The sequence below is a fragment of the Corynebacterium sp. HMSC036D02 genome (genome assembly GCF_001836165.1).
Classification (GTDB): Bacteria; Actinomycetota; Actinomycetes; order Mycobacteriales; family Mycobacteriaceae; genus Corynebacterium.
This window is the reverse complement of record NZ_KV827677.1, coordinates 1-57671: the sequence shown is the minus strand read 5'-3', so window position 1 is coordinate 57671 and position 57671 is coordinate 1. Positions and strand designations below refer to the sequence as shown.

The following is a 57671-nucleotide window of genomic DNA, read 5'->3' as shown; positions in this document are numbered from 1 at the left end:
GAATTCGGTGCACGAGTGGCCTACACCATCCTGCGTGGCGCAGTGACCTACGACCTTGCTGCTGAAAGCGCCAGCGAGGCGGCCGAGTAATCGGGATAATCGACAATCAGAGTTGCTCGACACTTAAGTAACCAACGCACATCCCCACACACCCAACCCTTCACCGAGAAAATTCACTGAAAGGTTCAACACACAGTGACTTCCACTACCACCACCCCCGCCATCCTGGTCCTCGCTGATGGCCGCACCTTCCGAGGCTTCGGCTTCGGCGCCACCGGTACGACCCTGGGCGAGGCAGTCTTCACCACCGCCATGACGGGCTACCAGGAGACCATGACGGACCCGTCTTACCATCGCCAGATCGTCGTCGCCTCCGCGCCGCAGATTGGCAATACGGGCTGGAACGATGAGGACAACGAGTCCCACGACGACAAAATCTGGGTCGCCGGCCTCGTTATCCGTGATCTGGCCCGCCGCGTCTCCAACTGGCGTGCCGCCCGCTCTCTGTCGGAGGAGATGGAGAAGCAGGGAATCATCGGCATTGGCGGAATCGATACGCGCACGTTGGTGCGCCACCTGCGCAATCACGGCTCAATCAAGGCCGGCATCTTCTCCGGCGAGGCTGCTGAGAGGGACGTCGATGAGCTCATCGCTGAGGTCAAGAACCAACCTTCCATGGCTGGACTCGACTTGTCCGCAGAGGTCTCGACCGATGAGGTCTACACCTTCCCGCCAGTAGGGGAGAAGCGCTTCACCGTCGTGGCCTATGACATGGGAGTCAAGACCGCCACCCCGAAAAACTTCGCCGAGCGTGGCATCGAGACCATCGTGGTTCCCGCCAACACCCCGTTCGAGGAGATCAAGCAGTACAACCCAGATGGCGTGTTTGTCTCCAACGGCCCGGGCGACCCGGCTACCGCTGACACCATGGTCGGCATCGTCCGCGACATCCTTGCTGCCAAGTACCCCTTCTTCGGCATCTGCTTTGGCAACCAGATCCTCGGCCGTGCGCTGGGTATGGAGACCTACAAGCTGAAATTCGGCCACCGCGGCATCAACGTTCCGGTGCGCAACCAGCTCACCGGAAAGATCGATATCACCTCCCAGAACCACGGCTTTGCCTTGGCCAGCCCCTCGGGCAAGGAAGACCCGGCCGGTGAGGAATTCGATACCGACTTCGGCCCAGCAGTGGTCTCCCACACCTGCCTCAACGACAACACCATCGAAGGCGTTGCGCTCAAGGATGGCATGGCCTACTCCGTGCAGTACCACCCGGAGTCCGCCGCCGGCCCACACGATGCCAACCCGCTCTTTGACCAGTTCATCGAGCTCATGACTGAAAAGTCCCCGAACAAGTAGAACGCAACCAGGAAGAGGAAGAAGCAACACATGCCAAAGCGCAACGACATCAATCACGTCCTGGTTATCGGCTCCGGTCCGATTGTTATTGGTCAGGCCTGCGAGTTTGACTACTCCGGCACCCAAGCCTGCCGCGTGCTCAAGGAAGAAGGCCTGCGCGTCACGCTGGTCAACTCCAACCCGGCAACGATCATGACGGACCCGGAATTCGCCGACCACACCTACGTGGAGCCCATTGAGCCTGAGTTCATTGAGAAGATCTTCCAGAAGGAAAAGGAAGAGGGAAACCCAATCGACGCGGTGCTGGCCACACTCGGCGGCCAGACCGCTCTGAACGCCGCGGTGCAGCTGGACCGCCTGGGTATTCTGAAGAAGTACGATATCGAGCTCATCGGTGCTGATATCGACGCCATCGAGCGTGGCGAGGACCGCCAGAAGTTCAAGGATATTGTCGCCTCCATCGGCGGTGAATCCGCGCGCTCCCGTGTGTGCCACACGATGGAGGAGGTCCACGAGACCGTCGCTGAGCTTGGCCTCCCGGTCGTTGTACGCCCCTCCTTCACCATGGGCGGCCTGGGCTCTGGTCTGGCCTTCAACGAGGAGGACCTTGAGCGCATTGCTGGCGGCGGCTTAGCTGCCTCGCCGGAGGCGAACGTCCTCATTGAGGAGTCCATCCTGGGCTGGAAGGAGTTCGAGCTTGAGCTCATGCGTGACGGCGACGATAACGTGGTGGTCATCGCCTCCATCGAGAACGTCGACGCCCTCGGCGTTCACACCGGTGATTCCGTTACCGTGGCCCCAGCATTGACCCTCACGGACCGCGAGTACCAGAAGATGCGCGACCAGGGTATCGCCATTATCCGCGAGGTCGGCGTCGACACCGGCGGCTGCAATATCCAGTTCGCTGTAAACCCGGATGACGGCCGCATCATCACCATTGAGATGAACCCGCGTGTGTCCCGCTCCTCCGCGCTGGCCTCTAAGGCCACCGGTTTCCCGATTGCCAAGCTGGCTGCCAAGCTGGCTATTGGCTACACCCTGGATGAGGTGCGAAACGATATCACCGGCGTGACCCCGGCGGCCTTCGAGCCAACGCTTGACTATGTCATTGTCAAGGCTCCGCGCTTTGCTTTTGAGAAGTTCCCGGGCGCCGATGACACCCTGACCACCACGATGAAGTCTGTGGGCGAGGCCATGGGTATCGGCCGCAACTACATCTCTGGCCTGAATAAGGTCATGCGCTCGCTGGAGGGCAAGCCTTCTGGTTTCTGGACCAAGCCGGATGAGTATTTCGCTGGGGAGCGCGCAACGGACGTGGAGGCCGTTCTCAAGGACCTGGAGCGCCCGACCGAGGGCCGCATCTATGATGTCGAGCTGGCTCTGCGCCTTGGTGCCACGGTGGAGCAGTTGTACGAGCACTCGCACATCGACCCGTGGTTCCTCGCCGAGCTTGAGGCGCTCGTAGAGTTCCGCGAGGAGCTCGTGAGCGCGCCGGTCCTGGACGCTGAATTACTGCGCCGCGCTAAGGTCTTCGGGCTGTCCGACGCCCAGATCGCGGCTCTTCGCCCAGAGTTTGCCGGTGAAGACGGCGTGCGCTCCCTGCGCTGGTCTCTGGGCATTCGCCCAGTGTACAAGACCGTTGACACTTGTGCGGGTGAGTTTGAGGCCCAGACCCCGTACCACTACAGCGCTTATGAAATGGACCCGAACGCTGAGTCTGAGGTGCGCGAGAGCAGTGAGAAGACCAAGGGCAAGGTCATCATCTTGGGCTCCGGCCCGAACCGTATCGGCCAGGGCATCGAGTTTGATTACTCTTGCGTGCACGCCGCCCTGGAGCTTTCCCGTAAGGGCTACGAGACGGTCATGGTCAACTGCAACCCGGAGACAGTATCGACTGACTATGACACCGCAGACCGCCTCTACTTCGAGCCGCTGACCTTCGAGGATGTCATGGAGGTCTACCACGCGGAAGCCGCGTGTGGTGAGGTTGCCGGCGTCATCGTTCAGCTGGGTGGACAGACCCCGCTGGGCCTGGCTGAGCGCCTGACGGCTGCTGGCGTTCCGGTCGTGGGAACCTCGGCCGCCGCCATCGACTTGGCCGAGGATCGCGGTGAATTCGGCACGGTTCTCGCCGAAGCCGAGCTGCCCGCACCGGCCTTCGGCACCGCTACCTCCTTTGAAGAGGCGCGTCAGGTTGCCGCAAACATCGGGTACCCGGTGCTGGTCCGCCCGTCCTACGTGCTGGGTGGCCGCGGCATGGAGATCGTCTACGACGAAGATTCGCTGCGCGATTACATTGAACGCGCTACCGAGATCACCTCGGATCACCCGGTCCTGGTTGACCGCTTCCTGGATAACGCCATTGAGATTGACGTCGACGCGCTGTGCGACGGCGAGGAGGTCTACCTCGGCGGCGTGATGGAGCACATCGAGGAGGCCGGTATCCACTCCGGTGACTCTTCCTGCGCGTTGCCGCCGATGACCCTGGGCCCGGAGGATATTGAGAAGGTGCGGGAGTCGACGCGTCGCCTAGCGCACGGCATCGGCGTCAAGGGCCTGATGAACGTTCAGTACGCCCTGAAGGATGACACTCTCTACGTCATCGAGGCCAACCCTCGTGCCTCCCGCACCGTGCCTTTCGTCTCCAAGGCCACCGGCGTGCCGCTGGCCAAGGCCGCCGCGCGCGTCATGCTGGGGGCGTCCATCGCCGAGCTGCGCGAAGAAGGCATCATCCCGTCGACTTACGACGGTGGTTCCCTGCCGCTGGAGCACCCGATTGCCGTCAAGGAAGCTGTGTTGCCGTTCAACCGCTTCCGTCGCCCCGACGGCCAGCTGCTGGATACCTTGCTTTCGCCGGAGATGAAGTCCACCGGTGAGGTGATGGGCTTGGCTGATAACTTCGGCGCTGCCTATGCCAAGGGTGAGATGGCCGCCTTCGGCGAGCTGCCCACCGAGGGAACCGTGTTCGTCTCCGTAGCTAACCGCGATAAGCGCACGCTTATCTTCCCGATTCAGCGGCTGGCCTACATGGGCTACACCATCGTCGCTACGGCAGGTACTGCGCAGATGTTGCGTCGCAACGGCGTGGAGTGCGAGGTGGCGGTGAAGGTCTCGGAGGCCACGGAAGGCGAGGAGTCCATCGTGGACCAGATTCTCGCTGGAAAGGTTGATCTCATCCTCAACACCCCGGCAGGCTCCGCCGGCGCCCGGCACGACGGCTATGACATCCGCGCTGCTGCCGTATCTGTGGGCATTCCGTTGGTGACCACCGTCCAGGGCGTGACCGCCGCCGTGCAGGGCATCGAGGCCTTGCGGCGCGGAGACCTCAAGGTACGCGCGCTGCAGGAGCTTGAGCATGACCCAGCAAACTAGGAAGACGCCGTCTTTCGGTGAACGCCTCGTGGCAGCCGGTGCGGAGCGCGGGCGCCTGTGCGTGGGCATCGACCCGCACCCGCACCTGCTGGAGGCCTGGGGCCTGTCGGTTGATGTGGACGGTTTGCGCACGTTTACGTTGCGTTGCGTGGAAGCCTTCGCCGAGACCGCCGCGGTGGTGAAGCCGCAGGTGGCCTTTTTTGAGCGTTTCGGCTCCCGCGGCTTCGCAGTACTCGAGGAGGCCCTGGCGGGCCTTCGGGAACAGGGCTGTCTTAGCCTGGCCGATGCTAAGCGCGGAGACATCGGTTCCACCATGGCCGGCTACGCACAGGCCTGGCTGGGGGAGGACTCGCCGTTGTGTTCCGATGCAGTAACGGTCTCGCCCTACCTCGGCGTGGGTGCATTGAGGCCAGTCTTCGACCTAGCGGAGGACACTGGGCGTGGAGTCTTCGTCCTTGCGGCAACCTCTAACCCAGAGGCCGTGGCGTTGCAGTCGCTGAGCGTGGGCGGCCGCAGCGTGGCGCAACGAGTCGTCGATGAGCTTGCTCAGCGCAATGCGTCTGCGGCGGGGCCAAACAACACCGTGGGTGCTCTCGGCGTGGTCGTGGGCGCGACGTTGGAGGCTCCGCCTGCATTAGACCAATTAAACGGCCCAGTGCTGCTGCCGGGCGTCGGTGCGCAAGGCGCAACGCCCGCAGATGTTAGGCAACTCACCTCTGCGGCGCCTGAACTGGGCTTTGCTAACGTCTCCAGGGCCATCCTTTCGGCGGGCCCCGAGGTTACTGACCTGCGCAAAGCCGTTATCGACACCGCCTCAGAGTTTCGGGACTAAGACGACGGGTAATTAACAGCGCGCTGGATTAACAGGAGCGCTGTTTACCTGGTATTTTGTTTAAGGCATGTGCGTTGACGTGCAGGAACCTTTAAAAGAAAGGGGCCGCGTTACGTCACCGCGTACAGACCAGTGCTAGGATTGCCAGAAGTCGGTTCGTGGAGGTAGCAAAAGCTATCCCGCGCTGGGGAAATCTTCCCACCGTGAGCCGAGATTCTGGTGCTAGCCATCAGATGACAATGTTCGTACTAATGAAATCGGAGGAAACCCGTGGCCCTTCCCAAGTTGACAGATGAGCAGCGCAAAGAAGCTCTCGCAAAGGCCGCTGAGGCCCGCAAGGCTCGCGCTGAGCTCAAGGCTGCGCTGAAGCGCGGCGAGACCAACCTGCAGGAAGTTCTGGAGAAGGCCGAGACCGACGAGATCATCGGCAAGACCAAGGTCTCCGCTCTCCTCGAGGCTCTGCCGAAGGTTGGCAAGGTCAAGGCCAAGGAAATCATGGAGGACCTGGAGATTGCTCAGACCCGCCGCCTGCGTGGCCTGGGTGACCGTCAGCGTCGCGCCCTGCTCGAGCGTTTCGGCTACGGCGAGTAATTAGCACAATGGCTGACGAAACTGCACGCGGGCGCCTGGTCGTTTTGGCCGGGCCGTCCGCTGTGGGTAAGTCCACTGTGGTTTCGCGCCTGCGTGATGATGTTGACAACCTCTACTTCAGCGTCTCAATGACGACGCGCCAACCCCGTCCCGGCGAGACTGATGGGGTGGATTACTTCTTTGTCTCCCCGGAGGCTTTCCAAGAACACATTGATGCCGGTGACATGCTCGAATGGGCTGAGATCCACGGTGGTTTGCAGCGCTCCGGGACGCCGGCTCAGCCGGTGCAGGAAGCGATGGCGGCCGGCCGTCCGGTGTTGGTGGAGGTTGATCTTGCAGGCGCTCGCAACGTGAAGGCGGCGATGCCGGAGGCGGAAACCGTGTTTCTTGCCCCACCGTCCTGGGAAGTTCTGGTTGAACGCCTGACTGGGCGCGGGACCGAACCGCAGGATGTCATTGACCGCAGACTGCATACTGCAGAGACGGAACTTGCCGCGCAAAAGGAATTCGACCACATCGTTGTGAATGAAGATCTCGATGAGGCCGTTGCTGCAATTAGTGCTATCCTGCGTGGATAGACCACGATTTTGACCATCTACCAACAGTAAAGGTGCATGTGACCAACGTGACCACACCTGCCAATTCTGAGGCCGTGAAGCCGGAGCCAGTATTCGATCCGCCGACGGGTATTACCGATCCGCCGATTGATGAACTGCTGGGCAAGGTCTCGTCCAAGTACGCTCTGGTGATCTTCGCCGCTAAGCGCGCACGCCAGATCAACAGCTACTACCAGGAACAGGATGAAGGCGTCTTTGAGTTCGTCGGACCGCTGGTAACCCCGGAACCGGGTGAGAAGCCGCTGTCCATCGCCCTCCGCGAGATTGACGCTGGCCTGCTGGACCACGAGGAAGGCAACTAGCCCGTTCATCGTGAAGGCAAAAGGGCATCTTCTTCAAGTGTCTTAGCGCCATTCTGAATCAAAACCCACCCAAGTGTTTCCCAGACGCTTCGGTGGGTTTGCTGTGTCTTGGGTACTATCGGCCGAGTGAAGGACGTACAGAAAACCCCAGATAGTTCAGAGTTGAGACCTGCGCCGGCCAAGTCCACGGGGAGCCGCCGGATCCTTGTCGGCGTGGCAGGCGGAATTGCTGCCTATAAGGCGTGTCACCTTATTCGGGATTTTAAAGAGCACGGCGATGATGTTCGCGTCGTTCCCACGGAGGCCGCGTTGAACTTCGTAGGGGCAGCCACCTTCGAAGCTTTGTCAGGACATCCCGTCTCCACAACCGTCTTTGATGCCGTGGATGAGGTCCAACACGTTTCCTTGGGGCAGCAGGCTGATGCGGTCGTCATTGCCCCTGCCACCGCGGATCTTATCGCACGGTTGGCCTGTGGCCGCGCTGACGACCTGTTGAGCGCTTCTATTCTCGTTGCTACGTGCCCCGTCATCATTGCCCCCGCAATGCATACTGAGATGTGGCTGAACCCAGCAACCCAGGAGAATGTGGCCACGCTCCGCCGCCGCGGCATCACCGTGATGGAGCCGGCGCATGGTCGTCTCACCGGCACGGATACGGGTGCCGGCCGCCTGCCGGATCCGGAGCAGATAGCGGAGTTTGCTCGCACGATTATCGCGGGGTACCGCGTGGAGCATGATTGGCAGGGCCGGAAGGTTGTGATCTCTGCCGGAGGTACCCAAGAGAACCTCGATCCAGTGCGCTACCTTGGCAACCGCTCTTCTGGACGCCAGGGCTTTGCTTTGGCGGAGATCGCTGCGCAACGCGGGGCGGATGTCACTATTGTCGCTGGAAATACTGAAGCGCTTCCCATCCCTGCAGGCGCTTCCGTGGTGCGCGTGACATCGACGCGGGATATGCAGGAGGCGATGAATAGGGAAGCTGCCGATGCCGACATCATTATCATGGCCGCGGCTGTCGCCGACTACCGTCCAGCGTCCGTCGCGGATTCGAAGATGAAGAAGGGCGCAGCCGATGATGATTTGGCTAGCCTGGAGCTAGTGGAGAACCCGGACATACTCAAGGGGCTGGTGCAGCGGCGAGAGAATGGTGAACTAAAGCGCGAGGCAATCATCGTTGGCTTTGCTGCCGAGACTGGTGATGAGACTACTAGCGTGCTCGAGTATGCCCAGCAGAAGTTTATGAAGAAGGGCTGTGATGTGCTCATGGCTAACGAGGTCGGGGAGGGCAAGGTCTTTGGCCAAGCCACAAGTGCCGGGTGGATCCTTCGTCGCTCTTCCGAACCAGTGGTGGTTGCCCCGGGCTCAAAGCAGGTTGTGGCCGCACAGATTCTTGATGTGGTGAATGAAATATTGGAAAAGTAGCACTCGTTCTTGCAGCTGTAGACCGCTTGGTCTACGATGGGGCGGTGTTAACAGCCGAGGCGTGGGCGAGGCGAAGTCCTGCCCACGGCGCGCAGAATTAGTTTAAGGAAGATTTGTGACTGATAAAGCTGCTCAGGCAGTGCGCCTTTTTACTAGCGAATCCGTGACAGAAGGTCACCCGGATAAGATTTGTGACGCGATCTCGGACGCCATTCTTGACGCCCTTCTGGAGGAAGATCCTGACGCCCACGTTGCTGTGGAGACCCTCGTGACGACGGGCCAAGTCCACGTCGTGGGCGAGGTGCGTACCTCCGGTTATGTTGAAATCCCGCAGATCGTCCGCAAGACCCTCGTAGAGATCGGTTTTACCTCTTCCGATGTGGGCTTTGATGGCCATACCTGTGGTGTCAACGTGGCCATTGGTGAACAGTCCCAAGAGATTGGGGCCGGCGTCGACGCCTCCACAGAGGTGCGTTCGGGAACGTTTGAGGATGATGACCAGTATGGCGCTGGTGATCAGGGCCTCATGTTCGGCTACGCAACGAACGAAACTCCAGAGTTTATGCCGCTGCCGATTTCGACGGCTCACCACCTTTCGCGCCGTCTTACCCACGTCCGTAAGGAAGGCATTGTGCCTTCGCTGCGCCCGGATGGAAAGACTCAGGTCACCTTCGCTTACGACGAAAATGATGTGCCGACACGTTTGGAGACGATCGTCATCTCCACGCAGCATGATCCGGAAGTGACCCAGGAGTGGTTGGCCGAGCAACTTCGCACCCACGTCGTCGAGTGGGTCGTCAGCGATGCTGACCTGGGCCAGTACTACACCGAAGATACTGAGCTTCTCATCAACCCATCCGGCTCCTTCATTCTGGGTGGCCCGATGGGTGATGCGGGCTTGACCGGCCGCAAGATCATCGTGGATACCTACGGCGGTATGGCTCGCCACGGCGGCGGTGCGTTCTCCGGTAAGGACCCAAGTAAGGTGGACCGTTCCGCGGCTTACGCTATGCGCTGGGTGGCTAAGAACATCGTGGCCGCTGGCTTGGCAGACCGCGCCGAGGTACAGGTTGCCTACGCCATTGGACGTGCAAAGCCGGTCGGTCTGTATGTGGAGACCTTCGGCACTGCCCACGAGGGTTTGAGCGATGCTGACATTCAGACAGCGGTAAATAGGGTCTTCGACCTGCGCCCAGCCGCGATTATTCGCGAGCTCGACCTCCAGCGCCCAATCTATCGCCAGACTGCAGCCTACGGACACTTCGGGCGCACCGATGTCGAACTGCCGTGGGAGGACACCTCGCGAGCCGACGACCTGCGCCGCGCCGTCGACCTGTAGAATCGGGCCCTATGCCCAAGAAGACACCCGCCGCCCAGCAACCGGTTGCGCGGGTGTTGCCTTTGTTAGGGGTAGCTCACCTAGACCGAGAGTTCGATTACCTCATCGATGAATCGGACTCACAGGCAGCCCAGCCCGGAGTACGGGTGCGTATCCGGTTCAACGGCCGTCTGGTAGACGCCATCTTGTTGTCGCGAGCTAGCGATTCCGACTACGCGGGTTCGCTTCGCTATATCGACCGCGTCATTTCTCCCTACGCGGTGTACACCCCGACAATGTCGGCGCTCATCGAATCCCTCGCGGCGCGTTATGGCGGCGTGCGCTCCGACATCATTCGCACCGCGATCCCGGCGCGCCACGCCAAGGCCGAAGAAGCGGACGTCGATACGCCGTGGGAGGAACTTGGTACTGCCGAGCATCCGGATCTCTCCGCGTGGTCGGGCTATCAGCACGGTGAGTCCTTCGTAGATTCGGTTTTGTCGGGGCACATTGCCCGGGCAGCCTGGCAGATTGCACCCGGGGAAGACTGGGCCGGCGCTTTGGCAGCCCTCGGCACCAGCGTGGCGCTGCAGGGCGGGGGCGTGCTCATGGTCGTCCCCGATCAGCGTGACTTGGATTGCCTGGAGGCGGCGTTTCGCCGCCACGTCTCCGCCAAGCAGATCACTGTCCTCGCACATAGTACTGGGCCCCAGGCCCGTTATCGTCGCTACCTTTCCGCCTTAACTGGTCAAGCACGGATCGTCATTGGTACTCGCTCCGCAGCCTTCGCCCCAGTCAAGGACCTCAAGCTGGCCGTTGTTCTCAATGACGGCGACGATAATTTGGTAGATAACCTCAAGCCCTATGCCCATTCGCGGGAGGTGCTCAGCACCCGCTCGGCGCAGGAAGGCTGCAGCCTTATCCTTGCCGGCCATGCGCGCACCTCAGAAGCACAGTTGCTTGTTGAATCGGGGTGGGCTCACGATCTTCTCCCTAGCGATACGGCGCTGGAGAAGAGGCGCCCCAATATCCTTGCGGTGGGTGCGTACGGGATTAATCTGGCCCGCCACATGCAGGGCGGGACCACGGCTGTCAGCGGCCCGGCATTTCAGGCCACACGTGCAGCGCTCGATCGCGGTGAGCCCGTTCTCGTGCAGGTCCCGCGTAAGGGATACGCGCCGATTTTGGCGTGTGGGCACTGTGCGTCCCCGGCGCGTTGCCGCCATTGCAATGGCCCCTTAGGCCTGCCTTCCGCTGGTGCTTCGAGGGATGAATCGACAGATTCGGCTGCGCTGCCCACGTGCCGGTGGTGTGGGCGCGTCGACGCGCATTATCGGTGCTCCGAATGCGGCTCGCCGCGGCTGCGCGCCATCGTGCTGGGGTCTGAGCGCACAGCGGAAGAGATGGGCCGCGCATTTCCTAATACCAGGGTGATTCAGTCGGGCGGCGCCACCATCCTCGATGAGATCCCAGCCGGCCCCGCGCTGGTTATCGCCACACCCGGCGCGGAACCGCGCATCGCGGAGGGCGGGCTCTATGGCGCCGCTCTCTTGGTGGAAACCGGGGCGCTGCTGGGCCGCCAGGATCTGCGAGCCACGGAGGACACTTTGGCCAAGTGGGCGGCTGCGGCCACTCTCGTCGCGCCGGCTCGCGACGGCGGTGTGGGGATTGTTGCCGCCGATGAGCAGCTGCCACTAGTGGGCTTCTTGAGCCGCTGGGACATGGTGGGGGCTGCAGCAGCAGAATTGCAGGCACGCCGTGAGGTACGCTTTCCACCGGCCGTGCATATGGCGGCCGTCGACGGCGCCGATGCCTCCCTCGATGCCTTTTTGGAGTTGGCGGAACTGCCGGAACATGCGGAGCTTCTCGGACCCGTCCCGTTGCCGCCGGGAGTGAGCTTGCCCGGTGACTATGACCATGAGCGCGGCGGTGAGCCGCAGCGCCTACTGATTCGTACCCCGCTAGGTCCGCGTTCAGAGCTTGGTCAGGCTTTGAGAAGGGCTAATTCCGTGCGCAGTGCACGCAAGGATGTGCTGCCGCTGCGCATTACCGTGGATCCAATCAACATTGGTTAACAGGTGCTTCCTTTTCACCCCTGGCGGGCGCGCGCTGCTGGAGGTGAACTATTCTCGGTAGCCGACACACTGTTTAGCCCTCGAGGAGTACCACTATGACCGTGCGCGAGGTTCGCCTTTATGGCGATCCGGTCCTGACCACCCGTGCCGAGGAGATCACCGAGTTCGGGCCGTCACTGGAACGCTTGGCCCAGGACATGCTGGAAACCATGGAAGATGCTGGGGGAGTCGGATTAGCTGCCAACCAGATCGGCGTGACCAAACGCATCTTTGTCTTCGATTGCTCGCACTTCCAGCACGGCCTGCGCGGTGCGGTTATTAACCCGGAGTGGGAAGCGGTTGGGGAGGAAACGCAGTTAGGAACTGAGGGCTGCCTCTCCATCCCAGGTATTTCGCAGGCCACCGAGAGATTCTCCACGGTGCGACTGCGCGGCTATGACCCGCAGGGCCGGCCTGTATCGATGCTGGCTTCGGGGCTTATGGCGCGCTGCATACAGCACGAAACAGATCACCTGGACGGTGTCTTGTTCCTCCAGCGCCTGAGCGACGACTTGCGCAAAGAATCCATGAAGACCATCCGCCAAGCGGAGTGGTTCAACTCATAGCCGCACGCTCGAACGACAGTGCGGCCACGCATCGATTAAAAACTAGAACCCAAACAACGTGAACTAAGAAAGGCCTGCTCTCACAGTGCGCATTATTTTTGCCGGAACCCCCGAGCCCGCTGTTGTGGCTTTGCAGAAGCTCATCGAGTCCCATCATGAAGTAGCTGCAGTCATCACTCGGCCCGACGCCCGCCGTGGTCGCGGACGCAGCTTGCACCCGAGCCCCGTGAAAGCCCTAGCTGAGGAACACGGCATCGAGGTGCTCACGCCAACCACTCTCAAGCAGGGCACCGAGGACGGCGATGCGTTGCGTGCACGGCTTACAGAGATCGCCCCCGAGGCGATTCCGGTAGTCGCCTACGGAAATCTGATCACCGAGGACCTGTTGAGCCTTCCCCGGCACGGCTGGGTCAACCTCCACTTTTCCCTTCTTCCAGCGTGGCGCGGTGCCGCCCCAGTGCAGGCCGCCATTGCTGCGGGAGATAAGCGAACAGGTGCTACTACCTTCCGCATTGATCAAGGTCTGGACACCGGCGACATCTTGGCCACCATGGAAGAGACAATCCAACCCACCGATACCGCGGATGACTTGCTGACGCGGTTGGCGTATGCCGGCGGTGATCTTCTCGTCGAGACGATGAATGGTTTGGAAGATGGCAGCATCACCCCGCAGCCGCAGGAGGGTGAGGCCACCTACGCGCACAAGATTTCCACGGAAGACGCCCGGATAGATTGGACCGCGCAGGCCGACATTGTCGATCGCCACGTCCGCGCGCATACTCCAGGGCCGGGCGCGTGGACTCTGCTAGGGGAGTCGCGCTTAAAGGTGGGTCCGGTCAGCGTCGTGGAGCCAGCGGAATTAGAGGAGCTGCCAGACGCTATCGCGTTGACGTCGCTGCAACCGGGCGAAGTACACGTGGCGAAGAAGGAGGTTATGGTCGGTACTGGGAGCACCCCGGTACGCCTAGGCCAGATCCAACCACCAGGTAAGAAGATGATGAATGCCGCCGACTGGGGCCGAGGGCTTTCCAGCCAGGCTGCCCAGGCAGCAGAGGGCGGCCAGAATGAGGTGAAGTTCTCATGAGTAGAGGTTTCCGATCCCGCAGTAAGTCCGGTGATCCGGCAGCTCGCTCCGAGCGCGCCGAACAGCAGCGCGGCGGTGGACGCAGAACCGCACGTGGCGGTACGAACCGCCAGGCTAAAGGAAAGCGAGAGCATCGAGGCGGGCAGCGCCATAACAACCGACGGGACGGACAGTCGGCGTCCTTCATGTCCGCAGCGCGGCACTGCGGAGTCGATGTCCCACGCGCGGTAGCTTTCGAAGTGCTGCAGCGCGTGGAGGCCGATGATGCTTTTGCCAACCTCACGCTGCCAAAGGCAGTGAGTGCGAACAACCTGAGCGGCCGTGATGCAGCCTTCTCTACGGAACTCACCTACGGCACGCTGCGCAGCGAAGGTGTGCTTGATGCCGTTATCGCCGAGTGCGCTTCGCGCGGCTTAGAGGCCATTGCACCTGACGTTCTCACCGCCTTGCGAATGGGCACCTACCAAGTGCTGTACACCCGCGTTGAAGCGCATGCGGCGGTCGATACCACCGTCCGCCTCGTGGAGGCAGCTGGCCACGAAAAGGCCAAGGGCTTTGCCAACGGCATTATGCGCACCATCACCCGCACGCCTGCGCACGAGTGGCTAGACAAACTTTCTCCGAAGGAAGAGATCGCGGCCGTGGCCTTCCGTCACGCTCACCCGGAGTGGATTGCCCGCTCCTTCGGACGCGCCTTGGGCCTGCTGGACACCGCTGGTAAGAGCAAGCTCAACGCCGAGCAGACATCGGAACTGGAGCGTGCACTCGAAGCGGATTCTGAGCGGCCCCTGGTGCATCTGGTAGCACGGCCCGGCGAAATCTCTGCCGAAGAGCTTGCTCTCATTACCGGTTGTGAGGAAGGGCGTTATTCGCCGTATGCGGTGTATCTTGAGCAGGGTGACCCGGGCTCGTTAGAGCCTGTCCGCCAAAGGTTGGCAGCGGTCCAGGACGAAGGATCGCAGCTCATCGCACGCGCAGTGACGGAAGCTCAACTCATCGGCGAAGACACCGGACGCTGGTTGGACCTGTGCGCGGGCCCCGGTGGTAAGGCTGCGCTGATGGGTGCCATCGCCCGCATAGAGGGGGCAGAGGTCGATGCCGTAGAAGTCTCTCCGCATCGGGCCACCTTGGTGGAAAAGACGGTGGGTGATCTACCCGTCCATGTGCATCGTGCGGATGGCCGTGCGCCGAGTCTCGGCGCAGGCTTCGACCGCGTGCTTGTCGACGCCCCCTGTTCCGGCCTCGGTGCACTGCGCCGCCGCCCCGAAGCCCGTTGGCGCAAAGCCGAGTCCGATATTGCGGAGCTCAACAAACTCCAGACCGAGCTCCTTGAATCGGCGTTGGAGCTCGTGCGCCCCGGTGGTGTTGTGGTGTACTCCACCTGTTCGCCCGATCTGCGTGAGACCCGGGGCATCGTGGATGCGGCCTTGGAGCGCCATGGAGCCGGGGCGGAGGTGCGTATCGAGGAGCTGGATGCGCGCGATGTGCTGCCTGACATGGGAGACCTCGGCAGCGAGCTTTCTGCCCAAATGTGGCCGCACCGCCATGGCACAGATGCAATGTTTTTCGCCGTCCTTCGCCGAGTGGCGGACTAGCGCCGCGTGAGGGACTAGGCTGAGTGTCATGTCTGCACACTCGTCTGGTCCCATCATTTCCCCATCCATTCTGGCCGCTGATTTCACCCGTTTGGGTGAGGAGGTTCAGGCCGTGGCCAACGCGGATTGGATCCACGTTGACATCATGGATGGTCACTTCGTGCCCAACCTGTCCTTCGGCCCAGATATTACCGCGACGGTGGATGGGATTACTTCGCAGACCCTCGACGTTCACCTCATGATCGAGGAGCCGGAGAAGTGGGTGGAAACCTACGCCAAGGTCGGAGCTGATTGCATCATCTTCCACGTCGAGGCCGTGGCCGACAAGAATGCGGCCATCACTTTGGCCCGCAAGATCCGTGACCTAGGGGTGCGCGCGGGCTTCTCCATCAAGCCGGGCACCCCGATTGAGCCCTGGTTGGATGCCCTGGAGCACTTCGACGAGGTTCTCGTCATGTCAGTCGAACCAGGCTTCGGCGGTCAGCGCTTCATGCCGGATCAGCTCGACAAGGTCCGCACCTTGCGCGCAGCTATTGATGAGCGCGGCCTCGATGTCCTCATCGAAATCGATGGTGGCATTTCTGCCGAGACGATCCGCTCCGCCGCTGAGGCGGGCTGCGATGCTTTCGTAGCGGGTTCGGCCATTTATAAACAACCAGATAAGGCAGCGGCCGTCGAGGAGCTGCGCCGACTGGCCACGCTGTGAACCCACGCCTCGATTCTGCTGCCCTATCGCAAGCGTTGCGCTTAGCCATGGAGGCCGGCCAGCAGGTGCGCGGTACGACGAGCCCGAATCCGCCAGTCGGTGCGGTGATTCTTGATGCCTCCGGGCAGGTCGTCGGCGTCGGTGCAACCCAGCCCCCGGGCGGACCGCATGCTGAAGTCATGGCGCTGCGCGATGCGGGGGACAAGGCGCGCGGTGGAACCGCGGTGGTCACCTTGGAGCCCTGCAACCATACTGGCCGTACTGGGCCCTGCGCGCAGGCGCTTATCGATGCCTCCGTGGCCGCCGTGTACTACCTCCACCCGGATCCCACCCCGCAAGCCGGGGGAGGATCGACCACTCTGCGCCGCGCCGGCATCACCGTGGGACAGCTCTCGGCACCGGCAGAGAGAGCAGATGCGCTGGAGCCGTGGTTGGGTGCGGTCAAACTCAATCGTCCGCACGTCACGCTCAAGTTTGCACAAAGTCTGGACGGTTTCACCGCCGCAGTGGATGGCAGCAGCCAGTGGATTACAGGGGAGCAGGCTCGCGAGCATGTGCATCGTGACCGGGCTCAGCGCGATGCCATCCTCATCGGAACTGGCACAGCCTTGGCGGATAACCCATCCTTGACGGCGCGCTTTCCGGATGGTTCCTTGCGCCCTCAGCAACCGAGGCGTGTGGTCATCGGATCCCGGGATGTGTCTCAAGGTGGAAGAACCAACCTCGAGAGACTAGGTTTTGAGCACTATGCCTCCCCACAGGAGGCCCTAGCTGAGCTTTATGCCACGGGCGCCCGGGACCTTCTCGTCGAAGGTGGCGCGGGGCTCGCAACCAGCTTCATGGAGCTAGGTTTCGTCGACCGGATCCAGGCTTATATAGGAAATGTCATCCTCGGCGAAGGCAGAGGCGTTCTCACCAGTGCTGTGTCGTCGAACTTGGCCCGCGCCCAGAGATGGCGGCGTTGCGCGGTTACCGAGCTCGGCGAGGACCTACTTGTGGAATATCGCAAGGATGAAGAGCTTTGAAAGCTGACAAGCATTGAAAACTGGAAAGCTTTCAAAGGCTAGTAGTTTCACGGGCTAGAAGATTTAGAGATTTAGAGAGTTAAAAGGGAAGGGGAGTGCGGTCTATGTTTACCGGACTCGTTGAAGAGATTGGTCGCGTCGATAGCGTCGAACCGCAGGGTGATGCCGTGCGGTTGGGTATTGCCGCGTCCACCGTATTGAGTGACGCGCAACTGGGGGATTCCATAGCGGTCAATGGCGTATGCCTGACCGTGGCTGAGCTAGGAGAAGGAACCTTCATCGCTGATGTCATGAAAGAGTCTTTGAACCGTAGCTCCCTCGGCGAACTCGCGGAGGGCTCGCCGGTTAACCTTGAGCGCGCGGTGCTCCCGACGACCCGTTTGGGCGGCCACATTGTGCAGGGACATGTCGATGGCACCGGGACCTTGTTGTCCCGCACGCCTTCAGAGCACTGGGAGGTATTGCGTTTTAGCCTGCCGGCTGAGTTGGCACGCTACGTGGTGGAAAAGGGTTCCATCGCGGTGCAGGGAACCTCCCTGACGGTATCGGCCTTGTCAGATGGGCAAGGAGAGTCCGATACAGAGAGCTATTTTGAAGTCTCACTCATTCCCACCACACTGCGGGATACCGTCTTTGGTTCCATGGAGCCAGGCGCCCGGGTAAACCTCGAGGTAGACGTGGTTGCAAAGTATGTGGAGAAAATGGTTCACCCTAACGCCCACGGCGTGGGAACAGAGGGATAGAGTTAGTCCTTATGAGCGCTGCAGATTCAGCTTTTAGTTTAGATAGCGTCGACCAGGCCATCGCCGATATCGCGGCCGGCAAGGCAGTCGTCGTCGTGGACAATGAGGACCGCGAGAATGAAGGCGACCTCATCTTCGCCGCTGAGCTCGCCACTCCGGAGCTCGTGGCCTTTATGGTGCGCTATAGCTCCGGCTACATTTGCGCGCCGCTGCTCCCGGAAGACTGTGAGCGGTTGAACCTACCCCCAATGCTGGCGGTTAACCAGGACGTGCGCCAGACCGCTTACACCGTGACGGTGGACTTGGCTAATGGCTCCACAGGCATCTCCGCCACTTCGCGCTGCGAAACTATCCGCAGGTTGGCTGATCCTTCCTCTGAGCCAGCGGAGTTCGCACGCCCTGGCCACGTTGTTCCGCTCGCAGCCCGCCCGAATGGTGTCCTCGAGCGCGATGGACATACCGAAGCCGCCATCGACTTGGCCCGGCTGGCTGGTCTGCGCCCAGCCGGCGTGCTGTGTGAAATCGTTTCCGAAGAGGACCCCACGGACATGGCCCGCTCGCCGGAGCTGCGCCGCTTTGCGGACGCCCACGGGCTGACGATGATCTCCATCGAGCAGCTCATCGAGTGGCGTCGCCACAACGAACAGCAGATTCGTCGCGAGGTAGAAACCCGCCTGCCCACCGAGTACGGCGAGTTCCGCGCGGTGGGTTATTCGAGTGACGTCGACAAGCGCGAGCACATCGCCCTCTTCGTCGGTGACGTGGAGAGCTATAGCGGTGCGGAGGACGTGCCCGTTCGTGTGCACTCCGAGTGTCTTACAGGTGACGTCTTTGCCTCTCAGCGCTGCGACTGCGGCCCGCAGCTGCAGGAATCCCTTCGTGCGGTGCAAGAAGCAGGACGAGGCATCGTCATCTACCTGCGTGGGCAAGAGGGCCGTGGCATTGGTTTAGTGAACAAGCTCAAGGCCTATCGCCTGCAGGACAAGGGAATGGACACCGTTGATGCCAACGTGGAGCAGGGGCTACCGGAAGATGCCCGCGAGTATTCCGTGGCCGGCCAAATCCTGCGGGACGTGGGCGTGAAATCCGTGAACCTCTTGACCAATAACCCCCACAAGGGCGAGGGTCTGCAGGGCTTCGGCATCGACGCCACCGCACGCACCGCGCTGGCGACCCCCGCAACGGCGGAGAACATCAGCTACCTGCGCACGAAGCGCGACCGGATGGGGCATGATCTGCCCCAGGTCGCTGAGTGGGACCAGAAGCACTCGTAAGGCATTAAGCCGGAAGATCGAGTAAAAGACTAAAACAAAGGAGCACACAATGAGCAAGGAAGGCTTGCCAACCCCGAAAAATGTCTCGGGTGAAGGACTCCGCGTTGCCGTTGTCACCGCCACGTGGAACGCCGAGATATGTGACCAGCTGCATCGCCGCGCACTAGAGACCGCTGAAGCAGCCGGTGCCACTGTCACCCCGCTGCGCGTTGTGGGCGCTCTTGAGCTCCCCGTGGTGGTGCAGGCCGCGGCGCGCACGCACGATGCCGTGGTGGCACTGGGCTGTGTTGTCCGTGGTGGTACTCCGCACTTTGATTATGTGTGTGATTCCGTCACCCAGGGCCTGACCCGCATCGCGCTCGACGAATCCACTCCGGTGGCTAATGGTGTGCTCACTGTCAACGACTATGAACAAGCAGTTGATCGCGCCGGCTTTGCTGATTCCGCGGAAGATAAAGGTGCGGAGGCCATGCAGGCAGCTTTAGAAACCGTGCACACCTTGCGTACACTGGACGAGTCAAACCTAAAGTAGGCTGCCATGCGCAACCACTGTGCCCTGCATATCAGGACAAGGCCGTGGCCTGCCTCAGCGGAGTGATGAGGAGATGGAAAACTCGATGACGGACCCACAGGTGCCCTTGGGCCATGAAGAGCGGGAACAGTCAGCTCACGCAAATAAGTCCTCGCAATCTTTGCGGCCGGCCGCATCGAGCTCTGCGGAGGGCGCACAGCGCATGAGCGAGGAGCAGTTATTGGCCTACACTAGCGCTGATCCTTTTGCCCTGACCTCATCCAAGCCTTGGGAATATGAAGCTACTTCGCCTTATCTGCGCAAGGTGGCGATCGTCTGGATCATCCTCGTCATGGCAGCGCACTTGTTTATGGGCTTCACGGTGGGCTTGTCCTTTACCGGTGCGACGGTGACGACGATTGATAAGTTCGCTTTCCCCGGTGTGGGCGTGGTGATTTCAATCCTATCGTGGTTGGCATTGACTCGACCGCGACTGCGTGCAAACTCCGATGGAGTAGAGATCCGCAACATCCTGGGTACCCGCTTCTACCCGTGGCAGGTCATCTACGGCCTGTCCTTCCCCGAAGGATCCCGCATGGCGCGCATCGAGCTGCCTGACTTCGAATACGTGCCGGTTTGGGCCCTGCAATCAGGTGATAAGCAGGACGTTATCACCAAGGTCCGCTCCTTCCGCGACCTGGAAGCCCGCTACATGCCGCAGGATGACTAGTGGCTGATCCCTCAGAGTACCGCCCCGCGCCCGGAAGCATCCCCACGGATCCGGGCGTTTATAAGTTCCGCGATGAAAACCGCCGCGTCATCTACGTGGGCAAGGCAAAGAACCTGCGCGCACGGCTATCCAACTACTTCCAGGACATCACCCAACTGCACCCGCGAACCCGCCAGATGGTGCTCACTGCGGCTTCAGTTGAATGGACCGTGGTGGCCAGCGAGGTGGAAGCGTTGCAGTTGGAGTACACGTGGATTAAACGCTTCGATCCGCGGTTCAACGTCATGTACCGCGATGACAAGACGTACCCTATGCTCGCGGTGTCCGTGGGGGAGACCATCCCGCGAGCGTTCTTCTACCGTGGTCCCCGCCGCAAAGGTGTGCGCTATTTCGGCCCCTATTCCCATGCTTGGGCGGTGCGCGAATCCCTCGATCTTCTCACTCGCATCTTTCCCATGCGCACCTGCGCCAAAGGCGTTTTTAACCGCCACGAAAAGCTAGGCCGCCCTTGTCTATTGGGATATATCGGCAAGTGCGATGCACCCTGCATCGGCCGCGTTAGTCCCGAGGAACACCGCGAGACTGTGAACCAGCTCATCAGCTTCATGAACGGTAATACCGCGCCCGTGCGCAAGAGGGTGACCCAGCGCATGGAAGAGGCAGCAGAGAACTTGGAGTTCGAGCTGGCAGCGCGCCTGCGCGATGACCTTGGCGCCATCGACAAGCTTATGGAGCAGCAAGCCGTCGTCCTGCCCGACGGCACGGATGCAGACCTCATCGCGTTTAGTTCGGATGAATTGGAGGCGGCCGTGCAGATCTTCCATGTGCGCGCAGGCCGTATTCGCGGTCAGCGTGGTTGGGTGGTCGAGCGCTCTGGTGATCAGGCAACGACACACGTGGTTGAGGAGGGCCAACCAGATCCGGGTCTGCCGGCACTGATCCAGAACTTCCTCATCCAGTTTTATTCGGATGCCGTCGAGCGTCAGCGCCAAGAGGCTGCCGAGGACGCCAAAATGGAGCGCAGGGGAGTGGACCAAGAATCTCATGCCGAGACGCGGCAGGGTAACGCCATTCCTCGCGAGATTCTGGTCCAAGCACTGCCGGAGGAAGCCGAGGAGGTGAAGATTGTTCTGGAGGAACTGCGGGGTGCCCAGATTGATGTACGGGTACCGCAGCGAGGCGACAAGCGCGCCTTGCTGGAGACCGTCGAAAGGAATGCGAAGGAACAGCTGAAACAGCACAAGCTCAAGCGCGTGGGTGATCTGACTGCCCGGTCCGCAGCACTTCAGGAGCTGCAGGAGGCGCTGGGCATGGATTCCGCGCCGCTGCGCATTGAGTGTACGGATATCTCGCACATTCAAGGTACCGATGTCGTGGCATCCTTGGTGGTCTTCGAGGATGGCCTGCCCCGTAAGGCTGATTACCGCCGCTACCGCATCAAGGAAGCTGCGGGTGATGGACGTTCCAACGACGTTGGTTCCATCGCTGAGGTGACTCGCCGCCGCTTCAAACACCACCACGATGACAAACGCGCGGTGCCGGACGAGGAGCTGGAGAACACTACCTTCGCCGAGGAGATGGTGCGGGAAGAGGCTGCGAGCCAAACCAAACGCAGTTCCTACCCACCACAGCTCTTCATCGTGGATGGTGGTGCACCGCAGGTGGCTGCGGCGCAGGCAGTTTTCGATGAACTTGGCATTGTGGACGTTACCCTCATCGGTCTAGCTAAGCGCCTAGAAGAGGTGTGGGTGCCTGGTGATGATGAACCGGTGATTTTGCCGCGCAATTCTCAGGCCCTCTTTTTGCTTCAGCACCTCCGTGATGAAGCCCACCGTGTAGCCATTTCCTATCACCGCCAGCAGCGCTCGAAGCGGATGCGCTCATCGGTTCTTGATGCTGTGCCAGGCTTGGGGCCTCAACGGCGTACTGACCTGGTCAAGCACTTCGGTTCGGTGAAGAAGCTCAAAGAAGCCAGCGTGGAAGAGATCGCTGAGGTCAAGGGCTTCGGCCCGAAGCTAGCGCAAACAGTTTTTGATCATCTTCACGCCTCCTAAGAAGGCTTGGCTTTTGAGAAATTTTGCCACCGAGGACTCTGAATAGGTGGTAAGAATGGAAGCCATGACGCTGTTTGATTCCCCACCCATTTTGATCACCGGCATGTCAGGCGGAGGCCTGACGTCGGCGGCTAAAGTGCTGGAGGATAAAGGCTATTACGTAGCCCATAACATCCCACCCAAGGCAATCGTTGACTTGCTCAAACTGTGCGCTAGTCCGGAGTCCCCGGTAAGCAAGATTGCTGCGGTGACCGATGTACGCTCCCGCTTGTTCCCGGGTTCCTTGGCAGAAACCCTTGATGAACTAGAACAGCTAGATATGAAGCCGACGCTGCTCTTCCTCGATGCGCGCGATGACGTTCTGATTCGCCGGTTCGACTCAGTGCGGCGTACACACCCCCTGCAGGACGGGGAAACCCTCAAGGCAGGTATTCAGCGCGAGCGCGCAGCAGTGCAGGCCATCCGCGAGCGCGCGGATATCATCATTGACACGACCAATCTCTCCGTTCATGACCTGCGCCGCGCGATCGAGGCCTCTTTCGGCGAGATGGGCCATGAGCTGCAGCACGTCACGTTAGAGTCCTTCGGCTTCAAGCATGGTTCCCCGCGTGACGCAGATCTTGTTGTCGATGTCCGCTTCCTTCCCAATCCTTATTGGGTGCCTGAATTGCGGGGCTACCGCGGGACTGATGAACCTGTTGCAGACTACGTCCTTTCTCAGGACGCCGCTGAACCCTTCATTGATCACTTCATCACCATGTTTGATTCGATGCTTGCCGGCTACCGGCACGAGGGCAAGAACTTCATCACTATAGGCATCGGGTGCACCGGCGGACACCACCGATCCGTGGCGGTTACGGAGGAGATTGCTCGCCGTCTCAGGGAGCGCGGGGACTTGGATGTGAGCACACTGCACCGTGACATCGCCCGGGATTAGGTGCGTTAAGATAAAAATTCATTCCCTACCCCTCGGATGACCGAAAGCTAATATTTCCGTGACATCTCTCCCTACCCACATGGCTAGCCTGGGCGGCGGCCATGGTCTCTACCAAACCCTTCTGGCTGCGCGCCGTACCGGCGCGGAAGCGATTTCTGCCATCGTCACCGTGGCTGATGACGGCGGTTCTTCCGGGCGTCTGCGCCGCGAGATGGACATCATTCCGCCCGGTGATTTGCGCATGGCGCTCGCTGCATTGTCGAGCGACTCAGAGGAAGGCCAGTTGTGGGCCTCTACGCTGCAGCACCGCTTCCAGAGCACCGGCGCCATGGCCGGCCACGCGGTGGGTAATCTTCTCATTGCCGGACTCACTGAGGTCTTGGGGGACTTCCAGGCGGCGCTTGACGCGGTGGGACGGCTTACGCAGTCTGCGGGCCGCGTGCTGCCGGCTGTGAATCTGCCGCTCGATATCGAAGCGGACGTGGCCGGGCTTGACGACGACCCCCGCATCATGCGCTCCGTCCGCGGCCAAGTCGCTGTCGCGTCCACTGTGGGGCAGGTGCGTCGCGTGCGCATCATCCCGGAAAAGCCACAGGCCAATCCGGAAACCATCGCGGCCTTGCGCGATGCGGACCTCATCACCCTGGGGCCGGGATCGTGGTTTAGCTCCGTGCTTCCACACGTCCTCGTGCCGGAGATTGTCAACGCAATTACGTCCTCGGATGCGCTTCGCGTTGTAGTACTTAACCTTTCCGCTGAACCAGGGGAGACCCAGGGCTTTTCAGCTGAGCGCCACCTGCACGTCTTAGCGCAGCATGCGCCGAACCTGCGGGTAGACAAAGTAATCGTCGATGGATCTGGTCTTCCGAATGAGTCGGAGCGAGTCTTCGTGCAGCGTGCGGCAAGCGTGCTCGGTGCTACGGCGGTTTTCCGCGATGTGTGTCAGGCCGATGAGAACGGAAATTCTCTCAACAAGCATTGCCCAGACAAGCTCGCGCAGGTACTGACTGAGCTTTATACCGACTATGTCGCTCAGCGGGATTCTTCGGCGGGTGCCCCGGGCACTCACCGCAGCTGAGCGCGCGATAGACTAAGTGGCATTCATCGCTCACTGCGACGTCACTGCGCTTCACAGGTGCGGTACTACGTGCTGTATGCGCGAGCTCAAGGTCCTTTTGAGCTCAGTTGCACCACTGCTGGTTTCAGCGGTGAGCTACATCAAGAGTTGAAAGGGGAGGCACGAGGTGTCTGCGTCATTGACCGATCAGGTCAAGGAGGAACTTACGGCGGTCTCCGTACCGCGCCAGTCCGCTCGTGCGGCGGAGGTTGCCGCGATCCTCAGGTTCGCCGGCGAGCTCCATATCACCGGAGATAGGGTGATGTACGAGGTCGAATTGGAATCGAAGAGCGTAGCCACTCGCTTGGTCACCGCACTCGACGAGCTATATTCGATCTCTGCCAGTATCCACGTAGCAGGCCCCGCCGCATCCTCTAAAAAGAGCAGGGTACAGCTGCGCATTACTACCGGGGCCAAGGAGTTGACCAGGCGTCTGGGGTTGGTGACCCGCTCGGGTCACCCAGTCGTGGGGCTGCCGCCGCAAGTAATCTCCGGCTCTGTTGCGGATAACGAAGCGGCTTGGCGCGGCGCCTTTCTGGCGCAAGGTTCGCTAACCGAACCGGGCCGTTCTTCAGCGCTGGAGGTGACCTGTCCTTGCCAGGAGGCAGCACTCGCACTTGTAGGCTGCGCCCGGCGTTTGGGTGTGGTGGCGAAAACTAAGGAGACCCGCGGGGCCGATCGCGTCGTGGTACGTGATGGCGATGCCATTGGTGCGTTGCTAACCAGGATGGGTGCCCAAGAGACTCGCCTGACGTGGGAGAAGAAGCGTATCCAACGCGAAGCCCACGACACCTCCCGCCGCCTAGACAACTTCGATGACGCGAACTTGCGCCGTTCTGCCCGTGCGGCAGTTACAGCCGCTGCTCGCGTCGAACGCGCCATGGTCATCTTGGGGGATGACGTTCCGGAACACCTCGCGGACGCCGGCCGCCTACGCGTGCAGCACCGCGAGGCTTCCTTGGAGGAGCTTGGACGCTTGGCTGATCCCCCGATGACCAAAGACGCGGTGGCTGGGCGCATTCGCCGCCTGCTTTCTATGGCAGATAAGCGCGCGAAGGAACTTGGTGTGCCGGATACGACGAAGGCAGTGACAGAGGAACTTTTCGAGGAATCTTAGTCTCTCGTCTTAACCCCAGACGCAGTCGAATGTTGTGCCCGTTCGGGCACCGCAGCGACCGTCTGGGGCAATTTTTTGACTATAGGAGGTGAATCTATGACCGTGGATAGCTGCTTTATTTTTGGATTCACCCGCTCTTTTTTGCTTTAGTGAGATATCCCACCTTGCCCTCTCTAGGGTCAACACAATCCCACATAAACGGGCATATATGCAGGTGTATGGGTTTGGGGAATTACCATAAGGAGCTAGCGGCCCATCCAGTGTACGCCCCTTTTCCCTTTCGTGCGAGCACCCTCGATGCGAACCTGAACGCACACTGCAGGATGCAAAATCCGTGGGTACTATCGGCCGTGTTGGGAAAACCACCGAGCACGTCACGGAAGTGGCAGGGCAACGGTGCCGCAAGAGCGGTCCACCGCACTGCCTATAAAGACAAAGTCTCGGAAGCCCCCACAATAGAACTTCACTCGATTATTTGAGGAGACATTACAGTGACCATTCGCGTAGGTATCAACGGATTTGGCCGCATCGGCCGCAACTTCTTCCGTGCAGTCGCACAGGGCAACAATGACCTCGAGGTCGTCGCAGTCAACGACCTGACCGACAACGCAACCCTGGCCAACCTGCTCAAGTACGACTCGGTTCTGGGCCGCTTCGACGGTGAGATCGAGCACGACGACGAGTCCATCACCGTCAACGGTCACAAGATCGCAGTCTCCGCAGAGCGCGATCCGAAGAACCTGAACTGGGGCGAGCACAACGTCGACATCGTCATCGAGTCCACCGGCTTCTTCACCGATGGTGAGGCTGCTAAGGCTCACATCGAGGCCGGTGCCAAGAAGGTCATCATCTCTGCACCGGGCAAGAACGTTGACGCAACCTTCGTTTACGGCGTTAACTCCGATGAGTACGACGCTGAGAAGCACAACGTCATCTCCGCCGCATCCTGCACCACCAACTGCTTGGCACCGATGGCTAAGGTCCTGCACGAGAAGTTCGGCATCGAGAAGGGCCTGATGACCACCATCCACGCCTACACCGGTGACCAGCGCATCCAGGACGCTCCGCACCGCGACCTGCGCCGCGCACGCGCCGCAGCCGTCAACATGGTTCCGACCTCCACTGGTGCAGCAAAGGCTGTTTCCCTGGTTCTGCCGGAGCTGGAGGGCAAGCTGGACGGTTACGCAATGCGCGTTCCCACCATCACTGGTTCCGCCACCGACCTGACCTTCCAGGCATCCCGCGACGTCACCGCTGAGGAAATCAACGCCGCTATCAAGGAAGCCGCAACCGGCGAGTTCGGCGAGACCCTGGGCTACACCGAGGACCCGATCGTCTCCACCGATATCATCACCGACTCCCACGGCTGCATCTTCGATGCTGGCATGACCAAGGTTTCCAACGGCAACTTCGTCAAGGTCCTTGGCTGGTACGACAACGAGTGGGGCTACACCAGCCAGCTCGTGCGCACCACCTCCCTGGTTGCTTCCAAGCTCTAAAGTTTCACCCTTTGAAATGAGCACAGTGAAGCAAGCTGTGATTGCCTGTGGAAGCCCCACAGGCTAGAACCCGGCCCACGCGCCGCGCCTACTATCTCTGAATACGTGGCGTGCGCTGGGCCGGTATTCGTCTTTAAGGAACGATTTCGCGCTTTCACACACGTTGCTAATCAGGTTCCGGCACACTTACTAAGTGAATAGCATTAACCTTTAGCTTGAGTACCCACCTTCAAGGAGAACACAATGGCTTTCAAAACTTTGGACGATCTGCTCGCAGAAGGCGTTTCTGGCCGCCACGTCCTTGTTCGTTCTGACTTCAACGTCCCGCTCGATGATGGAGGAAACATCACCGACTCCGGCCGCATCACCGCCTCGCTGCCCACTATCAAGGCGCTCATTGAGGGTGGAGCGAAGGTCATCCTGTCGGCACACTTGGGACGTCCAAAGGGCGAAGTAAACCCGAAGTACTCCCTCGCTCCAGTCGCAGAGGCTCTGTCCGAGGCACTGGATCAGTACGTTGCTCTGGCCGGCGATGTCAGCAGTGAGGACGCTCACGAGCGTGCCAACGGCCTCAACGATGGCGATGTTCTCCTCCTAGAGAATGTTCGCTTTGATCCGCGCGAAACCTCCAAGGATGAGGCTGAGCGCGGCGCCTTCGCCGATGAGCTCGTCGCCTTGGCTGCGGACAACGGTGCCTTCGTCTCCGATGGTTTCGGTGTCGTTCACCGCGCGCAGGCCTCTGTGTACGACGTCGCCAAGCGCCTGCCTGCATACGCCGGCAAGCTGGTCCAGAAGGAAGTGGAAACCCTGGCTGCGGTAGCAGAGAAGCCAGAGCATCCGTACGTGGTTGTTCTTGGCGGCGCCAAGGTCTCCGACAAGCTCGGTGTGATCGAGGCCCTTGCCGGCAAGGCCGACAAGGTCATCATTGGCGGCGGCATGTGCTACACCCTTTTGGCCGCGCAGGGCTACAACGTCCAGAACTCCTTGCTGCAGGAAGACCAGATTGATAACTGCAAGGAGCTGCTCGAGCGCTTCGGTGAAAAGATTGTCCTGCCGGTCGACCTCGTTGCTGCAACCGAGTTCGATGCTCAGGCAGAGAACAAGGTCGTCGCCCTGGACGGCATTCCGGAGGGTTGGCAATCTCTCGACATCGGCCCGGAGTCGGTGAAGAAGTTCGACGAGGTCATCGCTTCTTCCAAGACCGTCTTCTGGAACGGCCCAATGGGTGTCTTTGAGATGGAGGCCTTCTCCAAGGGCACCGCCGGTGTGGCACAGTCGATCATCGACGCCACCGCTAAGAACGGCTCCTTCACCGTCGTTGGCGGTGGTGACTCCGCAGCTTCCGTTCGCCTTCTCGGCCTCGATGAGGATGGCTTCTCTCACATCTCTACCGGTGGTGGCGCTTCCCTCGAGTTCCTTGAGGGCAAGGAGCTGCCGGGCGTCAAGGTTCTGGAAGCCTAAGCACTTAAACCGTCAACTCAGTCTGATTTAGAAAGGCTAATCATGGCACGTACCCCGCTTATCGCAGGTAACTGGAAGATGAACCTCGACCACAAGGAAGCTATTGGCTCCCTGCAGAAGTTCGCTTTCTCTCTGCCGAAGGAATACTACGAGAAGGTTGACGTGGCTTTCATGGTCCCGTTCACCGATATCCGCACCGTGCAGACGCTGGTCGACGGTGACGACTTGCAGTTCACCTATGGTGCACAGGACATCTCCAAGCACGAGTCCGGTGCATACACCGGTGAGGTTTCCGGCAAGATGCTCTCCGCCCTGGGATGCTCCTGGGCAGTCGTTGGTCACTCCGAGCGCCGTCAGTACCACGGTGAGACCGACCAGCTGGTTGCTGAGAAGGCCGCAGCAGCCCTGGCTAACGGCATCAGCCCGATTGTCTGCGTGGGCGAGCCGCTCAACGTGCGCGAGGCAGGCACTCACGTGGATTACGTGGTCACCCAGACCCGCAACTCCCTGCAAGGACTTTCTGCCGAGGACCTCTCAAAGACCGTCATCGCTTATGAGCCGGTCTGGGCAATCGGCACCGGTAAGGTTGCTTCCGCTGAGGACGCGCAGGAAGTGTGCGCAGCTATTCGCGAGCTCGTCCGTGAGCTGGGCGGCGATGAGGTGGCCGAGGGCATCCGCATTCTCTACGGTGGCTCCGTCAAGGTGGATTCCATCGCGGAGATCGTAGGCAAGCCGGACGTCGACGGTGGCCTTGTCGGCGGTGCTTCTCTCAAGGGCGAGGAGTTTGCCAAGCTGGCGGCTAACGCCGCCCAGGGCGCATAGCCCTCATAGCAGCTGGCATCACGCTAAATAGCCGTGGCGGGTCGGAATGGTTTCTGGCCCGCCACGTGGTGTATTATCGGGCATTATTGCGCCTGCTTTTGGCGCCCACTTCTCCGTGGGCTGGCGGCATAGGCTGTCACCCACCACAATAAACGAACGAACGCGTAAAACAAGGAACTATTTCATGATCTTGGCACTGGAAATCATCCTCGTGATTGCCGCAATCCTGATGTCTGTCTTCGTGCTGCTGCACAAAGGTAAGGGCGGCGGTCTTTCCAGCCTTTTCGGCGGCGGTGTGCAGTCCAACTTGTCTGGTTCCACCGTGGTTGAAAAGAACCTTGACCGTTACACAGTGGTCATGGTGGTCATCTGGCTCGCCTGCATCGTAGCCCTGAACCTGCTGCAGGCATTTAGCAGCTAAAGCCAGCCAGCTGGTCCACGGCCACAACAACGCTTAACGCCGCGTGCTTCCTCCTAAGGAGGAGGGAACGCGGCGTTATTTTTCCTAGACTGCAAGCGGCCGGAGGAACCGTGGCGCTAAAGCCGCTGTGCGGCGTCTTCACTCACGAAAAGCAGAGTCTCTTCGGTACCCTGCGCGCCTGCGGCAGGCCAATCCTCAGCCGCGGCGCCGGCTGCGAGGTGGGACGCAGCTTCGGCCTTCTCCTCGCCGGAGACGAGGAACCAAATGCGTTGGGAGCGATTGATAGCAGGGTAGGTCAGCGTGACGCGCTCTGACGGGGGCTTAGGGGAATCGTGGACAGCAAATGCATAGTCCGTGTCTTCATAGACTGCCTCCGAATGCGGAAACAGAGAGTTAATGTGGCCCTCATGTCCCATGCCCAAGAGGTGAATGTCGAAGCCCTCTGGGGCAAAATCACGGATCTCGCCCTCATAGGCTTGGGCGGCGTGTTCCATGGATACCGCACCCAAGTCATAGCCATGAATGTGCTGTTCTGGAATACCGACCTTGCTGAGAAGAGCCTCACGAGCTTGGCCTTCGTTGGAATCCGGATCGCTGACAGGAACATTGCGCTCATCACCGAAGAAGACGTGGACCCGCGTCCAGTCCACGGCCAATGCCGGGTAGTCGCTACCTTGCTGCTGGGCAGCGTCGTGGAGGCGGGCCAATTCGCGCAGGACACCGATTCCAGCACCGCCACCAGTGAGGACTACGCGTGCTACTCCGTCCTTGTGCAGGCCACTGCCCGGGGCTTGAATCGCCGCAACCGTCTCAATAAAGGCGAGTGCAGCGGAGGATATGAGCTCGTCGATGTCGCTAACGCGGCGAAGCGTGACCATGGTGCAGAAAGATCCTTCTGAATGATGAGACTGGGGGAAACGATGAAAAGGTTACGCCTACACACTGTAGTGCACGCGCGCTAAGGCGCGGAGAGCATGGGCGTATGTCCTATCAGAATCAAGGTGGCGCAGCTCTTCCGAGAGCACCTCCGCTTCGGAACGCACAGCGAGGCTCACGAGCGATTCTGGAGAACCGGGGACGCTGACCTTAACCGTTGTGGCGTCGACAGCCGTGACAGTGATATCCGCGGTGGGGCGCCGGAAAACTAAGGAGGTAATCGGGAAGGCGCCTGCCTCGCACTTCGAGATCTTACGGGTGACGGGGACGGAAAGGGCGTCGAGCAGCCAGCCAGCTGCAAAGTCGACGGCGGCGTGGTGCTCGGCTCCGGAGATCTCCACCGAATTGACAGGCTCGTGTGGGTGGCGGTCAAGAGACGAGGCGATGATGCCACGCCACAGGGTGATGGCGCCCCAGGACATGTCGGAATCACCCGGCTTATAGCCGGAGGACAGCACGTGCAGGTCGTATTGATCAACACCGCTGCCGAAAGCCACGTTAGTGATGCGGCGCTGAGCAAGAGCACCGATGGGCACTGCGGCGGGAGCAGGCGGGCAGGCAGTAGGCCACCACGCGACGATTGGTGTATCCGGAAGAAGAAGGGGAGTAACCACTGCTTCTGCCTGGTCGGCGAGGGCGCCGTGCAGGTGCATAACGACGATTTCCGAGGCACCAGCCTCGCCACCAACGCGCAGCTCAGCATCGAGGCGGGTTTCCTCCTCGAGGGAGCCCGAGGCGATCACGATGACGCGAGAGGGGTGCTCGTGGGAGGCATCGCGTACTGAAGTGAGCAGGTTGTCAAGATCATCGCCTTCTTCGGTCATGACGATGAGCGTAAGAACGCGTCCGGTCGTGAGCGTGTAATGCTCCTGCATCTCCACGAGCTTCTTAGAGATTTTGCGCGTGGTCGTATCTGGCAAGGGGATAATCATAAAGCCATTTCTCCTAGGGACCTACGGACGGCGCCAGGAATGACCCCGGCGGCGCAGCATTCTATCGGCAGACTCCGGCCCCCATGTGCCAGCGCGGTACTGCTCTGGCTGACCGATGTTGGACCAGTATTCAATGATGGGGTCGAGGATGGACCAAGACAGCTCCACTTCCTCGTTGGTGGGGAAGAGTGAGGACTCGTCTAAGAGGGCGTCGAGAATAAGGCGCTCATAGGCCTCCGGTGATTCCTCGGTGAAGGCCTCAGCGTAGGCGAAGTCCATGTTGACGTCGCGCACTTCCATGGTGGAGCCGGGGACCTTGGAGCCGAAGCGCATGGTGACGCCTTCATCTGGCTGGACGCGGATCACCACAGCATTCTGGCCTAGCGAATCAGCTTGACCTTGGTCAAAAGGCTGGTGTGGGGCGGTCTTAAAAACGAGCGCAATCTCCGTCACGCGGCGGCCGAGGCGCTTGCCGGTGCGCAGGTAGAAAGGAACGCCCGCCCATCGTCGGGAATTGACCTCAAGGGTGCAGGCTGCATAGGTTTCCGTCGTGGATTCGGGATCGAAGCCTTCCTCTTCTCGGAGGCCCTTAACATACTCCGAGCCTTGCCAGCCGGCGGAGTATTGGCCGCGGGCCGTTGTTTTGTTGAGCGGGTGCACCGCATTGGTGGCGCGCAGCACCTTGATCTTTTCTGCTTGGAGCGCCTCAGGGTCAAAGGAGGAAGGCTCCTCCATGGCGACGAGGGCTAGCAGCTGCAGGAGATGGTTTTGGATGACATCGCGGGCAGCGCCGATGCCGTCGTAGTAGCCAGCACGGCCTCCGAGCCCGATGTCTTCGGCCATCGTGATCTGCACATGGTCGATATAGTGCGCATTCCACATGGGTTCGAAGATCTGGTTGGCAAAGCGCAAAGCCATGATGTTCTGCACCGTTTCCTTACCCAGGTAGTGGTCGATGCGGAAGACCGAGGACTCTGGGAAAACGGCATTGACGATCTCATTGAGCTGGCGCGCGGAGTTCTGATCGTGGCCGAAAGGTTTCTCAATGATGACGCGGCGCCAAGAATTATCCGTGCTATCAGCCATGCCGACGCGCTCCAACTGATGGCAAATATCGGAGAAGAACTCCGGGGGCACGGAAAGGTAGTAGGCCCAGTTACCGCCCGTGCCGCGGGAAGCATTGAGCTCAGCGAGCCGGGCAGACAGCTTGTCAAAGCCTTCGTCATCGAAGTTGCCTTGCACAAACTCGATTCCCTTGGCCAAGTGCTCCCACACATGCTCACTGAACGTGGTTCGTGCACCTGCCTCGGCGGCTTTGCGGACGTAGTCGCAGAAAGCCTGTTTATCCCAGTCACGGCGGCCGTAGCCGACCAAGGTGAAGCCTGCCGGAAGCAATCCGCGATTGGCCAGGTCATAGATAGCAGGCAGGAGCTTCTTGCGCGCCAAGTCACCCGTGACGCCAAAAATCACCATGCCAGAAGGGCCGGCGATGCGTGGCAGGCGCTTGTCCTTCGCGTTGCGCAACGGGTTGACCCACGCGCTGGTAGTGCTCACTAAGTGTCCTTTCGGTCTGTGTGAGTTAAGTCCAACTGCTCAGCATAGCGACCCGCGCCCCGTAGGCCATAGTTGCGTGGCCATAGACGGTGCGAGAGTCGCTAACGAGCAATCACTGTTCGCGGTTGTCTAGGCAAGGCGATCCGTTATAGAAGCGAGCAGAGCTTCCCATGCATCGACGAACTTGTCGACGCCCTCCTTCTCCAGCACTGCGAAGACATCGGCGAAGTCAATGCCAACTGCCTCCAGTTGTGACCACACCTGCTCTGCCTGCTCAGAAGAGCCACTGAGAGTATCGCCGTGCAGGTTTCCCTGCTCGAGGACGGCATCGATGGTCTTCTCTGGCATCGTGTTAACGGTATCCGGTCCGGCTAGCTCGGAAACATAGAGCGTGGCGGGGTAGTCGGGGTTCTTAACGCCCGTCGACGCCCACAGGGGGCGTTGCGGGTTCGCGCCAGATGGGAGGTCTTCGCCGCCCTCCTTGAACTCTTTGCGGTACAGGGCGTAGGCGCGCTGAGCGTTGGCCACGCCAGCCTTTCCACGCAAGGCAAGAGCCACGTCTGAGCCGTTCAGTTCTAGGCGCTTGTCTACTTCGGTATCCAAACGGGAGACGAAGAAGGATGCTACGGAGTGAATCGTGGAGACATCCTTGCCCGCCGCAGCGGCGCGCTTAATTCCCTCCTTATAAGCCGCAATGACCTGGGCATAGCGCTCGACGGAGAAGATGAGGGTGGCATTGACGGAGATGCCCTCGGCGAGGGCGTCGGAGATGGCGGGAAGGGAGCCATCGGTAGCTGGGATCTTGATCATGAGGTTGGGGCGCTCAACCTTGGCCCATAGCTCACGTGCCTGCTCCAAGGTAGCTTCCGCATCGGCGGAGATGCGGGGATCTACCTCGATGGAGACGCGGCCATCGCGGCCGCCCGACTTCTCGTAGATCTCGGTAAAGACGTCGCACGCGTTGCGGACATCGTCGATAGCCAGTGAATACACTGCTTCGTCCGCGGTAGCGGACTTTTCCTTCAGCACTGCGATATCGGAATCATAAGAGGTTCCGGAGGACATTGCGGCAGCAAAGATCGCGGGGTTCGTGGTGACACCCACGATGGACTTAGTGTCCAAGAGCTCACGGAGGTTGCCGGACTCCAGGCGCTCGCGGGAAAGATCATCGAGCCAAGTTGACGTCCCGAGGCGAGCCAGATCATCAATATGCGTCATGGTGTGGTGTAGGTCCTTTCGTGAGGGGAACTCGGAACGGGAGACTAATCTGCCTGCGCAGCGCTTAGTGCTTCGCGCGCGGCATCAGCAACGGCCTCGGCGGTGAAACCGAACTTCTCAAAGAGCTCTGCGGCAGGTGCGGAGGCACCGAAGTGCTCCAGAGACACGGTGCGGCCGAAGGAACCGGTGTACTTGTGCCACGGCATGGAGATACCGGCCTCGACGGAGACGCGAGCGCGGACCGAGGAGGGAAGGACGGAGTCGCGGTAGGAAGCATCCTGCTCATCGAACCACTCCAGGCACGGTGCGGAAACGACCCGGGTAGCAGTGCCTTCAGCCTCGAGCTGCTTGGCGGCTTCTACCGCGAGCTGCACCTCGGAGCCGGTGGCAAGAAGGATGACATCTGGGGTTTCCTTCGATGCCTCAACAAGGATGTAGGCGCCGCGGCGTACGCCTTCGGCCGCCTTTTCCTTGGTGCCCTCAAGCACTGGAAGGTTCTGGCGGGACAGCGCTAGTCCCTTCGGAGCGGCCTTGTACTCGAGTGCCGCCGCCCACGCCTGGGCCGTCTCGTTAGCATCGGCTGGGCGGATGACGGAGAGATTGGGGATGGCGCGCAGGGCAGCGAGCGTCTCTACCGGCTGGTGGGTGGGGCCGTCCTCGCCCAAGCCAATGGAATCGTGGGTCCACACGTAGTAGGTATCGGTAGACATGAGCGCACCGAGGCGCACGGCGGGGTACTGGTACTCAGAGAAAATAAGGAAGGTACCGCCGTAGACGCGGGTATTGCCGTGCAGCGCGATGCCGTTCATGATGGCGGACATAGCGTGCTCACGAATACCGAAGTGCAGGTTACGGCCATAAGGCGTGGCGGTCCAGGCATCCGTGGTGATGGATTCGGGGCCGAAGGACTCCGCGCCCTTGATCACCGTGTTATTGGAGCCTGCCAGGTCGGCGGAACCGCCCCACATCTCCGGCAGGGAGGCGGCAAGTGCTTGAATGGCGGCTTCAGAAGCCTTTCGCGTAGCCAGAGACTCGCCCGCTTCCCAGGTGGGAAGCTCGGCGGCGAAGTCAGCAGGAAGCTCGCGGGCCTGGAGGCGATCGAAGAGCTTCTTCTCCTCCGGGTTGGCCGCGGCCCACGCGTCGAACTTCTCCTGCCATTCAGCATGCTTCTGCGCCCCGCGGTCAGTCAGCTCGCGGGTATGAGCGAGGACTTCCTCGTCGATGTGGAAGGACTGCGCAGGATCGAAGCCGAGGACCTCCTTGGTAGCAGCCACCTCGTCTTCACCGAGGGCGGCGCCGTGGACGCCACCGGTGTTCATTTTGTTCGGTGCCGGGTAACCGATCACCGTCTTCACGCGGATGAAGGAGGGACGGGAGGTTTCGGCGCGGGCAGCAGCAGCGGCCGCTTCGATGGCTTCTACGTCCTCACCGGACTCAACGGTTTGGACGTGCCAGCCATAAGCCTCATAGCGCTTGGCGACGTCCTCGTTGAAGGCAATGTTGGTGTCATCCTCGATAGAGATGCGGTTGTCATCCCAGAAGACGATGAGGTTGCCCAGCTTCTGAGTGCCTGCCAGGGAGGAGGCCTCAGCAGTCACGCCCTCCTGCAGGTCACCATCAGAGGCGATGACATAGACGTAATGATCGAAGGGAGATTCTCCAGCTGGGGCGGAAGCGTCGAACAATCCACGCTCCTTGCGCGCGGCCATGGCCATACCAACAGCGGAAGCCAGGCCCTGGCCCAGCGGGCCGGTGGTGATTTCTACGCCGTCGGTGTGGTGAACCTCCGGGTGGCCGGGAGTCTTAGAACCCCACGTGCGCAAAGACTTGAGATCCTCCATCTCGAGGCCGAAGCCGCCGAGGAAGAGCTGGATGTACTGCGTCAGAGAAGAGTGCCCGACGGAGAGGACAAAGCGGTCGCGCCCCGCCCAGTGAACATCTGCTGGGTCGTGGTTGAGCACGCGCTGGTAGAGCGTGTAGGCCAGAGGCGCCAAGGACATGGCGGTACCGGGGTGGCCGGAGCCGCAGTTCTGAACGGCGTCGGCAGCGAGCACGCGGACGGTATCCACGGCGCGGGTGTCGAGGTCACTCCAGTCCGAAGGATAACGGCGCTGGACCATAGCCTGCAGTTCCGGGGACAACTTTTCGTGCGACACGGCGAAAACCTCACTTCGCTTCTCGAAACAGATATACCGTTAATCAGTGTAAAGGTTTTTCGATCTTCGGCGGGGGATTATATAAACCAGGTTTCGGGCGGTAGTCTGGCATGGTTGACGCCGTTGCTCCCCGCTATCGGCTCTGGCTGGCGAGTGATTCGAAAAGAAAACCTCGACCGTGCCACACGCCTCTCGGGATGACTCGGGAACTTTTTAGCGCGAGCAGACGACCACTACTTCAGACCCATAAGCAATACACCCACGTGCCGGATATACGGAGGACTATTCCTTGGAGACCATCAAGGCCTATTTTGCGCTAACGAAACCGAGGATCATTGAGCTCCTCCTCGTGGCAGCAATCCCGGCTATGCTCCAGGCCCAGCGTGGATTCGAGGCAGTGTCCTCAAACTTCTGGCTCATCGTATCCACCATCTTCGGCGGATGGATGGGTGCCGCTGCGGCCCACACGTTCAACAACGTCGTGGATTATGAGATTGACCAGAAGATGCAGCGCACTCGTGCTCGGCCGCTGGTGCGCAAGACTATTTCGCGCCGGAATGCCGCCATTTTCGCTTGGGTCATGCTCGCACTATCCGTCTTTTGGCTGGGCGTGCTGGCGCATTCCTGGCTGGCGGCGTTCTTCGTGCTGTTGACCAACTTCTTTTATGTCATCGTCTACACGAAGTTCCTCAAGATGCGAAACTCCCAGAACATTGTCTGGGGCGGCCTAGCAGGCTGTATGCCCGCCATGGTGGGCTGGGCAGTTATCCGGGATAACGCGCCGGCAGGGGAGCCTGACCGCTGGTGGCAGGCCGTAGTGTTGTTCCTCATTATCTTCTTCTGGACCCCGCCTCATACGTGGGCGCTGGCGATGAAGTACAAGGAGGACTACCGCAAGGCCGGGGTGCCGATGTTGCCCGTCGTTGCCGGAGAAGTGGAAGTAACCCGGCAGATTGTGTGGTACACGGTCGGAACGGTTATTGTGACCTTCCTTATTATCCCGGCGGCCTCCTGGATCTACTTGGTGGCCGCGGTGGCCTCTGGTGCGGTCTTCCTCTGGATGGCAATCCGCCTCCACCAAGGGGTGAAGAAGGGCGCAAAGGTTAAACCCATGCGCCTCTTCATCTACTCCAATAACTATCTCTCAGTCCTCTTCATTGGACTGTCTATCGACGCTGTCGTGGGCTGGGAACCTATCGGGCGCATGCTGGGCTGGTCAGCCGCCCTCTTCTAACGAGGCGGCCTGCCAACCGGTACAGAAAACCCCCAACTATTTCTACCTAGCCCAGGGAGCTACTCCCTGGGCTAATCTTCTCTTACGCGTAGGACGATAGAGCCGGTGGTCTTGCGCTCTTGAAGGTCGCGGTGGGCTTGTGCGGCTTCGGCGAGGGGATACTCCGCGGAGACGCGGAAGTCGAGGTCGCCATCGATGACCGCCTGCACCACTGCCTGGGCGCGCATCTGGAACTCGCCTTCCTGGGAGGTCCAAGCGCCGAGTGAGGGGCGGGTGAGGAAGATGGAACCGTGCTTATTAAGCAGCTGCGGGTCCATCGGCGGGACGGGGCCCGACGCGGCGCCGAAAAGCGCGACCGTGCCGCGAGGGCGCACAACTTCTAGAGACTCATTGAAGGTGGCTTTGCCGACGCCGTCGTAAACCACGTCGACGCCGCGCCCGCCATTGTGTCGGCGCACCTGCTCGGCCAGGCCGCTGCTGTAGCGGAAGACGCAGTCTGCGCCCGCACCATAGGCCAACTCTTCCTTCTCATCCGTGGAGACCAGGGAATAGACGGTGGCGCCCAGGGACTTGGCCATCTGGGTGAGGATTAAGCCCACGCCGCCCGCACCGGCGGTAATGAGGCAGGATGCTCCTTCCCCTAGCTGGTAGACGCCGTGGGTGAGGTAGTGCGCCGTCATGCCCTGGAGGAGCATCGAACCGGCAACGGCAGAGGGAATTTCGTCGGGGACGGCCACCACGCGGTCGCGCGGCACACAGACCTGCTCGGCGTAGGAACCGAAGGCGTGATCCCAGGCCACCATCGTGCCCGGGGCAATCTCGCCCTGGGGGTCGTGCACCACGCGTCCGGTTCCTTCAAGGCCGATGATGAAGGGCACGGAGGCGTTGTAGATGCCTTCGCGGTAGTAGGTGTCGATGTAGTTGACACCGGCCACGGAGACGTCGACAAGCAGCTGCTCTTTCGTCGGCGTGGGGGAATCTACCTCGGCGTAGGTGAGGACCTCGGGTCCTCCGGTCGTGGTCACCTGAATAGCATGCATGGTGTCTAGGCTAAACGAAGCCGAGTCCTCCTCGCAGCAAAAAGCGCCGCCATCCTCACTTCCTGGTGAGAACGGCGGCGCTAGGAGTACCTGTTCTAGTGGCTTTGCTGGCTCCGGTGACTCTGCTTAGCCTTTGGCGGCGGGGACGGTCTCGTCACCGCGCTGGGCAGTGTTGGCAGTAGAGCCATCCTCGTTCTCGACGCGGCGCAAGCCATGCGCCCACAGCAGGGCGGTGAAGGCCGTGACCACTGAGGACATGCCTACGTGGAAAGGAACGGTCCAGCGCGGGATGTGGAGATAGAACTGGGTGACACCGATAGCCCATTGGATGACGATGCAGGCAATGAGCACCCAGCCGGCCTTCTTCGCCACCTTGGGAGCGCCGGTGCGGTGCAGGAGGAAGACCACGATGAGTGTCAGCGCTAAGTAGACGTACATGCAGACCGCGTGAATGATGGCCATGCCATAGGTGTCCACGCCGAGGCGGCCCTCCATGCCCACACCGGCATCACCGGAGTGGGTACCCGAGCCTGTCACAAAGGTGCCGGTTAGCAGAACGATGGACAGGGCTACAGTGGCCACCACCGCGAGGGTGCGCACTGCGGCGGGGAAGAGGCGAGTGGGAGTGCCGTCATCGGGCTCGTTAATGCGGGAGAAAAGCATGGCCGCGATCCATACCAGGACCATTGACGGAAGGAAGTGTATTGCCACACTCCACCAAGAAAGCTTCAGCACGACCGAGAGAGCGCCGATGAGTGCCTGCACGAAAACACCTGCGAGCCCTGCCCAGGCATAGACCTTGAGCTCCTTGCGGCGCTGCGCCTTGTGAACGACCACGATGCTGGCGATGGCCGCGGCTGCCACAACGAAGGTCAGCAGGCGGTTGCCGAACTCAATGGCCTGGTGGAGCATCGGGGCCGCGCCCTGGATGGGAACCAAGGAGCCAGGGTGGCAGTTAGGCCAGGTGACGCAACCAAGGCCGGAGCCGGTTACGCGCACGATGGAACCCGACACTGTAATGCCACCCTGGCAGACCAGGAGGATGAGCGCGACGATGCGCTGCGTCTTCACCGAGGGACCGGTGGACGGCGCAGCGGGCGCGGTGGAACGTTGAGGAGAGGAAATATTGGCGGTACTCACGGCTATTCAGCCTACCGCCCGGCCCCATCCGGGAACCAATATCGACGGGTGGGTCACACCATGCAAGGGAGAAGAATCACTTTTAGCCTTCGAAGCGGAACCAACGCACCGCAGCAAACGACGCCACCGCTGCCCACCCCACGAGGACAAGGAGCTCAATGCCCGGGAAGGAACCGTTGAGGGCGGTATCGAGACCAGCAGCCATGGCCACCGTGGGCACGAGGCTGAGTACCCCGTTATCGCCGAGGCCCTGGGAAAACATTGCCCATCCGACGGCACCGAGGAGGAGAAACCAAATTAGGTTGGCTACCGCCAGTACCACTTCAGAGCTGAAGGTTCCGCCCAGCAGCAGGCCTAAAGCTGTAAACGTGGCAACGCCTAACGCCAAGGTGAGCACGCCGATGGCAGCGCCCCCAACAGAAATTCGAAGGCCGAGAATAGCTGCGACGGTTCCGAGCACGAGGAGCTGCAGAACCACCATGGAGAGCACACCGAGAATCTTTCCCACCACGATGGCCCAGGCAGGAACGCCCGAAGCGCCGGTGCGTTTCAGAGCACCGTAGCGCCGATCGAAAGCCAGAGAAATAGCCTGGCCGGTAAAACCAGACGAGGTAGCGGCCACAGCGAGCACCATGGGGAAAACCTCATCCACACCATGCCCGGTAGTATCCTTCAGCTTCGCAGCACCGATCAGAATAGCGAGCGGAATAATGATGCTCAGCAACTGTTGCTCGCCGTGCCGCAGCATCAGCTTGGATTCGATAGCCCCTTGGGCACGCGCCATGGCCGCCACGCCGACGCGCTGCGGGTGCGGGCTAAAAGTGCCGGGTGCGAAGGTGCTCATGGAGCGTCTCCTTGATCAAAGAACGTGATGAAAGAATCGTGGTGGAAAGCAGCAGCGCTTCTAACTGCGCATCTCGCGGCCGGTGAGGTCCAAGAAGACTTCTTCGAGGTTGCGGTGCGACGTATGCAGGTTGCGGAGGACAACGTTTTGCGCGGCCAAACCCGTGGCGAGATCAGCGATAACGGCTGGACTGACCGTAGAGGTGAGCCGGTAGTGCAAGGGTCGAATGGCCTCGGCGGAGATCCCTTCCTCGCGCAAGGCCTCCAGGTCCACCGGGGTTGCGGTGTCAAAGTTCAGCTGCGGGATGTCGGTTGTCTCCGTTAGTGAAGCTGCGGTGCCGCTGGCGACGAGCCGACCGTGATCGATGATGACGACATGGTCGCTGAGCGCTTCCGCCTCGTCCATGAGATGAGTAGTCAAGATGACGGTGACGCCGTCGGCCCGCAAAGAGCGAATAAGGTCCCAGACGGCAAGACGCGATTGGGCATCCATGCCTGCGGTGGGCTCATCGAGGAAGACCAATTCGGGGCGCCCAATGATGGCCAGGGCGAGAGAGAGACGTTGTTGTTGCCCACCGGACAAACGTCGGTAGCTATTCTTTGCCACTCCGCGCAGCCCGAGGGTATCCAGAAGCCACTCCGGGTCCAAAGGATTTTCGTTATAGGAGGCGCTGAGTTCGAGCATCTCCTTGACCTTGATGCCGGAGTAGGAGCCCCCGCCCTGGAGCATGATGCCGATGCGGGAGCGCACTGCATCAGGGTTGCGTGCGGGGTCAAGGCCTAAGACTTCAATGTGGCCGGAAGTGGGCTTTTTGAAGCCTTCACACATCTCGATGGTGGTTGTCTTTCCTGCACCGTTAGGCCCCAGCAAACACAGGATCTCGCCATAATTGGCGCGGAAACTCAGCCCGTTAACTGCGTTGACGTCGCCATAGGTCTTAATGACGTTATCTAATACAAGAGCTGATGTAGTCACGGAGCCTTAGTCTAGGACACGGACGCCTGAGCGGCGCAATGCAACCCACCCCACAGCGGCGAGCGCGAGGAACGTCACCAAGGCAGCAAGGTAGATGACGAATACCGTCCCGGGAGGAAGCCCGAGCCCGCGGGGCAGGACGATAAAGCTCATCAACCCGGAATAGATCATGACGGCCATGCGGAAGAAGCGGCGGTTAGCCCACGCGGCGAGCGGCAGTACAGCCCACAGGATGTACCAGGGTTGGACAACGGGGAAAAACACCACGAGCACAAAGGTGGATACTCCCAGACCACCCACTGGATGGATTGCGCCGCGGTAGGTGGCAAACAGCATGCGGATCATGAAACCCCCGGCGATAATGACGCCCACGGTACGTGTGACGCTGAGGATGGCCTCGGTGTGATCACCCAAACCCAGCAGCATCCCCAGGGAGCCGGCGCCGACACCCACGGAGGTAGTCGCGGACAGCCAAGAACGGATCGTTGCTGCGCCGCCCTGACCAAAAATCCAGCCTATGTCGATCCCCGTGATGACAGTGACAGCGGCGATGGACGCTGCGAGCACCAGCAATTGGGTCACGCCAGCGCCAAGCACCGCCCGCACTGGTGGGATGCCGTGCTTGTCGACGCGACTCCGCGCCGCCGCCATGCCAACAAAGCCTAGGCCAATGAAGCCGGTCACCTTGACCATGCCCGCGCAGGAAATAAGGACACCCGAGGCCAGAAACAAAGCCCATACGCGCCAGCAGGCGGAGTGCTCATCATTAACCGCTCGCAGGCCCAGCTCTACGCCGACGAGAGCCAACCCCAGCATGAAGGATTCATTGTGGATTCCGCCGACGAGGTGGAGGATGGTCAAGGGGTTAAGGATGCCCAGCCACAGCGCCGCTTCGGGGGATACGCGGCAGCGGGTAGCAAGCCGTGCAATGGCCCAGCCGGCAGCGATGATGCCGAAAAGAGAAAACACGCGGTGCAGCACCACACCCCAGATGATGGAATCGTTAGTCAGCCAGCTTACGACAGCTGCCAAGCCTAAGGCCACAGGGCCATAGGGCGAAGGGGAGTTTGCCCAAATGAAGGGGACGGACCGGGCAAGGTCATTATCCGCGCCCAAAAGTTGCACGGGGCCCGCGGAATAGGGATCGAGCCCTTGAAGCACGATGGAGCCGTTGGCGAGATAAGAGTAGATGTCTTGGGTAAACAGCGGCGCGGTGACGAGCAAGGGGAGAACCCACCCCAACCACGTTCGCCACATCTGACTTTGGGTGACTACTCGCGGGGAGTGGCTAAACCGCGGATCTTCGCTAGGTGTCGAGCCTGTACTTGCGCTTGCCGAGTTCTTACGCAGGCGCAGCGGCGCCCCCACCAACGGGGCCATGCATACCCAGGCCGTCACCATGAATCCGACACCAATAAAGACAAGGGCGGATGCTGATTGCAGCATGCGCGTCATGAGCGAGCCAAAAGGCAATGACTCATAAGGATTCCCCACGACGGGCAGGGCACCGGCACCCAGGCCGCCGAGTGCAATTAATAACGCTCCAATGGTTCCGAGCCATCTCAGGCTAAAAAGTGTGCGCAGTTGGGCAATGGTGCGGCGGTGAACGTCGCCAAGCGCTGCGTGGTCCGCGCCTTCGGTGGAGTCGGGAAAATCCTGGTGGAGGAGCGCGGAGCGGGATCCCGGTACTCCCATGCGGGGGAGTTCATCGCGCACGCCCCAGATGACTCGGTGCAATCGCCCCGATTGGGTGTAGCCGCGCTCGATATTCATGCCTGTTTACCTTAGTCGCTCGTTGGTGAGAAGCGACTAGGTGTCCGCGACACGAATGAAAGAGTGGAAATCGGGAATGAATTAAGGAACACTAGTGTTGTCTAAAGGGAGAATGTTTCATTCAAGGAGGTGTACACCGTGACGAAGGAGTTGCCAAGGGAAACTCGCTCTACAGAGGGCGATACCCGCAGACACGTCATGCTGTTGCTTCTCAAGGATGGCCCGGTAACGGCGTCGTATTTGGGTGAACGTCTCGGTCTCTCTGCAGCCGGCATTCGTCGGCACTTAGACATTCTGGTGGAGGAAGGACTCACCGAGGTGGTGCACCGCCGCCCGTCAGCCCGTCCTGGGCAGACGGCAGGCCGTGGTCGCCCCGCCAAGCATTTCCGCCTCACCGATCAGGGCCGCGCTCAATTCGGGCACGCCTATGATCAATTGGCGGCGGAAGCGCTCACTGCTTTGCGCGAAGCGGGTGGTCCGGAGGCGGTTCGCCACTTCGCTAAGGCCCGCTTCGAGCGTCTCGTGGAAGACGTGACACCTTTGGTAGAGGATGAAGAGTCTGTCCCAGAGGTAGCACGCCGCTTGGCTGAAGTGCTTGATGCACATGGCTATGCGGCCACGGTGACGTCGGTGGGCAACGGAGTACAGATTTGCCAGCACCATTGCCCGGTCGCCCACGTGGCCGCCGAGCACCCGGAGTTGTGTGAAGCTGAACAGGAAGTTTTCTCCGCATTATTAGGCAAACATGTGCAGCCCTTGGCCTCCATCGCGGATGGCCATGGAATCTGCACCACGAATATCCCCTTAACTCCCGTTCCACTATCTTCGGCGGAACGGGAGGAGAACTGATCGAACTAGAAAGGAGCGGGCTTTGACACAGGCACAACCAGCACCCGGGCTTGAGACCAAGATGAGCGATGACGAGATCATCTCCTCCATCGGTGGCTATGAGTACGGCTGGCGTGATTCCGACGAAGCCGGCCAGGCAGCACACCGCGGTTTGAGCGAGGATGTCGTCCGCGATATCTCGAAGAAGAAGAACGAGCCGGAATGGATGCTCGAGTCCCGCCTCAAGGCGCTGCGTGTATTCAACAAGAAGCCGGTTCCGACGTGGGGCCCGGATCTCTCCGGAATCGATTTCGACAATATTAAGTACTTTGTCCGCTCCACCGAGAAGCAGGCCCAGACCTGGGACGACCTGCCGGACGACATTAAAGAGACCTACGACAAGCTGGGTATTCCGGACGCCGAAAAGAAGCGTCTTGTCTCTGGCGTTGCCGCGCAGTATGAGTCCGAGGTGGTTTACCACAAGATCCGTGAGGACCTCGAGGCTCAGGGCGTTATCTTCGTTGATACCGACACCGCCGTGCGCGAATACCCGGAGATCCTTCAGGAGTACTTCGGCACTGTTATTCCGGCCGGTGACAACAAGTTCTCCGCGCTGAATAACGCGTGCTGGTCCGGCGGTTCCTTCGTGTACGTCCCGAAGGGCGTCCACGTAGATATTCCGCTGCAGGCCTACTTCCGTATTAACACCGAAAACATGGGCCAGTTCGAGCGCACCCTCATCATCGTGGAGGAGGGCGCCTACGTTCACTACATCGAGGGCTGCACCGCGCCGATCTACAACTCGGATTCGCTGCACACCGGTGTTATTGAGATCATCGTGAAGAAGGGTGGCCGCTGCCGCTACACCACCATTCAAAACTGGTCCACCAACGTCTACAACCTGGTGACCCAGCGCGCCAAGGTCGAAGAGGGCGGCACCATGGAATGGGTCGATGGCAACATCGGCTCCAAGGTGACCATGAAGTACCCGTCCTGCTGGTTGACCGGCGAGCACGCCAAGGGCGAGGTTCTCTCCCTGGCTTTCGCGGCGGACAACCAGGTACAGGACACTGGTTCCAAGATGGTCCACATGGCACCGAACACCTCCTCCAACATCGTCTCCAAGTCCGTGGCCCGCAACGGCGGCCGCGCGGCTTACCGTGGTTTGGTGCAGGTTAACGCCAACGCTGCCAACTCCACAGCCAACGTCGAGTGTGACGCCCTCCTGGTGGATAACAACTCGCGTTCGGATACCTACCCGTACAACGACATCCGCAATGATCACGTCACCTTGGGCCACGAGGCAACGGTCTCCCAGGTCTCTGAGGAGCAGCTGTTCTACCTCATGTCGCGAGGCATCGCTGAGGAAGAGGCCATGGCGATGATTGTGCGCGGCTTCGTCGAGCCGATTGCTAAGGAGCTCCCCATGGAATATGCGCTGGAGCTGAACCGTCTTATCGAGCTGCAGATGGAAGGATCGGTGGGCTAAGTGGTAGCTTCCAACGAATTTAATCCTGCTGACGTCACCAAGGGTGACCAGTTCACCTCATTCAATGTGGAGGATTTCCCGGTTCCGCACGGCCGCGACGAAGTCTGGCGCTTCATCGCGCTGCGCAACCTGCGTGGTCTGCACAACGGCGAGTTCGCACCGGCTACGGCGCAGAAGATCGACGTCGTGGCGCCGGAAGGCGTGACCTCCGAAACCGTTGCGCCTGACGACGATCGCCTAGGCACCGCTGGCGCTCCTGCCGACCGTGTTGCTGCACAGGCGTGGTCCTCGATGCCGGAGGCACAGGTCGTCAGCGTTGACGCCGATGCACGACTGGATAAGCCGGTGGAGATCACCATCACCGGCGCTGGTGAGGGCGTGACCTCCTTTGGTGCGACCTCCATCCACGTGGGCAATCACGCGGAGGTCACCATCGTTCTTAAGTACGTCGGTTCCGGTACCCACGCAGACAACGTGGAGTTCGTGCTGGGCGACGGCTCCCAGGTCACCGTCGTCGTCGACGCCGACTGGGAAGACGATGCAGTGCACCTGTCCCATCAGATTGCGAAGGTGGGCCGCGACGCCGTACTGCGCCACAACACCGCCATCTTTGGCGGCGAGATTGTGCGCCTTGTTCCGCGCGTAGTTTTCGATGGCCCCGGTGGCGATGCCGAGCTGCTCGGCGTCTACTTTGCTGATGCCGGCCAGTACTTCGAGAACCGCCTGCTGGTGGACCACGACGTGCCGAACTGCCGCTCTCGCGTCTTCTACAAGGGCGCTCTGCAGGGTGCTACTGCTGCGCAGAAGGCCGAGGCCGGCTCCGCCTCCCGCACCCCGGAGGCCCGCACCTGCTGGGTCGGTGACGTGCTCATCCGCAAGAATGCGAACAACACGGACACCTATGAGACGAACAACAACTTGATCCTCACCGAGGGTGCGCGCGCTGACGCCATCCCGAACCTGGAGATCCAGACCGGTGAGATCGTCGGTGCTGGCCACGCCGCAACGGTGGGCCGCTTCGATGACCTTGAGCTGTTCTACCTCATGTCCCGCGGTATTCCTGCCGCCGAGGCACGCCGCCTCATCATCCGCGGCTTCTTCTCCGAAGTCATCTCCCGCATCCCGGTCGAGTCCCTGCGCGAGGATCTGGAATCCCGCGTCGTCGACGAGCTCGCCAAGATCAACGCTTAAAACTTCCCGAAAGCAGGTACCAACTCAATGTCTACTCTGGAAATCAAGAATCTCCACGCGCAGGTGCTCCCACACGAGGAGGACGGTGAGCCCACGCCGATCCTCAAGGGTGTCAACCTCACCATCAATTCCGGTGAGACCCACGCCGTCATGGGCCCCAACGGCTCCGGCAAGTCCACCCTGTCCTACGTTATCGCCGGTCACCCCAAGTATGAGGTGACCGAGGGCGAGGTGCTTCTCGACGGCGAGAACATCCTCGAGATGGAAGTCGACGAGCGCGCCCGCGCTGGTCTTTTCCTGGCCATGCAGTACCCGACTGAGGTGCCGGGCGTGAAGATGTCGCAGTTCATGCGCTCCGCCGTGACCGCTATCCGTGGCGAGGCTCCGAAGCTACGCGAGTGGAACAAGGAGCTCACCGAGGCCCGCGAGAAGCTGGCCATCGATAAGTCCTTTGCACACCGCTCCGTGAACGAGGGCTTCTCCGGTGGTGAGAAGAAGCGCCACGAGGTCATGCAGCTCGACATCCTCAAACCGAAGTTCGCCGTCATGGACGAGACCGACTCCGGCCTGGACGTCGACGCCCTGCGCGTCGTCTCCGATGGCATCAACAGCTATCAGGAGGAGACCAACGGCGGCATCCTCCTCATCACGCACTACAAGCGCATCCTCAACTACGTTGTCCCGGACTTCGTTCACGTCTTCGCCGACGGACAGATCATCAAGACCGGCGGCGCCGAGCTGGCTGACCAGCTTGAGGCAGACGGCTACGAGCAGTTCCTCAAGTAGGCTGTACCGCCGACCCCGGTAACACCACGACAGACCACACCACGACACGCTAGAGAAAAAGAACCGAGCACAAGGACCTATGCCTGAACTAGACGTTAATGCGATTCGGGAACAATTCCCTATCCTCTCGCGCACGGTGCGCGACGGTAAACCTTTGGTGTACCTGGATTCGGGAGCGACCTCGCAACGTCCCCTGCCGGTATGGAAGGCCGAGGAGGAGTTCGTGCTCGGCACCAACGCTCCGGTGCACCGCGGTTCCTACCAGCTGGCGGAGGAGGCCGATGACGCGTACGAGTCCGCTCGCCAGGCCATCGCCGCCTTCGTTGGTGCCGACCGCGATGAGATTGCCTTCACCAAGAACGCCACTGAAGCGCTCAATGAGGTTGCCTACGTGCTCAGTGATGAGCGCGCCGGCGAGCTTTATGTCGGTGAGGGCGATACCGTCGTGGTCACCGAACTGGAGCACCACGCGAACTTGGTGCCGTGGCAAGAGCTGTGCCAGCGCACCGGCGCGACGCTGAAGTGGTACTCCATGACCGAGGACGGCCGCATTGATCTCGATTCGCTTGAGCTCGATGACTCCGTGAAGGTCGTGGCTTTTACCCACCAGTCCAACGTGACCGGGGCCGTGGCTCCCGTCGCAGAGTTGGTACGTCGTGCCCGTGCCGTAGGTGCCATGGTGGTTCTCGACGCCTGCCAGTCGGTGCCGCACATGCCGGTGGATTTCCACGAACTTGATGTGGATTTTGCCGCGTTCTCTGGGCACAAGATGTGCGGGCCGACCGGCGTGGGCGTGCTCTACGGTAAGCAAGAGCTGCTGGCGCAGCTGCCGCCTTTCCTCACCGGCGGTTCCATGATCGAAGTAGTCAAGATGGAAGGCTCGACGTTTGCCGCGCCACCCACCCGCTTCGAGGCCGGAACCCAAATGACCAGCCAGGTTGTGGGCCTTGGTGCAGCAGTGAAGTTCTTGAGCGAGGTGGGCATGGAGGCCATCCACGCCCACGAGCAGAAACTCACTGCACTGGCCTTGCAGAAGCTTGCCGAGATCCCCGGCGTGCGTATCATCGGGCCTGAAAACACCGAGGATCGCGGAGGAGCGGTCTCCTTCATCGTGGATGGGATCCATCCGCATGACCTAGGCCAGGTTCTTGACTCTCATGGCGTATCCATCCGCACCGGCCACCACTGTGCGTGGCCGCTGCACCGCGCGTGCCAGGCTAATTCGACCGCACGCGCTAGCTTTTACCTGTACAACACTGAGGACGAGGTCGACGCCCTCATAGAGGCGGTGCGGGCTGCCCGCACCTTCTTTGGAGTGAGCGAATGAACCTAGATTCCATGTACCAGGACGTCATCCTGGACCACTACAAGAACCCGAAATTCTCTGGCCTGCGCGAAGGCCAGGCAGAAGTTCACCACGTCAACCCTTCCTGCGGTGATGAACTCACCCTCCGCGTGAAGCTTTCCCCCGACGGCACAACCGTCGAGGACGTGTCCTACGACGCCGAGGGATGCTCCATTTCGCAGGCCTCGACCTCTGTTATGGCGGAGGAAATCGTCGGCATCCCCCTCGAGGAGGCAAACGCCAAGCTGGCCGAATTCGAGAGGATGGTGACCTCCCGCGGCGAAGTGGAAGGTGACGACGAGATCATCGGGGACGGCATCGCCTTCGCCGGCGTAGCCAAGTTCCCCGCCCGTGTTAAGTGCGCTCTCCTCGGGTGGAAGGCTTTCCAAGCCGCCACCGTGGAAGCGTTGAACGAATTGGAGAAGTAGATGGCTGATAACACTGAAACCACCGGTGGCAGCACCGATCCTTACCAGGACCAGAATGCCTCCTTCGATGGCGCTGCTGTCAAGCCTGAACAGACCGAAGAGCAGATTGCGAAGACCTTCGATATCACCGAGTACCTTCGTGATGTCATCGACCCAGAGCTTGGAATCAACATCGTTGATCTGGGCTTGGTCTATGACGTCTGGCTCGACGATATTGACGGCAAGAACACCTGCGTCATTAACATGACGCTGACCTCCCCGGCCTGTCCTCTCACCGATGTCATCGGCGAACAGATCGAGGATGTCATCGTAGGCAACAAGCTCGCCGAGGCAGTCCAGCTCAACTGGGTCTGGATGCCGCCGTGGGGCCCGAACATGATTACCGAAGAGGGCCGCGAGATGCTCCAGGCCCTCGGCTTCGCGGTCTAGGTTCCGCGAATCGCCTTAGTTAATATCACCGCCGGTTCGAGAGTGCGCATTGTTCTTGTGTCCACACGAACCGGCGGTGTTCTGCGTATATGTGAGCATCCCTCGCCACTGTCAACGCGGTCTCCTCAACCAAAAGCAAAGCCCCAGACCTCGATCCCGAAAGACGCAGGTGGGCGTCGCCAAGCACTGGCTCACTCAGTAGAGGCGAACAGGAGGTTGCGGGATCGAGGTCTGGGGATCTATTCGTCAGTGGTGGTTCGCAAGCGATGCTGTGCCTGGGCGTTGTGCGGTTCGGGATTAACTACCCTGGTTGCTAGACTGTTTCGACGTGATTGTGACCAATGATTTCGAGGTGCGCGTGGGCGCACGCACGCTTCTCGACGCCCCCGGCCAGCACCTTCGCGTGCAGCCGGGGGATCGCATCGGCCTGGTCGGGCGCAACGGCGCGGGCAAGACGACCACCATGCGCATCCTGGCGGGGGAGACCGAGCCCTATGGCGGCTCGGTGACGCGCTCAGGTCCCATTGGTTACCTGCCGCAGGATTCCCGAGAAGGCAATATTGAGCAGACTGCGCGTGAGCGCGTGCTCTCTGCGCGCGGTTTGGATGAGATCAAGCGCCGCATGGCCAAGCAACAAGAGCTGATGGAAACCGCCACGGACGATAAATTCCGCGACAGGGCCATTCGTAAGTTCTCCCGCCTGGAGGAGGAGTACCACACCTTAGGTGGCTATGAGGCGGACTCCGAATGCGCGCAGATCTGCGACAACTTGGGCCTGCCGCAGCGTGTGCTCGACCAGCAGCTCAAGACGCTGTCCGGCGGTCAGCGCCGCCGCGTGGAGCTGGCGCAGATTCTTTTTGCAGCTTCGGCTGGCTCCGGCAAGTCCCAGACCACGCTGCTTCTCGACGAGCCCACCAACCACCTCGACGCGGACTCGATTACCTGGCTGCGCGGCTTCCTGTCCAAGCACGAGGGTGGCCTCGTGATGATTTCGCACGACGTCGATCTGCTGGAGGCCGTGTGCAACAAGGTTTGGTTCCTCGATGCCGTTCGCGCCGAAGCAGACGTCTACAACATGGGCTTTAAGAAGTACCTTGATGCCCGCGCCACCGATGAAGCTCGTCGCCGGCGAGAGCGCGCCAACGCGGAGAAGAAAGCCGCAGCCCTGCACAAGCAAGCCGCCAAGTTGGGAGCGAAGGCCACGAAGGCCGCCGCTGCCAAGCAGATGTTGCATCGTGCTGAGCGCATGATGAACGAGCTTGATGACGTTCGCGTGGCCGATAAGGTCGCCAACATCAAGTTCCCCGAACCTGCTCCCTGCGGCAAGACTCCGATGAACGCCAAGGGCCTGACCAAGATGTATGGCTCGCTGGAGGTTTTCGCTGGCGTCGATTTGGCCATCGACAAGGGGTCCCGCGTGGTCGTGCTGGGCTACAACGGTGCTGGCAAGACGACCCTGCTCAAGCTGCTGGCGGGCGTGGAACGCACCGACGGCGAAGGCGGAATCGTTTCCGGACATGGACTGCGCATCGGATACTTTGCCCAGGAACACGACAACATCGACCCAGACAAAACCGTGTGGGAAAACACCATCGAGGCCTGCCCGGATGCCGGCCAGCAGGACTTGCGTGGACTGCTGGGCGCCTTCATGTTCTCCGGAGACAAGTTGGAGCAACCCGCCGGCACGCTCTCCGGCGGTGAGAAAACCCGACTGTCCCTGGCAACGCTGGTGTCCTCGCGCGCCAACGTGCTGCTTCTCGACGAGCCCACGAACAACCTCGACCCACAGTCCCGCGAGCAGGTGCTCGATGCCCTAGGTACCTACACCGGTGCCGTGGTCTTGGTTACCCACGACCCGGGTGCGGTCAAGGCTCTCAACCCAGAGCGCGTCATCATCATGCCCGACGGCGATGAGGACTTGTGGAACGACGAGTACATGGAAATCGTGGAGCTAGCCTAGAGCCTACTTCTCAGATATAGCTCTATCCTGGCTCTACTTCCTGCGCTAGACTCGGGCTCACAACCACACACCGCTCAAGACTCTTCTCTTGGGTTCTTCCGCTTCCCACGCACAGGGTCTAGAAGTGGTAAAACCCCATCGTGCCGCCGCTGGAGAGGAAGAGACCATGAGCACCGCCGCGACCCTAGATTCCGTCATCGAACCATTGCTCACCGGACTAGTGAGCAAGCGCCCCGAAGTACGCGTGGACTGGGCCTATACCGAATTGAAAGAGGGCATTGAGTCAGGCCAGTGGGACAGCCACCTCGGCCAGATTCGGGAGCGCCTCACCGGTTACCTGCGTACAGACAAAGTGTGGACCAAGGCCTTGTCCGCCCAGCTGCTCAACGTGCTCGCGGAGGCGGGCCACTTTCACTACGAGGACTACCTCACCTTCCGCGCGTGGTATGTCACAGAGGAGGACACCCGCGGCATTGTCAAAGACATCGGTCCTATCATGGCCGTTGGATATGGCGCCGACTACGTAGAAACCTGCGTCCGCAAGGGACTGATTCCGCCCGTCGAAGCGGCAGCAATCATCTCGTGTCGCCTTCGCGCCCCCGGAGGAGTGTGGCATGACGATGAGGGGGTGCGCTTAGCGCGCGCCGCCTGCACCACGATTGCCAAGAGCACCTCCCCCCATATTCTGGAAATCTGGATCGAGCGGCTGAGCGATACCGTCCTCGCCGAAGGCGTACGCAACGGCAACCGAGCAGTGGTGGAAAACTTCACCCACTTCCTCAAGACCACGGGAAACTTGATCCGCAGCGAACCTGAGAAGTGGGGAATTGATGACGAACGTGCGCAGCTGATCTTGCCGTTGATCGCCGAGCTCGAGGAGCAACTACGCAACGCCAGCGATTACCGGGAAGTAGTGCCATAGAAGCGCACCTTCGTTACCTCCGTCGGGAGAGCGCGCTGCCACGGGTATCGGTCTGGCGATGCCTGGACCGGTTCGCTGAGGAGCAGGAGAGTATCGGTTCCAGCTGGGCCACCGACCGTGAGTTCACCTTCTCTTATCACAATCGCCGATTCGAAGGTACGGTCCGCGCGCTTGCTGCGAACAAGAGCCATCGGTACCTCAACGAAAACAGTGTTTCCGCGCCGCAAAACCGTGAGTTCGTTGGTCACATAGCTAGGTCGAATGCGTTCGGCAGCAATTAAGCCCCACACAAAGACTACGGCCCAGAGCGACAGTAGCAACGCTGCAATCCGCAGAACGCCCGCGGGCAGAAGAAGGTGCACAACGACCATTTCAACCACCAAAACCGCAGTGATGAATCCGAGCATCTGTAGCCTGCCCGGAGGGTGGGGAAGTGCCACCGCACCCGTGGGGATCAACGTCTGGCCCCGCATCCAACGCCACAGGTCCTGGTAAAGTCCCACTTCATACTTGGCAAGGCGAAACCCAGGATGTTTCTCCACAAATCGCCAGACGTTAGCCACGTAAGCCTCCCACCAATGCCTCGAGTGCTACACTTTGCGCACCTTTTGTCGGAGTGTCAGCCACGGTCAGCGGAACATTGCCAGGCCGGAGCGTTGGGTAGATTCCTCGCATCAAGCCCCGTGGAAGTATGGACTGCAGGTTGTCGACAATGCGCGAAACCCCACGATCTTGCGGAGACCGAGAGCCAAGCTCTCGCCACAAGCTTTCACCTTCACGGAGAGCTGCAAGGCAATCGTCGTCGGCGAGGTTCTGTCGAAGCTGCTCCCAGGTGGCTGGTGTAGCGACTCCGCTAAGTGCCATGAGATCCCAGGAATCTAGTTCGAGTTGAAGCATTGCCGGATCCTCGATGACCTGGCTGAGGGAGTCCCGGATATCCTCTGGAGTCCCTTTGGGGGCTCGAGAAAGGGCGCGCAAGCGTTCTCGCTGCTGCTGCAGCCGAGCAATTCGCTCATCCAGCATGCTAAACGAGCGCTCGAGCGCATCGGGAGATGTGACATCAGCGATCGGGACGCCGGCGTCGATAAGTGCTCGCGCGCGCAGCACCGACGCCAAATCAGAGACAGAATAGTCGCGATAGTTTCCGCTGGTGCGTGCGGGTTCAGGAACCGCGCCTGTCTCGTGCAAATGGCGCACGGAACGCACTGAGCAACCAGCGACCGCGGCGACGTCCGATATCTTCATAGGACAAAGCTAAACCCTCACATAGTGTGAGGGTCAAGTGCTTGGTGAAAACTAATCCGAGTTGATGGGGCCTTAGTTTCGGAAACCGTGCACCGGTGCGGGGATGAAGCCACCGCGGTTGATGAAGGTGGAGTTGCCCACTTGGTTAACCGGGATGACCGGAGCGTAGCCCAGAAGGCCGCCGAAGTTGACCTCGTCGCCAGCCTTGGTGCCTGGGGCAGGAATGACGCGCACGGCGGTCGTCTTATGGTTCATCACGCCAATGGCGGCTTCGTCCGCAATCATGCCGGCGATGGTCTCGGCAGAGGTATCGCCCGGGATGGCGATCATGTCCAAGCCCACCGAGCAAATTGAGGTCATGGCCTCCAGCTTGTCGATGGAGATGACACCAGAGCGCACCGCGTCGATCATGCCCTTGTCCTCCGATACCGGGATGAAGGAACCAGAAAGACCGCCCACGCGGGAGCAGGCCATCATGCCGCCCTTCTTCACGGCGTCGTTAAGCAGGGCAAGCGCCGCCGTTGTGCCGTGGGTGCCCACCTGGTCGAGGCCCATGTGCTCCAGGATGTGCGCGACGGAGTCACCCAGTTCCGCGGTGGGAGCGAGGGAGAGGTCAATGATGCCGAAGGGCACACCGAGGCGCTCGGAGGCCATTTCACCCACGAGCTGACCAGCACGTGTGACCTTGAAGGCTGCCTTCTTGACTTCTTCGGCGACCTCATTGAGGGTGGCGCCCTCCAGGGATCCGAGCGCGCGATCGACCACGCCGGGTCCGGACACGCCCACAGATACGACGCAGTCCGGTTCTTCAATGCCGTGGAAGGCGCCGGCCATGAAGGGGTTATCGCCCACGGAGTTGGAGAAGATCACGAGCTTGGCGCAGCCGATAGCGCTGCGATCCTTGGTGAGCTCGGCAGCTTCCTTGATGATGCGTCCCATCTGCGCTGCGGCGTTCATGTTGATGCCGGCGCGCGAGGATGCGATATTCACCGAGGAACACACCAGGTTGGTCTCAGCCAGCGCTTCCGGGATGGAACGGATAAGCGCCTTTTCGGCGGTCGTTGCGCCCTTTTCGACGAGCGCGGAGTAGCCACCGACGAAGTCAACACCGGTCGCTGCGGCAGCGCGATCCAGCGCGCGGGCAACGTCCACGGGGTTTCCCTCGACTCCGGCCACGATGAGCGCGATGGGGGTGACAGAGATGCGCTTGTTGACGATCGGAATACCGAGCTCGGCCTCGATTCCCTCGCATACCTCAACCAGGTGTGCGGCGCGGGATGTCACGAGGTCGTACACGGCCTCGGCGGTGGCTTCCATGGTGGGGCGTGTGCAGCCGAGCAGCGAAATGCCCATGGTGACGGTGCGGATGTCGAGACGGTACTTCTCAATCATCTCGATGGTGTCGAGAATGCTGGCGGTATTGAAGCGGTTAAGCATGACTGGTTATCGTCCCTAAATCTCGTTCATTGCGGTGAACAGTGCTTCCGACTGCACGCGAATGGATTGCTTGATGGACTCACCGACGGTGTTCATCCGCTCCTGGAGCTGCTGGATGCTGACCTCGTTCTCATCGAATTCGACGCGCAGGATCATGGTGAAGTACTCAGACATGAGCGTCTGAGATACATCAACGATATTGACGTTAAGTTCTGCGAGGGCGGTGGATACGGCGGAGATAATTCCGGTGTTATCAACACCGGTAACAGTCATGATGGCGATCATGACTAGATTGTAGCCTGTACGTTTTTCCAGCTGCTCTGGGGTCCTGCAGAGAGATCGGATAGCGCGTACGGTGGCGCACATGACTGATACGACAACAACTGCGCGCAAGAAGGTTCTGTACATCGGCGGCCATGGCAAGGTTGGGCTTTTGGCGGCGCCTAAGCTTGCCGACGCCAACCTCACCGTCCATTCCCTCATCCGCAACCCGGACCAGGTCTCTGATATTGAGGCCCTCGGTGCCACCGCAGTGGTGCGCGATCTCACCGAGCTTTCTGTGGAAGACTGGGCAGAGCTTTTGGCTGACTATGACGTCGTCGTGTGGGGCGCCGGAAACGGTGGCCGTGCTGGCGCGGAGGTGACCTGGGCGGTCGACCGTGATGCGGCGCTGGCATCGATTGCGGGTCTAGAAAAGCTTGCTGCCGAGGGTAAGAACACTCCGGCCTACATCATGATTTCCTACATGGGTGCCACGGAGAACACGACCAATCCTGCGGATGAGAAGTGGTACGCCTACGTGGAGTCCAAAAAGACAGTGGACAACAAGCTCAATTCCACGGACCTTGACTACCTTATCCTTGGCCCGGCCGCCCTGACGGAGGAGCCTTCGCGCGGCATCACCGTACTAGATAAGGACGCAGAGCGCACCGGTAAACTGACTACCTCCCGGGAGCTTGTCGCTGAGGTGGTCACCGAGGTCGCTGGCCGCGAAAGCTTCCCAGACTCGCCGCTGGAGTTTATCGATGGTGAAGGCAGCGTGAAGGATATCTAAAATCGAGCGGATGCCGCCGCATCAAGCGCGGCGATGACTTGCTCTCTGCTCAATTGGTGGTGGAGGCTCGTATAACGAAGTGGCTTTGTGGACAGGTGGGCCGCGATATACCACCCTGTGGGGTGCTTGAACGTCGCTTGGCTTTGGAACCGTACCACGGCTACTCCCTGCTGCCGGAAGGAGCGGGGAGAAGTGTGGGACTCAAACTCATCGCTGATGATTTCTTGAGCTGTGCCGTCTGGAAGGAAAATGCGTACCTTCGCCTTGTAGTAGTACTCGGTGGGATCCGCGTGCGGCACGTGTCGACCTGTTTGCCAGATCTCGCTGAGCAACGCGGGATAATACTCGATCCATCCATTTTCCGACGCCGTCCGTAGGCGGCGAGCACCCCACGTAGAACTCCGAATTGCTCGAATGTTCCGACCGGCCGCCACGACGAGGACAAGGACGAATACTGCAACGGCCAATCCCTGCCATCCGGAACTAATAGACATATCTTCGCCGATAATGGCTGATAGTGCGATAGCAAGGCCCACCACCGCCGTGATGAGATTGATCCGTAGACTTCGCCATTCAGGTGCGGCCCCGCCGGGGAGTGGCCCAGCCGCTGCGATCGCGCGAGCGATGCTAGATGTGCTTGCTCTCAAGTTCGGGGCGGACACAGAACGACGAGTGCGGGGAATGAGCCTCTCGGAGTAGTGATTTTCCGGGAAGTCGAATGGAGCTAAAGCGTGGTCAGACATGCTTATCAGTTTCTACTAGGGCGGGCATTCTAGGCAGGGAGGTCCTGATCACTAGCCTCTTACCCAGTTCCGCTCTGCAAAAGACAGCGCTGCTTCAATGTTCTTTTGGCGCAGACCATTGTGCAGTTCTGGCTGCGGGTTGGCTGCATCTGCCCGGTACCCCACCACGCCCCATCCGTTGTTGTGGTTGAAATCGGCGGTCGCAACACGTGGCCCGTCGGCGAGCAGCCGGCCACGCAGCTTCAGCCAGTTCGGGTTTGCAGCAATGAATTCTTCGGTCATGCTTTTCGTCAAAGAACCGTCCGGCTGCAAGATCAGTATCGGGGCGGTGTAGTAATAGTCGGTGGTGTCGTTGTAGTCGACGTGGCGCCTGTAGATCAGCTCACCGATCAGGGACCTGACCCCCGGAAAGTAGACACGTCG

53 protein-coding genes and 1 pseudogene (1 of these 54 running past the window's edge) are annotated in these 57671 nt (G+C 60.5%); 38 read left to right on the top strand and 16 right to left on the bottom strand.

The window, feature by feature from the left end; genetic code table 11:
- The 27 genes from HMPREF2743_RS05810 to secG form a co-directional block, all read left to right on the top strand.
- Positions 1 to 90, top strand: the final stretch of a protein-coding gene (locus tag HMPREF2743_RS05810) for a dihydroorotase (protein ID WP_070818366.1). It extends 1269 nt beyond the left edge of the window; only the last 90 of its 1359 coding nucleotides appear in the window; the start codon falls outside the window, past its left edge; its stop codon occupies positions 88 to 90.
- A 105-nt stretch (positions 91 to 195) separates the two neighbouring features.
- A complete protein-coding gene (gene carA / locus HMPREF2743_RS05805; RefSeq protein WP_070528483.1) occupies positions 196 to 1359 on the top strand; it encodes a glutamine-hydrolyzing carbamoyl-phosphate synthase small subunit in 1164 nt (387 codons plus the stop codon).
- A 30-nt stretch (positions 1360 to 1389) separates the two neighbouring features.
- Positions 1390 to 4731 (top strand): carbamoyl-phosphate synthase large subunit, encoded by a 3342-nt coding sequence (carB, locus tag HMPREF2743_RS05800; RefSeq protein ID WP_070818365.1) that lies wholly within the window; start codon positions 1390 to 1392, stop codon positions 4729 to 4731.
- Positions 4715 to 5563 carry an orotidine-5'-phosphate decarboxylase gene (gene pyrF / locus HMPREF2743_RS05795; protein WP_070528478.1) on the top strand — a complete coding sequence of 283 codons (849 nt, stop codon included), beginning with the start codon at positions 4715 to 4717 and terminating at the stop codon, positions 5561 to 5563. Before carB ends, pyrF begins: the two co-directional genes overlap by 17 nt.
- A 270-nt stretch (positions 5564 to 5833) precedes the next feature.
- Complete coding sequence (mihF, locus tag HMPREF2743_RS05790) at positions 5834 to 6154, top strand: integration host factor, actinobacterial type (protein ID WP_010186801.1); 321 nt, start codon at positions 5834 to 5836, stop codon at positions 6152 to 6154.
- A gap of 8 nt (positions 6155 to 6162) precedes the next feature.
- Positions 6163 to 6732: a guanylate kinase gene (gene gmk / locus HMPREF2743_RS05785; RefSeq protein WP_010186800.1), complete on the top strand. Its 570-nt coding sequence runs from the start codon at positions 6163 to 6165 to the stop codon at positions 6730 to 6732.
- Between the two features lie 38 nt (positions 6733 to 6770).
- Positions 6771 to 7073: a DNA-directed RNA polymerase subunit omega gene (rpoZ, locus tag HMPREF2743_RS05780; RefSeq protein ID WP_010186799.1), complete on the top strand. Its 303-nt coding sequence runs from the start codon at positions 6771 to 6773 to the stop codon at positions 7071 to 7073.
- A 162-nt stretch (positions 7074 to 7235) separates the two neighbouring features.
- Positions 7236 to 8495, top strand: a complete 1260-nt coding sequence (gene coaBC / locus HMPREF2743_RS05775; RefSeq protein WP_070818364.1) for a bifunctional phosphopantothenoylcysteine decarboxylase/phosphopantothenate--cysteine ligase CoaBC — start codon at positions 7236 to 7238, stop codon at positions 8493 to 8495.
- A gap of 115 nt (positions 8496 to 8610) precedes the next feature.
- Positions 8611 to 9834, top strand: coding sequence for a methionine adenosyltransferase (metK, locus tag HMPREF2743_RS05770; protein WP_070818363.1), 1224 nt, complete (start codon positions 8611 to 8613; stop codon positions 9832 to 9834).
- 11 nt (positions 9835 to 9845) lie between these two features.
- Complete coding sequence (locus tag HMPREF2743_RS05765; protein WP_070818362.1) at positions 9846 to 11888, top strand: primosomal protein N'; 2043 nt, start codon at positions 9846 to 9848, stop codon at positions 11886 to 11888.
- Positions 11889 to 11983: 95 nt separating this feature from the next.
- Positions 11984 to 12493: a peptide deformylase gene (gene def / locus HMPREF2743_RS05760; RefSeq protein WP_070528468.1), complete on the top strand. Its 510-nt coding sequence runs from the start codon at positions 11984 to 11986 to the stop codon at positions 12491 to 12493.
- A gap of 85 nt (positions 12494 to 12578) precedes the next feature.
- Positions 12579 to 13577 carry a methionyl-tRNA formyltransferase gene (gene fmt / locus HMPREF2743_RS05755; RefSeq protein ID WP_070528465.1) on the top strand — a complete coding sequence of 333 codons (999 nt, stop codon included), beginning with the start codon at positions 12579 to 12581 and terminating at the stop codon, positions 13575 to 13577.
- Positions 13574 to 15172, top strand: a complete 1599-nt coding sequence (locus tag HMPREF2743_RS05750; RefSeq protein ID WP_070528464.1) for an RsmB/NOP family class I SAM-dependent RNA methyltransferase — start codon at positions 13574 to 13576, stop codon at positions 15170 to 15172. The genes fmt and HMPREF2743_RS05750 overlap by 4 nt, the downstream gene beginning before the upstream one ends.
- A gap of 28 nt (positions 15173 to 15200) precedes the next feature.
- The gene (gene rpe, locus HMPREF2743_RS05745) at positions 15201 to 15878 is read left to right on the top strand and encodes a ribulose-phosphate 3-epimerase (protein WP_070744079.1); all 678 of its coding nucleotides are present in this window, start codon (positions 15201 to 15203) and stop codon (positions 15876 to 15878) included.
- Positions 15875 to 16903, top strand: a complete 1029-nt coding sequence (ribD, locus tag HMPREF2743_RS05740; RefSeq protein ID WP_083316481.1) for a bifunctional diaminohydroxyphosphoribosylaminopyrimidine deaminase/5-amino-6-(5-phosphoribosylamino)uracil reductase RibD — start codon at positions 15875 to 15877, stop codon at positions 16901 to 16903. Before rpe ends, ribD begins: the two co-directional genes overlap by 4 nt.
- A 104-nt stretch (positions 16904 to 17007) precedes the next feature.
- Positions 17008 to 17646 (top strand): riboflavin synthase, encoded by a 639-nt coding sequence (locus tag HMPREF2743_RS05735; protein WP_070528459.1) that lies wholly within the window; start codon positions 17008 to 17010, stop codon positions 17644 to 17646.
- Between the two features lie 11 nt (positions 17647 to 17657).
- Positions 17658 to 18920 carry a bifunctional 3,4-dihydroxy-2-butanone-4-phosphate synthase/GTP cyclohydrolase II gene (locus HMPREF2743_RS05730; protein WP_070818361.1) on the top strand — a complete coding sequence of 421 codons (1263 nt, stop codon included), beginning with the start codon at positions 17658 to 17660 and terminating at the stop codon, positions 18918 to 18920.
- 49 nt (positions 18921 to 18969) lie between these two features.
- The gene (ribH, locus tag HMPREF2743_RS05725) at positions 18970 to 19452 is read left to right on the top strand and encodes a 6,7-dimethyl-8-ribityllumazine synthase (RefSeq protein ID WP_070528456.1); all 483 of its coding nucleotides are present in this window, start codon (positions 18970 to 18972) and stop codon (positions 19450 to 19452) included.
- Positions 19453 to 19537: 85 nt separating this feature from the next.
- Positions 19538 to 20161, top strand: a complete 624-nt coding sequence (locus HMPREF2743_RS05720; RefSeq protein WP_070528454.1) for a PH domain-containing protein — start codon at positions 19538 to 19540, stop codon at positions 20159 to 20161.
- Positions 20161 to 22215, top strand: a complete 2055-nt coding sequence (gene uvrC / locus HMPREF2743_RS05715) for an excinuclease ABC subunit UvrC (RefSeq protein ID WP_070818360.1) — start codon at positions 20161 to 20163, stop codon at positions 22213 to 22215. Before HMPREF2743_RS05720 ends, uvrC begins: the two co-directional genes overlap by 1 nt.
- Positions 22216 to 22270: 55 nt before the next feature.
- On the top strand, positions 22271 to 23152 hold the full coding sequence (gene rapZ / locus HMPREF2743_RS05710) for an RNase adapter RapZ (protein WP_070818359.1): 882 nt from the start codon (positions 22271 to 22273) through the stop codon (positions 23150 to 23152).
- Positions 23153 to 23231: 79 nt separating this feature from the next.
- Positions 23232 to 24230 carry a gluconeogenesis factor YvcK family protein gene (gene yvcK / locus HMPREF2743_RS05705; RefSeq protein WP_070528447.1) on the top strand — a complete coding sequence of 333 codons (999 nt, stop codon included), beginning with the start codon at positions 23232 to 23234 and terminating at the stop codon, positions 24228 to 24230.
- Between the two features lie 166 nt (positions 24231 to 24396).
- A complete protein-coding gene (gene whiA, locus HMPREF2743_RS05700) occupies positions 24397 to 25386 on the top strand; it encodes a DNA-binding protein WhiA (protein ID WP_070528444.1) in 990 nt (329 codons plus the stop codon).
- A 491-nt stretch (positions 25387 to 25877) separates the two neighbouring features.
- Positions 25878 to 26885, top strand: coding sequence for a type I glyceraldehyde-3-phosphate dehydrogenase (gene gap, locus HMPREF2743_RS05695; RefSeq protein ID WP_070511751.1), 1008 nt, complete (start codon positions 25878 to 25880; stop codon positions 26883 to 26885).
- A 243-nt stretch (positions 26886 to 27128) separates the two neighbouring features.
- On the top strand, positions 27129 to 28346 hold the full coding sequence (pgk, locus tag HMPREF2743_RS12935; RefSeq protein WP_070528442.1) for a phosphoglycerate kinase: 1218 nt from the start codon (positions 27129 to 27131) through the stop codon (positions 28344 to 28346).
- Positions 28347 to 28388: 42 nt separating this feature from the next.
- Positions 28389 to 29168, top strand: coding sequence for a triose-phosphate isomerase (gene tpiA / locus HMPREF2743_RS12930; protein ID WP_070528441.1), 780 nt, complete (start codon positions 28389 to 28391; stop codon positions 29166 to 29168).
- 184 nt (positions 29169 to 29352) lie between these two features.
- On the top strand, positions 29353 to 29589 hold the full coding sequence (gene secG / locus HMPREF2743_RS05680; protein WP_070528438.1) for a preprotein translocase subunit SecG: 237 nt from the start codon (positions 29353 to 29355) through the stop codon (positions 29587 to 29589).
- Between the two features lie 116 nt (positions 29590 to 29705).
- On the opposite strand, the gene pgl is transcribed toward secG, so the two are convergent.
- The 5 genes from pgl to tkt all read right to left on the bottom strand — a co-directional run bounded on the left by pgl (position 29706) and on the right by tkt (position 36349).
- Positions 29706 to 30467, bottom strand: a complete 762-nt coding sequence (gene pgl / locus HMPREF2743_RS05675) for a 6-phosphogluconolactonase (protein WP_070528435.1) — start codon at positions 30465 to 30467, stop codon at positions 29706 to 29708.
- A gap of 57 nt (positions 30468 to 30524) precedes the next feature.
- Positions 30525 to 31457: a glucose-6-phosphate dehydrogenase assembly protein OpcA gene (locus HMPREF2743_RS05670; protein WP_070528425.1), complete on the bottom strand. Its 933-nt coding sequence runs from the start codon at positions 31455 to 31457 to the stop codon at positions 30525 to 30527.
- A 21-nt stretch (positions 31458 to 31478) separates the two neighbouring features.
- Positions 31479 to 33011 carry a glucose-6-phosphate dehydrogenase gene (gene zwf, locus HMPREF2743_RS05665; RefSeq protein WP_083299012.1) on the bottom strand — a complete coding sequence of 511 codons (1533 nt, stop codon included), beginning with the start codon at positions 33009 to 33011 and terminating at the stop codon, positions 31479 to 31481.
- A gap of 129 nt (positions 33012 to 33140) precedes the next feature.
- On the bottom strand, positions 33141 to 34229 hold the full coding sequence (gene tal / locus HMPREF2743_RS05660) for a transaldolase (protein WP_070528422.1): 1089 nt from the start codon (positions 34227 to 34229) through the stop codon (positions 33141 to 33143).
- Positions 34230 to 34273: 44 nt separating this feature from the next.
- Positions 34274 to 36349, bottom strand: a complete 2076-nt coding sequence (tkt, locus tag HMPREF2743_RS05655; protein ID WP_210383655.1) for a transketolase — start codon at positions 36347 to 36349, stop codon at positions 34274 to 34276.
- A gap of 325 nt (positions 36350 to 36674) precedes the next feature.
- Here tkt and HMPREF2743_RS05650 point away from each other — a divergent pair, with 325 nt between their 5' ends.
- The gene (locus HMPREF2743_RS05650) at positions 36675 to 37619 is read left to right on the top strand and encodes a heme o synthase (protein ID WP_070528416.1); all 945 of its coding nucleotides are present in this window, start codon (positions 36675 to 36677) and stop codon (positions 37617 to 37619) included.
- 71 nt (positions 37620 to 37690) lie between these two features.
- On the opposite strand, the gene HMPREF2743_RS05645 is transcribed toward HMPREF2743_RS05650, so the two are convergent.
- The 5 genes from HMPREF2743_RS05645 to mptB all read right to left on the bottom strand — a co-directional run bounded on the left by HMPREF2743_RS05645 (position 37691) and on the right by mptB (position 43391).
- Positions 37691 to 38659, bottom strand: a complete 969-nt coding sequence (locus HMPREF2743_RS05645) for a quinone oxidoreductase family protein (protein ID WP_070528413.1) — start codon at positions 38657 to 38659, stop codon at positions 37691 to 37693.
- A 126-nt stretch (positions 38660 to 38785) separates the two neighbouring features.
- Positions 38786 to 39799 carry a COX15/CtaA family protein gene (locus HMPREF2743_RS05640; RefSeq protein ID WP_070818358.1) on the bottom strand — a complete coding sequence of 338 codons (1014 nt, stop codon included), beginning with the start codon at positions 39797 to 39799 and terminating at the stop codon, positions 38786 to 38788.
- An 82-nt stretch (positions 39800 to 39881) separates the two neighbouring features.
- Positions 39882 to 40643 carry an ABC transporter permease gene (locus HMPREF2743_RS05635; protein ID WP_070528407.1) on the bottom strand — a complete coding sequence of 254 codons (762 nt, stop codon included), beginning with the start codon at positions 40641 to 40643 and terminating at the stop codon, positions 39882 to 39884.
- A 60-nt stretch (positions 40644 to 40703) separates the two neighbouring features.
- On the bottom strand, positions 40704 to 41618 hold the full coding sequence (locus HMPREF2743_RS05630) for an ABC transporter ATP-binding protein (protein ID WP_070818357.1): 915 nt from the start codon (positions 41616 to 41618) through the stop codon (positions 40704 to 40706).
- Positions 41619 to 41624: 6 nt separating this feature from the next.
- Positions 41625 to 43391, bottom strand: coding sequence for a polyprenol phosphomannose-dependent alpha 1,6 mannosyltransferase MptB (gene mptB / locus HMPREF2743_RS05625; protein ID WP_070744089.1), 1767 nt, complete (start codon positions 43389 to 43391; stop codon positions 41625 to 41627).
- Positions 43392 to 43529: 138 nt separating this feature from the next.
- On the opposite strand from mptB, the gene HMPREF2743_RS05620 reads away from it, so the two are divergent.
- The 9 genes from HMPREF2743_RS05620 (at position 43530) to HMPREF2743_RS05580 (ending at position 52769) form a co-directional block, all read left to right on the top strand.
- Entirely contained in the window at positions 43530 to 44240 is a 711-nt protein-coding gene (locus HMPREF2743_RS05620; RefSeq protein WP_070528392.1) for a helix-turn-helix transcriptional regulator, read from the top strand.
- Between the two features lie 61 nt (positions 44241 to 44301).
- Positions 44302 to 45708, top strand: a complete 1407-nt coding sequence (gene sufB / locus HMPREF2743_RS05615) for a Fe-S cluster assembly protein SufB (RefSeq protein ID WP_141761398.1) — start codon at positions 44302 to 44304, stop codon at positions 45706 to 45708.
- Positions 45709 to 46899 (top strand): Fe-S cluster assembly protein SufD, encoded by a 1191-nt coding sequence (gene sufD / locus HMPREF2743_RS05610; RefSeq protein WP_070818356.1) that lies wholly within the window; start codon positions 45709 to 45711, stop codon positions 46897 to 46899.
- Positions 46900 to 46926: 27 nt separating this feature from the next.
- Complete coding sequence (sufC, locus tag HMPREF2743_RS05605; RefSeq protein WP_046649116.1) at positions 46927 to 47685, top strand: Fe-S cluster assembly ATPase SufC; 759 nt, start codon at positions 46927 to 46929, stop codon at positions 47683 to 47685.
- A 79-nt stretch (positions 47686 to 47764) separates the two neighbouring features.
- Positions 47765 to 49012: a cysteine desulfurase gene (locus tag HMPREF2743_RS05600; protein WP_046649117.1), complete on the top strand. Its 1248-nt coding sequence runs from the start codon at positions 47765 to 47767 to the stop codon at positions 49010 to 49012.
- A complete protein-coding gene (sufU, locus tag HMPREF2743_RS05595; protein ID WP_046649118.1) occupies positions 49009 to 49458 on the top strand; it encodes a Fe-S cluster assembly sulfur transfer protein SufU in 450 nt (149 codons plus the stop codon). The genes HMPREF2743_RS05600 and sufU overlap by 4 nt, the downstream gene beginning before the upstream one ends.
- Positions 49459 to 49887 (top strand): metal-sulfur cluster assembly factor, encoded by a 429-nt coding sequence (locus tag HMPREF2743_RS05590; protein ID WP_010186729.1) that lies wholly within the window; start codon positions 49459 to 49461, stop codon positions 49885 to 49887.
- Between the two features lie 328 nt (positions 49888 to 50215).
- The gene (locus HMPREF2743_RS05585) at positions 50216 to 51847 is read left to right on the top strand and encodes an ABC-F family ATP-binding cassette domain-containing protein (RefSeq protein ID WP_070818355.1); all 1632 of its coding nucleotides are present in this window, start codon (positions 50216 to 50218) and stop codon (positions 51845 to 51847) included.
- A 166-nt stretch (positions 51848 to 52013) separates the two neighbouring features.
- On the top strand, positions 52014 to 52769 hold the full coding sequence (locus tag HMPREF2743_RS05580; RefSeq protein ID WP_070818354.1) for a DUF2785 domain-containing protein: 756 nt from the start codon (positions 52014 to 52016) through the stop codon (positions 52767 to 52769).
- Here HMPREF2743_RS05580 and HMPREF2743_RS05575 read toward each other — a convergent pair.
- The 4 genes from HMPREF2743_RS05575 to HMPREF2743_RS05560 form a co-directional block, all read right to left on the bottom strand.
- Positions 52748 to 53332 carry a hypothetical protein gene (locus HMPREF2743_RS05575; protein ID WP_010186710.1) on the bottom strand — a complete coding sequence of 195 codons (585 nt, stop codon included), beginning with the start codon at positions 53330 to 53332 and terminating at the stop codon, positions 52748 to 52750. The genes HMPREF2743_RS05580 and HMPREF2743_RS05575 overlap by 22 nt on opposite strands.
- Entirely contained in the window at positions 53325 to 54014 is a 690-nt protein-coding gene (locus tag HMPREF2743_RS05570) for a MerR family transcriptional regulator (RefSeq protein WP_070818353.1), read from the bottom strand. The genes HMPREF2743_RS05575 and HMPREF2743_RS05570 overlap by 8 nt, the downstream gene beginning before the upstream one ends.
- Positions 54015 to 54086: 72 nt before the next feature.
- Positions 54087 to 55451 carry a PFL family protein gene (locus HMPREF2743_RS05565; RefSeq protein WP_070528352.1) on the bottom strand — a complete coding sequence of 455 codons (1365 nt, stop codon included), beginning with the start codon at positions 55449 to 55451 and terminating at the stop codon, positions 54087 to 54089.
- Between the two features lie 15 nt (positions 55452 to 55466).
- A complete protein-coding gene (locus HMPREF2743_RS05560; RefSeq protein ID WP_010186707.1) occupies positions 55467 to 55736 on the bottom strand; it encodes an ACT domain-containing protein in 270 nt (89 codons plus the stop codon).
- 79 nt (positions 55737 to 55815) lie between these two features.
- Between HMPREF2743_RS05560 and HMPREF2743_RS05555 the strand changes: the two genes are divergently transcribed.
- Entirely contained in the window at positions 55816 to 56505 is a 690-nt protein-coding gene (locus HMPREF2743_RS05555; RefSeq protein ID WP_070818352.1) for an SDR family oxidoreductase, read from the top strand.
- Here HMPREF2743_RS05555 and HMPREF2743_RS05550 read toward each other — a convergent pair.
- Both HMPREF2743_RS05550 and HMPREF2743_RS05545 read right to left on the bottom strand, forming a co-directional pair.
- Positions 56502 to 57248 (bottom strand): hypothetical protein, encoded by a 747-nt coding sequence (locus HMPREF2743_RS05550; protein ID WP_070818351.1) that lies wholly within the window; start codon positions 57246 to 57248, stop codon positions 56502 to 56504. The genes HMPREF2743_RS05555 and HMPREF2743_RS05550 overlap by 4 nt on opposite strands.
- Before the next feature lie 51 nt (positions 57249 to 57299).
- Positions 57300 to 57671: pseudogene (locus tag HMPREF2743_RS05545) on the bottom strand (hypothetical protein); the annotation flags it as partial.

Coding starts and splice junctions, on each gene's coding strand:
- carB (WP_070818365.1), top strand. CDS start 1,390: ATGCCAAAGCGCAACGACATCAATCACGTCCTGGTTATCGGCTCCGGT.
- pyrF (WP_070528478.1), top strand. CDS start 4,715: ATGACCCAGCAAACTAGGAAGACGCCGTCTTTCGGTGAACGCCTCGTG.
- gmk (WP_010186800.1), top strand. CDS start 6,163: ATGGCTGACGAAACTGCACGCGGGCGCCTGGTCGTTTTGGCCGGGCCG.
- HMPREF2743_RS05765 (WP_070818362.1), top strand. CDS start 9,846: ATGCCCAAGAAGACACCCGCCGCCCAGCAACCGGTTGCGCGGGTGTTG.
- def (WP_070528468.1), top strand. CDS start 11,984: ATGACCGTGCGCGAGGTTCGCCTTTATGGCGATCCGGTCCTGACCACC.
- HMPREF2743_RS05750 (WP_070528464.1), top strand. CDS start 13,574: ATGAGTAGAGGTTTCCGATCCCGCAGTAAGTCCGGTGATCCGGCAGCT.
- rpe (WP_070744079.1), top strand. CDS start 15,201: ATGTCTGCACACTCGTCTGGTCCCATCATTTCCCCATCCATTCTGGCC.
- HMPREF2743_RS05735 (WP_070528459.1), top strand. CDS start 17,008: ATGTTTACCGGACTCGTTGAAGAGATTGGTCGCGTCGATAGCGTCGAA.
- HMPREF2743_RS05730 (WP_070818361.1), top strand. CDS start 17,658: ATGAGCGCTGCAGATTCAGCTTTTAGTTTAGATAGCGTCGACCAGGCC.
- ribH (WP_070528456.1), top strand. CDS start 18,970: ATGAGCAAGGAAGGCTTGCCAACCCCGAAAAATGTCTCGGGTGAAGGA.
- HMPREF2743_RS05720 (WP_070528454.1), top strand. CDS start 19,538: ATGACGGACCCACAGGTGCCCTTGGGCCATGAAGAGCGGGAACAGTCA.
- rapZ (WP_070818359.1), top strand. CDS start 22,271: ATGGAAGCCATGACGCTGTTTGATTCCCCACCCATTTTGATCACCGGC.
- yvcK (WP_070528447.1), top strand. CDS start 23,232: ATGGCTAGCCTGGGCGGCGGCCATGGTCTCTACCAAACCCTTCTGGCT.
- pgk (WP_070528442.1), top strand. CDS start 27,129: ATGGCTTTCAAAACTTTGGACGATCTGCTCGCAGAAGGCGTTTCTGGC.
- tpiA (WP_070528441.1), top strand. CDS start 28,389: ATGGCACGTACCCCGCTTATCGCAGGTAACTGGAAGATGAACCTCGAC.
- secG (WP_070528438.1), top strand. CDS start 29,353: ATGATCTTGGCACTGGAAATCATCCTCGTGATTGCCGCAATCCTGATG.
- pgl (WP_070528435.1), bottom strand. CDS start 30,467: ATGGTCACGCTTCGCCGCGTTAGCGACATCGACGAGCTCATATCCTCC.
- HMPREF2743_RS05670 (WP_070528425.1), bottom strand. CDS start 31,457: ATGATTATCCCCTTGCCAGATACGACCACGCGCAAAATCTCTAAGAAG.
- tal (WP_070528422.1), bottom strand. CDS start 34,229: ATGACGCATATTGATGATCTGGCTCGCCTCGGGACGTCAACTTGGCTC.
- tkt (WP_210383655.1), bottom strand. CDS start 36,349: ATGGTCCAGCGCCGTTATCCTTCGGACTGGAGTGACCTCGACACCCGC.
- HMPREF2743_RS05645 (WP_070528413.1), bottom strand. CDS start 38,659: ATGCATGCTATTCAGGTGACCACGACCGGAGGACCCGAGGTCCTCACC.
- HMPREF2743_RS05635 (WP_070528407.1), bottom strand. CDS start 40,643: ATGAGCACCTTCGCACCCGGCACTTTTAGCCCGCACCCGCAGCGCGTC.
- mptB (WP_070744089.1), bottom strand. CDS start 43,391: ATGAATATCGAGCGCGGCTACACCCAATCGGGGCGATTGCACCGAGTC.
- sufB (WP_141761398.1), top strand. CDS start 44,302: ATGAGCGATGACGAGATCATCTCCTCCATCGGTGGCTATGAGTACGGC.
- sufC (WP_046649116.1), top strand. CDS start 46,927: ATGTCTACTCTGGAAATCAAGAATCTCCACGCGCAGGTGCTCCCACAC.
- HMPREF2743_RS05600 (WP_046649117.1), top strand. CDS start 47,765: ATGCCTGAACTAGACGTTAATGCGATTCGGGAACAATTCCCTATCCTC.
- sufU (WP_046649118.1), top strand. CDS start 49,009: ATGAACCTAGATTCCATGTACCAGGACGTCATCCTGGACCACTACAAG.
- HMPREF2743_RS05590 (WP_010186729.1), top strand. CDS start 49,459: ATGGCTGATAACACTGAAACCACCGGTGGCAGCACCGATCCTTACCAG.
- HMPREF2743_RS05580 (WP_070818354.1), top strand. CDS start 52,014: ATGAGCACCGCCGCGACCCTAGATTCCGTCATCGAACCATTGCTCACC.
- HMPREF2743_RS05570 (WP_070818353.1), bottom strand. CDS start 54,014: ATGAAGATATCGGACGTCGCCGCGGTCGCTGGTTGCTCAGTGCGTTCC.
- HMPREF2743_RS05565 (WP_070528352.1), bottom strand. CDS start 55,451: ATGCTTAACCGCTTCAATACCGCCAGCATTCTCGACACCATCGAGATG.
- HMPREF2743_RS05560 (WP_010186707.1), bottom strand. CDS start 55,736: ATGATCGCCATCATGACTGTTACCGGTGTTGATAACACCGGAATTATC.
- HMPREF2743_RS05555 (WP_070818352.1), top strand. CDS start 55,816: ATGACTGATACGACAACAACTGCGCGCAAGAAGGTTCTGTACATCGGC.
- HMPREF2743_RS05550 (WP_070818351.1), bottom strand. CDS start 57,248: ATGTCTGACCACGCTTTAGCTCCATTCGACTTCCCGGAAAATCACTAC.